General features: G+C 72.9%; 52 protein-coding genes (2 of these 52 only partly in view). 28 read left to right on the plus strand and 24 right to left on the minus strand.

Annotation, left to right across the window (positions count from 1 at the left end):
• The 3 genes in view from IG02_RS0111355 to IG02_RS0111365 are tightly spaced (at most 1 nt apart) and all read right to left on the minus strand, a layout consistent with a single transcriptional unit that may run on beyond the window.
• Positions 1-380, minus strand: the start of a protein-coding gene (locus IG02_RS0111355) for an acyltransferase family protein (RefSeq protein ID WP_051764855.1). It extends 868 nt beyond the left edge of the window; the window shows 380 of its 1,248 coding nt (coding positions 1-380); it begins with the start codon at positions 378-380; its stop codon lies off the left edge, out of view.
• A complete protein-coding gene (locus IG02_RS0111360) occupies positions 377-1,063 on the minus strand; it encodes an HAD family hydrolase (RefSeq protein WP_037802742.1) in 687 nt (228 codons plus the stop codon). The genes IG02_RS0111355 and IG02_RS0111360 overlap by 4 nt, the downstream gene beginning before the upstream one ends.
• Position 1,064: 1 nt before the next feature.
• A complete protein-coding gene (locus IG02_RS0111365) occupies positions 1,065-1,988 on the minus strand; it encodes a pseudouridine-5'-phosphate glycosidase (RefSeq protein WP_030744996.1) in 924 nt (307 codons plus the stop codon).
• 235 nt (positions 1,989-2,223) lie between these two features.
• On the opposite strand from IG02_RS0111365, the gene IG02_RS0111370 reads away from it, so the two are divergent.
• The gene (locus tag IG02_RS0111370) at positions 2,224-3,771 is read left to right on the plus strand and encodes a hypothetical protein (RefSeq protein WP_051764856.1); all 1,548 of its coding nucleotides are present in this window, start codon (positions 2,224-2,226) and stop codon (positions 3,769-3,771) included.
• An 87-nt stretch (positions 3,772-3,858) separates the two neighbouring features.
• Here the strand turns inward: IG02_RS0111370 and IG02_RS0111375 are convergent, their stop codons facing one another.
• Both IG02_RS0111375 and IG02_RS0111380 read right to left on the minus strand, forming a co-directional pair.
• Positions 3,859-4,107 (minus strand): response regulator transcription factor, encoded by a 249-nt coding sequence (locus IG02_RS0111375; protein WP_030745000.1) that lies wholly within the window; start codon positions 4,105-4,107, stop codon positions 3,859-3,861.
• Between the two features lie 114 nt (positions 4,108-4,221).
• Entirely contained in the window at positions 4,222-5,499 is a 1,278-nt protein-coding gene (locus IG02_RS0111380; protein ID WP_051764858.1) for a multidrug effflux MFS transporter, read from the minus strand.
• An 84-nt stretch (positions 5,500-5,583) separates the two neighbouring features.
• On the opposite strand from IG02_RS0111380, the gene IG02_RS0111385 reads away from it, so the two are divergent.
• A complete protein-coding gene (locus tag IG02_RS0111385; protein ID WP_051764859.1) occupies positions 5,584-6,060 on the plus strand; it encodes a MarR family winged helix-turn-helix transcriptional regulator in 477 nt (158 codons plus the stop codon).
• An 81-nt stretch (positions 6,061-6,141) separates the two neighbouring features.
• On the opposite strand, the gene asnB is transcribed toward IG02_RS0111385, so the two are convergent.
• The 8 genes from asnB to IG02_RS0111425 all read right to left on the minus strand — a co-directional run bounded on the left by asnB (position 6,142) and on the right by IG02_RS0111425 (position 16,702).
• Positions 6,142-8,001, minus strand: coding sequence for an asparagine synthase (glutamine-hydrolyzing) (gene asnB, locus IG02_RS0111390; protein ID WP_030745005.1), 1,860 nt, complete (start codon positions 7,999-8,001; stop codon positions 6,142-6,144).
• An 81-nt stretch (positions 8,002-8,082) separates the two neighbouring features.
• Positions 8,083-9,774 (minus strand): carboxylesterase family protein, encoded by a 1,692-nt coding sequence (locus IG02_RS0111395; RefSeq protein WP_030745007.1) that lies wholly within the window; start codon positions 9,772-9,774, stop codon positions 8,083-8,085.
• Positions 9,775-10,019: 245 nt separating this feature from the next.
• Entirely contained in the window at positions 10,020-10,961 is a 942-nt protein-coding gene (griF, locus tag IG02_RS0111400; protein ID WP_030745009.1) for a grixazone synthase, read from the minus strand.
• Positions 10,958-11,326: a tyrosinase family oxidase copper chaperone gene (locus IG02_RS36240; protein WP_037802743.1), complete on the minus strand. Its 369-nt coding sequence runs from the start codon at positions 11,324-11,326 to the stop codon at positions 10,958-10,960. The genes griF and IG02_RS36240 overlap by 4 nt, the downstream gene beginning before the upstream one ends.
• A gap of 107 nt (positions 11,327-11,433) precedes the next feature.
• Complete coding sequence (locus tag IG02_RS0111410; RefSeq protein ID WP_030745014.1) at positions 11,434-12,804, minus strand: arylcarboxylate reductase; 1,371 nt, start codon at positions 12,802-12,804, stop codon at positions 11,434-11,436.
• Positions 12,805-13,851, minus strand: coding sequence for a phenazine biosynthesis protein (locus tag IG02_RS0111415; protein WP_030745016.1), 1,047 nt, complete (start codon positions 13,849-13,851; stop codon positions 12,805-12,807).
• Between the two features lie 77 nt (positions 13,852-13,928).
• Entirely contained in the window at positions 13,929-15,308 is a 1,380-nt protein-coding gene (locus tag IG02_RS0111420) for an MFS transporter (RefSeq protein WP_030745018.1), read from the minus strand.
• The gene (locus IG02_RS0111425; protein WP_030745020.1) at positions 15,305-16,702 is read right to left on the minus strand and encodes an FAD-binding oxidoreductase; all 1,398 of its coding nucleotides are present in this window, start codon (positions 16,700-16,702) and stop codon (positions 15,305-15,307) included. The genes IG02_RS0111420 and IG02_RS0111425 overlap by 4 nt, the downstream gene beginning before the upstream one ends.
• 187 nt (positions 16,703-16,889) lie before the next feature.
• On the opposite strand from IG02_RS0111425, the gene IG02_RS0111430 reads away from it, so the two are divergent.
• A complete protein-coding gene (locus IG02_RS0111430; RefSeq protein ID WP_051764861.1) occupies positions 16,890-18,050 on the plus strand; it encodes a helix-turn-helix domain-containing protein in 1,161 nt (386 codons plus the stop codon).
• Here IG02_RS0111430 and IG02_RS0111435 read toward each other — a convergent pair.
• From IG02_RS0111435 to IG02_RS0111465, 7 genes are all read right to left on the minus strand, one after another.
• Positions 17,990-19,060: an NAD(P)-dependent alcohol dehydrogenase gene (locus IG02_RS0111435; protein WP_030745023.1), complete on the minus strand. Its 1,071-nt coding sequence runs from the start codon at positions 19,058-19,060 to the stop codon at positions 17,990-17,992. The two genes, IG02_RS0111430 and IG02_RS0111435, sit on opposite strands and share 61 nt — an antisense overlap.
• 113 nt (positions 19,061-19,173) lie before the next feature.
• Entirely contained in the window at positions 19,174-20,541 is a 1,368-nt protein-coding gene (locus IG02_RS0111440; RefSeq protein WP_078854395.1) for a phenylacetate--CoA ligase family protein, read from the minus strand.
• A 2-nt stretch (positions 20,542-20,543) separates the two neighbouring features.
• The gene (locus IG02_RS0111445; protein WP_030745025.1) at positions 20,544-21,308 is read right to left on the minus strand and encodes an amidohydrolase family protein; all 765 of its coding nucleotides are present in this window, start codon (positions 21,306-21,308) and stop codon (positions 20,544-20,546) included.
• Between the two features lie 4 nt (positions 21,309-21,312).
• Positions 21,313-22,413, minus strand: a complete 1,101-nt coding sequence (locus IG02_RS0111450; protein ID WP_030745026.1) for a 3-dehydroquinate synthase II — start codon at positions 22,411-22,413, stop codon at positions 21,313-21,315.
• A gap of 166 nt (positions 22,414-22,579) precedes the next feature.
• Positions 22,580-23,377, minus strand: a complete 798-nt coding sequence (locus IG02_RS0111455; protein ID WP_030745028.1) for a 2-amino-3,7-dideoxy-D-threo-hept-6-ulosonate synthase — start codon at positions 23,375-23,377, stop codon at positions 22,580-22,582.
• Positions 23,378-23,422: 45 nt separating this feature from the next.
• Positions 23,423-24,670: an aspartate kinase gene (locus IG02_RS0111460; protein WP_030745030.1), complete on the minus strand. Its 1,248-nt coding sequence runs from the start codon at positions 24,668-24,670 to the stop codon at positions 23,423-23,425.
• Positions 24,671-24,769: 99 nt separating this feature from the next.
• Positions 24,770-25,717, minus strand: a complete 948-nt coding sequence (locus IG02_RS0111465; RefSeq protein ID WP_051764862.1) for an AfsR/SARP family transcriptional regulator — start codon at positions 25,715-25,717, stop codon at positions 24,770-24,772.
• Between the two features lie 332 nt (positions 25,718-26,049).
• Here IG02_RS0111465 and wrbA point away from each other — a divergent pair, with 332 nt between their 5' ends.
• The 16 genes from wrbA (at position 26,050) to IG02_RS0111545 (ending at position 42,961) form a co-directional block, all read left to right on the plus strand.
• Positions 26,050-26,661 (plus strand): NAD(P)H:quinone oxidoreductase, encoded by a 612-nt coding sequence (wrbA, locus tag IG02_RS0111470; RefSeq protein WP_030745034.1) that lies wholly within the window; start codon positions 26,050-26,052, stop codon positions 26,659-26,661.
• Positions 26,662-26,750: 89 nt separating this feature from the next.
• On the plus strand, positions 26,751-27,440 hold the full coding sequence (locus tag IG02_RS0111475; protein ID WP_199814000.1) for a hypothetical protein: 690 nt from the start codon (positions 26,751-26,753) through the stop codon (positions 27,438-27,440).
• Positions 27,427-29,118, plus strand: a complete 1,692-nt coding sequence (locus IG02_RS0111480) for a GH3 family domain-containing protein (RefSeq protein WP_030745038.1) — start codon at positions 27,427-27,429, stop codon at positions 29,116-29,118. Before IG02_RS0111475 ends, IG02_RS0111480 begins: the two co-directional genes overlap by 14 nt.
• A complete protein-coding gene (locus IG02_RS0111485) occupies positions 29,115-29,975 on the plus strand; it encodes a class I SAM-dependent methyltransferase (RefSeq protein ID WP_030745040.1) in 861 nt (286 codons plus the stop codon). Before IG02_RS0111480 ends, IG02_RS0111485 begins: the two co-directional genes overlap by 4 nt.
• Before the next feature lies 1 nt (position 29,976).
• Complete coding sequence (locus tag IG02_RS0111490) at positions 29,977-31,416, plus strand: FAD-dependent oxidoreductase (RefSeq protein ID WP_037802746.1); 1,440 nt, start codon at positions 29,977-29,979, stop codon at positions 31,414-31,416.
• Entirely contained in the window at positions 31,413-32,576 is a 1,164-nt protein-coding gene (locus IG02_RS0111495; protein ID WP_051764863.1) for a hypothetical protein, read from the plus strand. Before IG02_RS0111490 ends, IG02_RS0111495 begins: the two co-directional genes overlap by 4 nt.
• Positions 32,573-33,310, plus strand: a complete 738-nt coding sequence (locus IG02_RS0111500) for a DUF6182 family protein (RefSeq protein ID WP_030745047.1) — start codon at positions 32,573-32,575, stop codon at positions 33,308-33,310. Before IG02_RS0111495 ends, IG02_RS0111500 begins: the two co-directional genes overlap by 4 nt.
• Positions 33,303-33,998, plus strand: coding sequence for a LysR substrate-binding domain-containing protein (locus tag IG02_RS0111505; RefSeq protein WP_030745050.1), 696 nt, complete (start codon positions 33,303-33,305; stop codon positions 33,996-33,998). Before IG02_RS0111500 ends, IG02_RS0111505 begins: the two co-directional genes overlap by 8 nt.
• Positions 33,995-34,846: an alpha/beta fold hydrolase gene (locus IG02_RS0111510; protein ID WP_051764864.1), complete on the plus strand. Its 852-nt coding sequence runs from the start codon at positions 33,995-33,997 to the stop codon at positions 34,844-34,846. Before IG02_RS0111505 ends, IG02_RS0111510 begins: the two co-directional genes overlap by 4 nt.
• Positions 34,840-35,700, plus strand: a complete 861-nt coding sequence (locus tag IG02_RS0111515) for a class I SAM-dependent methyltransferase (RefSeq protein WP_030745055.1) — start codon at positions 34,840-34,842, stop codon at positions 35,698-35,700. The genes IG02_RS0111510 and IG02_RS0111515 overlap by 7 nt, the downstream gene beginning before the upstream one ends.
• A gap of 387 nt (positions 35,701-36,087) precedes the next feature.
• Positions 36,088-37,326, plus strand: coding sequence for a transposase (locus IG02_RS0111520; RefSeq protein WP_051764866.1), 1,239 nt, complete (start codon positions 36,088-36,090; stop codon positions 37,324-37,326).
• 524 nt (positions 37,327-37,850) lie between these two features.
• Complete coding sequence (locus IG02_RS0111525; RefSeq protein ID WP_030745059.1) at positions 37,851-39,023, plus strand: 3-deoxy-7-phosphoheptulonate synthase; 1,173 nt, start codon at positions 37,851-37,853, stop codon at positions 39,021-39,023.
• Between the two features lie 49 nt (positions 39,024-39,072).
• Positions 39,073-39,843, plus strand: coding sequence for a 2,3-dihydro-2,3-dihydroxybenzoate dehydrogenase (locus IG02_RS0111530; RefSeq protein WP_030745061.1), 771 nt, complete (start codon positions 39,073-39,075; stop codon positions 39,841-39,843).
• Between the two features lie 195 nt (positions 39,844-40,038).
• Entirely contained in the window at positions 40,039-40,695 is a 657-nt protein-coding gene (locus IG02_RS0111535) for an isochorismatase family protein (RefSeq protein ID WP_030745063.1), read from the plus strand.
• A 20-nt stretch (positions 40,696-40,715) separates the two neighbouring features.
• Positions 40,716-42,632 carry an anthranilate synthase family protein gene (locus tag IG02_RS0111540; protein WP_051764868.1) on the plus strand — a complete coding sequence of 639 codons (1,917 nt, stop codon included), beginning with the start codon at positions 40,716-40,718 and terminating at the stop codon, positions 42,630-42,632.
• Positions 42,620-42,961, plus strand: a complete 342-nt coding sequence (locus IG02_RS0111545) for a hypothetical protein (protein WP_030745067.1) — start codon at positions 42,620-42,622, stop codon at positions 42,959-42,961. The genes IG02_RS0111540 and IG02_RS0111545 overlap by 13 nt, the downstream gene beginning before the upstream one ends.
• A gap of 45 nt (positions 42,962-43,006) precedes the next feature.
• Here the strand turns inward: IG02_RS0111545 and IG02_RS0111550 are convergent, their stop codons facing one another.
• Positions 43,007-44,974: a helix-turn-helix domain-containing protein gene (locus IG02_RS0111550; protein ID WP_234314703.1), complete on the minus strand. Its 1,968-nt coding sequence runs from the start codon at positions 44,972-44,974 to the stop codon at positions 43,007-43,009.
• A gap of 293 nt (positions 44,975-45,267) precedes the next feature.
• Between IG02_RS0111550 and IG02_RS0111555 the strand changes: the two genes are divergently transcribed.
• On the plus strand, positions 45,268-46,500 hold the full coding sequence (locus IG02_RS0111555) for a 3-hydroxybenzoate 6-monooxygenase (RefSeq protein ID WP_051764870.1): 1,233 nt from the start codon (positions 45,268-45,270) through the stop codon (positions 46,498-46,500).
• Between the two features lie 83 nt (positions 46,501-46,583).
• Here the strand turns inward: IG02_RS0111555 and IG02_RS0111560 are convergent, their stop codons facing one another.
• On the minus strand, positions 46,584-47,414 hold the full coding sequence (locus IG02_RS0111560; protein ID WP_030745074.1) for an AfsR/SARP family transcriptional regulator: 831 nt from the start codon (positions 47,412-47,414) through the stop codon (positions 46,584-46,586).
• Between the two features lie 216 nt (positions 47,415-47,630).
• Positions 47,631-48,290 carry a ScbR family autoregulator-binding transcription factor gene (locus tag IG02_RS0111565; protein WP_234314704.1) on the minus strand — a complete coding sequence of 220 codons (660 nt, stop codon included), beginning with the start codon at positions 48,288-48,290 and terminating at the stop codon, positions 47,631-47,633.
• Between the two features lie 269 nt (positions 48,291-48,559).
• Here IG02_RS0111565 and IG02_RS0111570 point away from each other — a divergent pair, with 269 nt between their 5' ends.
• From IG02_RS0111570 to IG02_RS0111605, 8 genes are all read left to right on the plus strand, one after another.
• A complete protein-coding gene (locus IG02_RS0111570; protein WP_078854397.1) occupies positions 48,560-49,564 on the plus strand; it encodes a ScbA/BarX family gamma-butyrolactone biosynthesis protein in 1,005 nt (334 codons plus the stop codon).
• On the plus strand, positions 49,552-51,042 hold the full coding sequence (locus tag IG02_RS0111575; protein WP_063756765.1) for an FAD-dependent monooxygenase: 1,491 nt from the start codon (positions 49,552-49,554) through the stop codon (positions 51,040-51,042). Before IG02_RS0111570 ends, IG02_RS0111575 begins: the two co-directional genes overlap by 13 nt.
• 324 nt (positions 51,043-51,366) lie before the next feature.
• On the plus strand, positions 51,367-52,914 hold the full coding sequence (locus IG02_RS0111580) for an MFS transporter (protein WP_078854398.1): 1,548 nt from the start codon (positions 51,367-51,369) through the stop codon (positions 52,912-52,914).
• A gap of 245 nt (positions 52,915-53,159) precedes the next feature.
• Positions 53,160-53,363: a cold-shock protein gene (locus IG02_RS0111585; protein ID WP_030745084.1), complete on the plus strand. Its 204-nt coding sequence runs from the start codon at positions 53,160-53,162 to the stop codon at positions 53,361-53,363.
• A gap of 236 nt (positions 53,364-53,599) precedes the next feature.
• The gene (locus IG02_RS0111590) at positions 53,600-55,057 is read left to right on the plus strand and encodes a DEAD/DEAH box helicase (RefSeq protein WP_078854399.1); all 1,458 of its coding nucleotides are present in this window, start codon (positions 53,600-53,602) and stop codon (positions 55,055-55,057) included.
• 43 nt (positions 55,058-55,100) lie between these two features.
• The gene (locus IG02_RS0111595) at positions 55,101-55,448 is read left to right on the plus strand and encodes a CBS domain-containing protein (protein WP_030745089.1); all 348 of its coding nucleotides are present in this window, start codon (positions 55,101-55,103) and stop codon (positions 55,446-55,448) included.
• 54 nt (positions 55,449-55,502) lie between these two features.
• Complete coding sequence (locus IG02_RS0111600) at positions 55,503-55,817, plus strand: SCO5918 family protein (RefSeq protein WP_030745091.1); 315 nt, start codon at positions 55,503-55,505, stop codon at positions 55,815-55,817.
• Between the two features lie 241 nt (positions 55,818-56,058).
• Positions 56,059-56,448: a MerR family transcriptional regulator gene (locus IG02_RS0111605; protein WP_030745093.1), complete on the plus strand. Its 390-nt coding sequence runs from the start codon at positions 56,059-56,061 to the stop codon at positions 56,446-56,448.
• 86 nt (positions 56,449-56,534) lie between these two features.
• Here IG02_RS0111605 and IG02_RS0111610 read toward each other — a convergent pair whose 3' ends face one another.
• A protein-coding gene (locus tag IG02_RS0111610; RefSeq protein WP_030745095.1) for a dienelactone hydrolase family protein crosses the window boundary here: on the minus strand, positions 56,535-56,884 show its 3' end. 406 nt of this gene lie beyond the right edge of the window; only the last 350 of its 756 coding nucleotides appear in the window; its start codon lies beyond the right edge, outside the window — the gene reads right to left on this strand; its stop codon occupies positions 56,535-56,537.

Below are 56,884 nucleotides of genomic sequence, written 5' to 3' on the forward strand. Positions count from 1 at the left end.
AAGAACCTGCGCCGCCAGAACGCGGTGACGGTGTCGGTGGACCGCGCCGACCAGGTCAGCACGAAACCGCTGAGGACGAAGAAGAACGAGACACCGGTGAAGCCGGCGAAGTGGAAGACGGAGTTGTACGCGTCCCGCACCCCGGCGTCCTCGAACTGGTGCAGCATGTCGATGCCGTGCGGGGTGTGCACGGGCAACATGGTCAGATGGAAGAGGAACACGGCGAACGCCGCTATGAAGCGCATGCCCGTGAGCGTGGGGAGCGCCTGCCTCTTGGTGGCCGGCGTCGCCGCGGCCGCGCGGCCCGCCGGCGTCGTACCGACCGCGCCCCGGGCGGCCGTCGCACCCGTGGTGCCCGCCGTGCCCGTCACCTCCGTCATGACACTCTGCCCGCGGACACGGCGGCGACGACGTCGTCGAAGGAGTCGGCCACGACGTAGGCGCCGGCCTCGGTCAGTTCCCGGACGCTGCCCACCCCGTAGGAGACCCCCACGGCCGCCATACCGGCGGCCCTCGCCATCTCCACGTCGCCGGTCGCGTCCCCGACGACCACACATCCGCCGGCCGGCACGCCCAGCTTCCGCGCGACGTGCAGGGCCATGTCCGGGGCGGGCTTGCCCCGCTCGACCGAGTCATGGCCGGCGACCACGGTGAACCGTGCCTCGATGCCCGTGGCCCCGAGGGTCCGCACGGCCGCCTCGTACGTCTTGGAGGTGGCGATGGCGAGCGGGTGCCCGGAGTCGGCGAGTTTGGCCAGGCCCTCGGCGACGCCGGGGTAGAGCATGCGCTCCCGCCGCTCCTGAAGGTGCTCGGCGAAACCGCGCCGGTACTCCGCCATGGCCCGCTCCACCTCGGCGTGATCGGGCGCCCGACCGAGCAGGTGGGCGAAGTTGCGGTCCAGCGGCTTGCCCACGGTGGCGCGCACGGCGGCCTCGTCCGGGGTGCGGCCCATTCCGGCCAGGACCTTCATGGTGATGGCCACGATGGCGCCGGGGGTGTCGGCGAGCGTTCCGTCGAGGTCGAAGACGACCCCCTGGTACGGGCCGTGGACGCGGTTCGTCATCTCAGACCTCCTCGTCGCGGACGGCGCTGAACGCGACCGCGAACTCGCCCGCGACCCGGGCGGTGGACAGCAGGACGGCGCGGGTCGCGGCGGCGCTGCGGCCCGCGGTGACCTCGGTGAGCGCGCGCATCAGGAACGGGCTGATGGCGTTGCCCCGCACACCGGCCCGGTCGGCCTCGTCCAGCGCGGCCTGGATGGCCGCCTCGATCTCGGCGCCGTCCAGGGCGTCGCGCTCGTCTATGGGGGCGGTCAGCAGAACCGTGCGGTCCCCGTTGACCTCCCAGTGCAGCCGAGTGGTGCGGGCCGCGAGACGCAGGTCGTCCACGCGGTTGACCGGCACGTCGGACTCGCGGACGTAGAAGGCGGGAAGCCGGTCGGTCCCGTAACCGAGGACCGGCACGCCCGCGGTCTCCAGGTATTCGGCGGTCAGCCCGAGGTCGAGGATGGACTTGGCGCCGGCGCACACCACGGCGATCCTGGTCCGGGTGAACTGGAGCAGGTCGGCGGAGACGTCGAAGGTCTCCTGGGCGCGCCGGTGCACGCCTCCGATGCCCGCGGTGGAGAAGACGGGGATCCCGGCGCGGGCCGCCGGCACCACCGTCCCGGCGACGGTGGTGGCGCCGAGGCCGCCACGCGCCAGCACGGGCCCCAGATCGCGGGCGCTGACCTTCGGGATGCCCTTGGAGCTCGCGAACCGGTCGACCAGGCCGGCGTCCATGCCGACGACGAAGCGCCCGTCCACGATGCCGATCGTGGCGGGCACCGCACCGGCGTCGCGCACGGCCTTCTCGATCTCCAGGCCGAGTTCGGTGTTGGCCGGGTAGGCGGGTCCGTTCACGATGAGCGAGGACTCCAGCGCCACCACGGGACGCTGTTCCTGGAGGGCGGCACGTACCTCTTCGCTGATGACGAGAAGCGGGTCCATGAACAGGCTGCCTTTCGGGGGAACGTCGGGGAACGCGCACATCCTGGGCCCGGCTGGCGACCGCCCGCATCACGTCTTTCCGGTATTCCGGCGGAGATCGCGCGGACACGTGATGCCACGCCGTGGCAACCGGTCCACAGTGAGCCCCCCCGGGGCGTCTCGCGAGAGTCCCGCCCGACCGGCGACGCCTGGCTCGCACGCCCTCGTCGCACACCGATGACTGGAGGATCTCCCGATGAGCATCGACAACCGCCTGAGCCGCCGCGGTGCCGTGGGGCTGCTCACCGGCGCCGCGGCGTCGGCGGGGTTCGTGGCGGCGCCCGCCGCGGGCGCGCGCACCGCCGCCGCGGGGGGCCCGGCCCCGTCCGACCTGCGTTTCGAGATCACCCACCGGTTTCGGCCGGTGCGTCTGATCCCGCCGCGGCTGGTGGCCTACGACACCGAATCGGCGGGCGGGCGCGCGGCGCTGGCGCGGGTGAACACGGGGGCCGCGGTACGGACCGACGAGGGCCCGGTGGCACCGTGGGCCTCGGTCGTCCTCGACGTCCGGGAGCTGGCGGCACGCGGCTCGGTGACGGCGGGGCTGGCCGCCGCCGACGGCGACGGCGTCCGGGCCCGCTACGACGCGGCCGGTGTGGTGTCGGTGGAGCTGGTGCGATCCGGCGTCGTGCGGACGGTGACCTCGGCCGAGGTGCGGCTCGCGGCGCCGTTCCGGTTCGCTTTCGTGGTGACGGCCAACGCGGTCGGTGTGTTCAGCGAGGGCGGCGGCCACCACACCGGCACCGCCTTCCCGTGGCAGCCGCTGCTGACCGACCAGGGGAAGCTGGCGGACCTCCAGGACCTGCACCGGCCCGCGCAGCTGAACCGGCTGCGCTACGCCTTCGGCGCCGACGGGGCGCGGCTCGCCAGGGCCCAGGCGGGTCCGTTCGGCCAGCTCGGCCTGCGGGACGTCTCACTCGTCCGCAACGCGGACGGCACCCCGTACGTGCGCGAGGGGCTGCTCCACTTCACGGCCACGTCGTCCGGTGTGGGCTACGCGCACCAGGCGCACACGGGTGTCTGGCGGCTGGACCCGGAGCACCCCGAGCGCATGGAGCAGGTGGGGTCGCACTTCTTCTCGTACGAGAACCTGCTGGTGGGGAACCACGGCGGACAGCTGGTGCGGGACGCCGACCGGGACCGGTTCATCGCGCTGGCCTGCGGGGGCAATCTGCCCACCCCGGGCGTGACGGTCCGTCATGGCACCGGCGGGGACGAACTGCTGCACGGCGTACGGCTGATCAAGGCACGGCGGCTGGAACTGCCCTTCGCCAACGCCGCCTGGGACCCGGCGCTGCGGCTCATCGACGGGCGCTGGCACTACGCGTACGCGAACGTGACGGACTTCCAGCCGTCCTTGAGATTCCGTCCGGTGCTGGCCGCCGCGGCTGCCGGTGGTGACTACGACGAGCGGATCAAGGTGCTGCACCGGGACACCTCCTGGCCAAACAACCACGAGGGCTGCCGGCTCCAGCGGTTCGGTGACCGGTGGTACCTGCTCACCAGCGACGCGGAGTCACGGCAGTACCTGGTTCACGACATGGCCATGCGGCCGCGCAGACCGCTGGACGCCCCCTATCCCCTGGGCACGCCGTTCCCGGAGGTCTTCCCGCTGGCGGGGCCGGGCGGCACGGAGAAGTGGCTGATGGTGACGTCCGACGAGCGGGCGTACGAGGAGGCCTCGTCGCATCCGCTGCTCGGGTACGGCGTCCACGGGGACGTCATCGTGATGCGGGCCGTCTGACGGCGGACGCCCGGCCAGGACGCGAGCGGGCCGCGCACCCCGTGGCGCACACGGGGCGCACGGCCCGGCGGGGCCCGCCGTCCGCGGTCATCCGTCCGTCGTGTCGTGCTGGAGCGCGTGCCGGACGAGCTGTACCCGGCTGCGGACGGAGAGCTTGGCGTAGATGCGACGCAGATGCGTGTCCACGGTGTGCGGCGAGACGACGAGGCGCTCCGCCACCGCCCGGTTGCTCAGGCCCGTGACGACCAGGCGCGCGACGCGCAGCTCCGCCCGGGTGAGGCTGTGCCAGCCGGACGCCGGCCGCTGGTGGCCCACTGAGGTATTCACTGTCGACATGTCGTCCCTTCCACCCTTTCCTCGCAAACCCGCTGCTGCCCCGCGATCCTCACGCAGCCCATGGACGCCGGTCAAAGGCGGTGGATCCACCTCGTCAGGTGGCCCGGAAGTGTGTCAGGTCGTCGCGGAGGCCGGTGTCCCCAGCCCGTCCGGGGACGGCCCGCCGCGCGTCGGTGCCGGGCTGTCGCGCGTCAGCAGCAGTGCGAGGACGGCGACGAGGGAGCAGCCGGCCATGCCGATGAAGAGGGGCACGGCGGTCTCCTCGCCACCCAGCCCGACGAGCGGCGCGAGCACCGCGCCGAGGACGCTCTGCAGGGTGCCGAGCACGGCGGAGCCGGTACCGGCCGCGTGCGGAACACGTTCGATGGCGAGGGCCGTCGCGGTGCCGAAGGTCTGGCCGAGCCCGAGGAAGCAGACGCCGATGAGGCCGAGCGCGAGGACCCGGTTGAGGCCGCCGGCCAGGGTGATCACCAGTGCGGTGGTCGTGGTGGCCAGCATCGTGAACAGGCCGACGCGCAGCAGCAGTCCGGGGGCGTAGTGGCCGACCAGCCTGGTGTTGGCGGTGCTGGAGAGGGTGGCGGTCAGCGCACCCGCGGAGAAGGCGAGGGACGCCTCGCCGACGCTGAAACCGAGGACGTTCTGGAGCAGGAACGCCGAGCCGGCGATGTAGCAGAAGAGCGCGCCGCAGCCGAAGCCGAAGGCCAGGGTGTAGCCGACGTACACGCGGTCGGTGAGGACGGAACGGGCCGCGTCCAGGGTGGCCCGCGCGCCGCCCACGCGCCTGCGTTCCCTGGGAAGGCTCTCGGGCACGAAGAACAGCGCCGCGAGGAACATCAGGAGCGAGGCGCCCGCGAGGACCCAGAACACACCGCGCCAGCCTCCCGCGCCGCTGACCACCGCGCCGCCGGCCAACGGGGCCACGATCGGGGCCACCCCGCCCAGGGCCATCAGCACGCCGAACAGCTTGGCCGCGACCGCTCCTTCGGCCACGTCCGAGATCACGGCACGTCCGACGACAATGCCCGCGCCGCCGCTGAACCCCATGACGAAGCGCAGCGCGATCAGGACGCCGAGGTTGGGGGCGAGGGCGCAGAGCGCGGTGGCCGCGGCGCACACCGCGGTGCCGAGCAGGATCGGCGCGCGGCGTCCGTACCGGTCGGAGATCGGTCCGAGCACCAACTGACCGGCCGCCATGCCGAACAGGAAGGAGGTGAGCGTGAGCTGGACGCCGGACGCGTCCGTCCCCAGCTCCTCGGCCATCCGGGGAAACGCCGGCAGGTACATGTCCGTGGCCAGCGGCATGACGAAGGACAGCAGGGCGAGAGTCGCGGTGAGCACCGCGGCCGGCGACTGTGGAGCGCTCCGCCCCGAGTCGGCGGACAGTGTGGACATCACAGGCTCCTGACAGAGAGGAAACGGAGAGGAAGAGCAATTTCAATATAGCTATATACCTATAACTATGGCTACCATCGACGCATGGACGCAAGTGATTCCGTGGGAGACGGTGCGCTTCTCCGGGAGGCGAGAGAGCTGACCCCGGCCCTCTACGCGCTCGGCCGGGTGCTGCGGCTACGGGGTGCGGAGGAGGCCGGACTGACCCCGCTGCCGCCGTCCGACCTCGATGTGCTCCGCCATGTGCTGGACACCCCGGGAGTCGGTGTCGGGGCCGTCGCCCAGGCCCTTGGCCTGCACGGCAGCAATGTCAGTACCACGGTGCGCGGTCTGGTCGCCCGAGGCCTGATCCGCCGTGAGCCCGATCCGCACGACCGGCGCGCCGTCCGGCTCCATCCGACCATGGGCGCGGTCCAGGGCATGGCCAAGATCGAGGAAGCCTGGTCGGAGATCTTCGCGGACGCGCTCGCGACGCTTCCGGAGGACGACCGGGCCGCGCTCTTCGCCGCCGTACCGGCCCTGAGCTCGCTCGCCTCCTCGCTCAGGGCCCGGCGCGGGTAGGACGACGCGCGGGCGGTCTCCGGCCCGGGAGCGGGCCGGAGACGGCCGGCCCCGGACCGGGCCGGCCCCGGACGGCACGGCTCAGAGTTCCACCCGGACGTCGTTGCGGCGCACCCAGCTGTTGAACTCCACCAGACGTTCCAGCACCGCCCGGGCGCTCCAGGGACCGCCCATCGCGTAGGCGCCCGCCGGCTCGTCCAGCAGCCGGGTGATCTCCTCGCGGGAGGCCAGCCGCAGCACGGGCGCGTCGTCGGCGGCCATGGCGGCCTCGACGCGTTCGCGCACCGCCCGCTCGTAGCCGGCGTCCTGGGTGGAGGGGTAGGGGTTCTTCTTCCGGTCGAGCACCGAGTCGGGCAGCACTCCGCGCATGGCCGCCCGGAGCAGGCTCTTCTCCCGGCCGTCGAAACTCTTCATCTCCCACGGCGTGTTGTAGACGTACTCGACCAGCCGGTGGTCGGTGAACGGCACCCGCACCTCCAGCGCGGCCGCCATGGAGATGCGGTCCTTGCGGTCCAGGAGGAAGTTCTCCCAGCGGGTCAGGTTCAGGTACGTCAGCTCCCGCATGCGCTCCCGCGTCCCGCTCTCCCCGGGCAGCCGGGGCACCTCCTCCAGTGCCTCGGCGTAGCGCCGCTTGACGTAGTCACCGAGTCCGAGCCGCTGCCACAGGCCGATCGTGCGCAGGGCGCCCATCCCGCCGGCCTTCTCGAAGGGATGGTGCCAGGGGAAGGTGTCCCCCTCCACGGCCTCGCGGTCGTGGAACCAGGTGTATCCGCCGAACAGTTCGTCGGCGGCCTCGCCGGAGAGAGCGACCGTCATCCGCTCCTTGAGCGCCCGGCACAGCACCAGGAGCGAGTACTCCATGTCGCCGGTGGACACCGGCAGGTCCTGCGCGCGCAGGACGGCGTCGCGCACCTCCTGGTCGAGCACGTCGGCGTTGTCGAGTTCGACGATCACGTGCTCGGCGCCGACGTGCGCGGCCACCTCGACCGCGAACGGCGTGTCCGGGTCGGCCCATTGCACGTTGGACCGGAAGCGTTCCCCGTGCCCCTTGAAGTCCACCGAGAAGGCCAGCACGGAGGTGTCCCCGTCGCCGTCACCCTTCTTCAGCGCACGCGCCGCCAGCGCGGTGACGGCGCTGGAGTCGAGCCCGCCGGAGAGCAGCGTGCCGACCGTGACGTCGGCGACCAGCTGGCCGGCCACGATCTCCTCGAGCAGCGAACGGACCCGGGCCACCGTCGTGTCCAGGTCGTCGGTGTGCTCGCGGGCGGTGAGCCGCCAGTAGCGCGTCTCCTGGGAGCCCGAGCGTGAGAAACGCAGCAGCGTGCCCGGGCGTACCTCACGCATCCCCCGGAAGACCGCGTGACCCGGGGTCTTGACGATGCCGAATATCTCCCGCAGCCCCTCGGCGTCGACGACGGCCTCGGTGTCGGGATGGGCGAGCACGGCCTTCGGCTCGGAGCCGAAGATCACACCGTCCGGGGTCGGCCAGTAGTACAGGGGCTTCACGCCCATGCGGTCCCGGACCAGGAGCAGTTCCTCGCTGCGCGGGTCCCAGACGGCGAGCGCGTAGATGCCGGTGAGCCGCTCGGCGAAGGCGGCGCCCCACTCCAGGTACGCGTGCAGGACCACCTCGGTGTCGGACTCCGTGCGGAACTCGTGGCCGAGCCCGCGCAGTTCCGCCCGCAGCTCGCGGTAGTTGTACGTCTCGCCCGTGTAGGTGATCACCGGGGCGTCCGGCGCCTCGGAGGCCCGCATGGGCTGCTTGCCGCCCGCCACGTCGATGACGGACAGGCGGCGGTGGGCGATGAGGGCGTGCGCGGACGTCCACACGCCTCCGGCGTCCGGCCCGCGGCACTCCAGGGTGGCGTTCATCTCGGCCACGACGGACGCGCGGGTGGTCAGGTCATGCTCGAAACTCAGCCATCCGGCCAGGCCGCACATGGCGGGTCCCCTCTCGTCGGTGTTCCTGTCGCTCTCGGTGGTGTGCGATCGGTCCCGGCCGGCCGCCGGGACGGGGAACGGTCACAGGCGCGGCCCCCAGCCGGCCTCGTCCCAGAAGCGCAGCTGGCGTTGTTTGGGGACGTCCGCGATCCGGGCGACCTCGCGCCCTCCGAGGATCAGCGCGCTCGGCCGGCCGGGGGAGAACACGGGCCAGGCCGGCACCCCCGCGGCCTGGGGGACCCCGGTCCTGGCGAAGGAGGACACGAGGTCGACGAAGGCGTCCGACACCTCGCGCTCCAGCGGCCCGTCCCCGTAGACCGGGGCCTCCCCGGGCAGCCGGTGGGTGCCGAAGAGGAAGCGTGACGTCGCCTCGTGCGGGGTGCCGAAGTGCGGCGGGTACACCGGGTGGGCGAAGTCCATCACGTACACCGGGGAGGTGCCGGTACGGGCGTGGCGCTCGGCGAAGCGGAGGACCGGGCGGCGGAAGAGCCCGTCGCCCCAGATCTCGGTCCACAGCGACAGTGGGTCGGCCGGCAGCCCCTCCGCGGCCGCCGCGCTCCGGTAGTCGGCGAGACATCGTCCGGTCAGCGAGTCGGAGACGTCCCGGGCGCCCTTGAGCAGGACGGCGCGCACGGCGGCGCGCAGACTCGCCTCGTCGGTGGGCGCGGGGGACGGCGAGGGCGAGCCGGGTCCGGTGAAGAAGGACCCTTCGGTGCGGGCGTGCACGGAGAGCACCGGCACCCGGGGCGTGGGGCGTTCGTGGTCGTACGCGGGCACCCACCGGCCGTCGACGACCGGCCCCTGGTACTCCCGCCCGGTGCCCAGCGGCCGGCGCTCGGGCGGTCCGGAGAACAGTTCCTCCCAGGCGTCCTTGACGGCGGCGGCGTCCGCCCGGCGCAGGCCGGGGACGGTGGTGCCGAGCCGGTGCGCGATCCGGTCGTACGCCTCGGTGGCGTCCGACGCGGTCAGCCCGACGGCGGGGGCCCAGGCGTGCGCGGCGCTGATCGGCACGATGCGCCGGACGACGGACCGCAGGGAGGGCAGCAGGGACAGCTGCCAGGCGCTCGATCCGCCGGCCGAGGTACCGCAGACGGTGATGTTGTCCGGGTCCCCGCCGAAGGCGGCGGCGTTGGCCCGCACCCAGTGCAGCAGGGCCGCCTGGTCCTGGAGCCCCCAGTTGGCACTGTGGCCGGTCACCGGATCGGCCAGCGCCTCGTGCAGGCCCCAGCCGAAGCCGCCCAGCCGGTAGTTGAAGGTCACGACCACCAGGTCGCCACGATCGGCGAGTCGCTCCCCGTCGTACAGGGGGTGACTGCCCGCCCCGACGAACCAGCCGCCCCCGTGGATGTAGACGACGACGGGCCGGGCGCCGCGCAGGCCGGGCGTCCAGACATTGGCGTAGAGCGAGTCCTCGCTGCTGCCGGGCATCACCGACTGGTAGGAGGGCGGCGCGAACCGGGTGGCGTCCCGGACCCCTGTCCACGGACGGGGTGGGCGAGGTGAGGCGAAGCGCAGCTCTCCCACGGGCGGTGCGGCGTAGGGCACACCGCGGAAGACGAGTGTCCGGCCGGCCGTCGCGCCGGCCACCCCGCCCGCGGTGGTACGGGCGACGGGCGCGGAACCGGTCCCGGCGGCGGAGGGCGGCACGGCGGTGGACCGGGCGGACCGGCTCCGGGACGCGGCGGCCGCCGGGGCCCCGGCGGCCGCGACGGCGAGGGCGGCGCCCGCCCCCGCGAGCACCGACCTGCGGCCGGGGAGCGCGTCGGCGGCCATCACGCCTCCCCGGGACCGTGGCCCCGCGCGGCGGTGGTCCGCCGGGGCCCGGTGGACGAACGGTGGTGAACTACGGCATGCGTCATGGACAGGAGCCTGCACAGGCGGAAAGAACGCGGCAACGCGCCACCGATCACTTCGTCAGGTGGTGGTGCCGGGCAGCGCAGAGGTGGCCGCGGGCATGCCGGAACGGCCGCACGGGCATGGGGTGTCCGTGCGGCCGCCGGTGTCCTCGCGAGGACCCCTTATGCGTCGTAGCGGTAGAAACGCGTGTGGTCCAGGAGGTCCGCGGGTGTCATGGTGTGCCAGGGGCCCAATGGGGTGTGCAGCCCGGGTACGTCCGCGGTGTCCTCCTCCGGGAGGTAGTGCGGCACGTCGGGATGCCTGCTCTGCCACGTGGCCCAGATCTTGTCGATGAAACAGTGGTGCAGGAAGAAGACCGGGTCGTTGGGCGAGCCGATGTACACCATGTGGCCGCCGACCCAGGAATGCCCGGCGCCGTGCAGCTTGCCGAAGTTGGCCTCCCAGTCGAACTTGGCATAGCCCTCCAGGTGGTTGCGGAAGCTGTTGTACGGAGGCTCGTGGCCGCTGGTGTAGCTCCACGGCGGACAGTCGTAGACCGGCAGCGCCAGGGTGTCCTCGAGTTCCGCGGCCGTGGGCAGCGGGGCGAGCGTGCCGAAGTCACGGACCAGGAAGTCGCGGTCGTCCTGGGTGTAGTGGCCGTTGAGCGAGGGATGTTCGTCACCGACCGGCACCACGCTGACGTTGAGCCGCCAGCCGTTGCTCCGGGCGAAGGGGCCCGTCGTCACACGGCCGTCACCCGGCCGTCCGTTGCCCCCCATGAAGGTGTCGGCCCACAGCGGTGAGTTCTCGTCCTGGTCGGTCGTCCAGTCCCAGTACGGCAGGGTGACCCGCGGGTCGACCTTCCTGAGCTCCCGTTCGAAGGTCAGGATGTACTGCCGGTGCCAGGGCAGCAGTCCGGGGTTGATGTGTCCCAGCCGCTTGCCGGTGTCCTTGTCCAGGTAGTCGGTGGAGTTCACCCTGATGTGCAGGTCCACCAGCCGGTCGTACACCCCTCGCCGCTTGATCTCCAGCACGGCGGCCACGAACCGGCGCTTCTCCTCCGCGGTCATGGCCAGGTGGTTCTTGCGCACATAGGTCCTGCCGGTCTGCTCGGCGGTGCTCATGCGGAGTGCCCCCCGCCGTGGCCGAGCGGCAGCAACTGGGCGCCGCGCAGTTCCTGGACGGCGCGGCGCGCGGCCTGGAGCGGGGTGGTGGCGAGTTCGTAGTGGCACATCGCGCTGACGTAGGCGTCCTCGCCCAGCCGCATCAGGTGCAGTTCGCGGCCGTCGATGGTGACGACCGGCGTTCCCGCCCGGTCGGTCACCTCGATGGCACGGCCCTGGTAGGTCTCGCTGTGGACGGCCGGGGCGGCGGAAGCGCCGGACGCGGTACCGGTGTCCCCGCCCGTGCCGCGGTACCCCGCGATGCCGGGTATGGCGAGGCCGGTGCCGACGACCGCGGCGCCGATGAGCGCCTCACGTCTCTTCATCTGGGTTCCTCTCTTCGGAAGTGTGCCGGAAAGCGGGCCGGAACCGTCCTGGACGCCGGGAGGTGTCCCGGGACGGTTCCGTGGCGGGCGGGTGGTGTCGCCGGCGTTCAGGACGCGCCGTCCCCGACGAGGCCCTTGGGCTCCAGCAGGAACTGGGTGTAACTGCCGTCGTGCGGAATGCCGGGCGCGGAGGTCCAGGGCAGCGCCGTCCCGGTGGTGACCTTGCGGATGCTCGGTTCCAGCAGGGCGCGGCCGACCAGGTCACGGCGCGGCGTCAGCAGGTTCAGCACCAGCGAGCGGCGCAGCGGCGCGATCCCGTCCTCCTCCCGCCACGGCGCCACCACGACGAACGGAAAGGGCAGTTCGGTGCCGAGGGCGGGGTGGTCCGCCCGGTCGGCCGACAGGACCAGCGGGCGGGGCAGGAAGGACCCGTCCGCCAGCCGCACGAACGGGTCGTGGCGGTCGAACCGCGCGGTGTGGTCGTCGAGCGTCTCGCGCAGGGCCGCGATCTGGTGCTCCAACTGCTCGGCCCGGCCCCGTTCCAGCACGAGCAGGGACGCCTTCGGGTCCGACGCGGGCAGAGCCGGCAGGGCGCTCAGCCGGGAGGCCAGCCGGTCGGCGAGTTCGCCCACCGGCCCGGTGGTCAGGACGGCGGAGAGGTTGGTGCAACGGGTGCCGCCGTCGAAGGCCGCCGACTCGACGAGATGGCCGAGGACCGCGTCGTCGGGCTCGACGTCCAGCAGCGCCTTGGCGCGGCCCGGTCCCCGTACGGCGACCGTCTCGTTGTCCAGCCAGGGCGCGACCGCCCGGTCACCGCCGTAGACGATGCCCCGGTCGGCCTCCTTGAGCAGGAACTCCCCCACCGCGTGCGCGCAGGGCAGGAACGCGACGGTGTGCGGGGACAGTCCGGCGGCCAGCAGGGCGGCGATCAGCCGGCGCGGGGTGAACGGGTCCCGGCTGCCGGGCCGGACCAGCACGCTGTAGCCGTGGAACAGCGCCTGGAGCCAGGAGCTGTTGGGTGTCGGGTGGTTGCTGGCGAGGACCGCGGCGAACAGCCGGCCGCGCGGCACCCAGCGGGTGCGGCGGCCCGGGCCGAAGTCCGTGCCCGGCAGTTCGGCGCGCGCCACCGCGGTGAGGTCGGCCATCTCCGCGGCGATCTCGGCCGCCGACCGCCGGACCGTGCGCGCGGTGAGCCCGGTGCCGAGGGTCACCCGGCGCGTGTACTCCGCCGGGGTCTCGCCATCGAGGGTGGCCTCGGTGAACAGGCGGGCCGCGCGGCGGAACACCTCGGCGCCCGGGGGCGTCCCGTCCGCTTGCCCGCGCAGCTCCCGCAGCGCGGAGACGGCCAGCAGCCGCGGCGCCTGCCCGACCTCGGCGAGCGGCCCGCCGGCCACCCCGGTCAGCGGCGCGCGGTCGACGCCGGGCACGGTGCGGCCCGCGACGGTCGGATCGATGACCACGGGGCGGTGCGGAGACATTCAGTAGACCCCTTCGATGATCTCGGATCGGCCCAGGGAGGGCAGGGTCCTGATGTCGGCGAGGCCGTCCGTCGAGGCGCCGGGGACGGGTTCGACCCGTATCGCGGTGTCCCGCTCCGCCACGTTGGGCAGGAACATCTCCTCGGTGACCAGGTGCAGCCGGACGCGCCCGCGCTCGCCGTAGGCCACTTCCGCGCCCTCCTCGTCCATGAGCTGGACGAGGGTCGTGCCGGGGTGGGGCTCGAAGACGCAGCGGTGGGAGTCACCGGGGCGCGGTACCCGCTGCGGGGCCACCCCCATCAGGCTGTTGCCGTACACGCCGGCCACGACGGCCTGCGGGAAGAACTCCTCCTCGAGGAGGCGGATCGTCTCCTGGTCCGCCGACATGCCGCCCCACAGGACGGCCTTGACCCGGGACCGCACGAGGTCGTGGAGGGCGGGGCGGGCGCAGATGGCCTCGAGCACGGGGGGCGTGGTGTTCAGGACGCTGATCTCCTGGCTGTGCAGGACGGTCGCGGCCTGGTCGAGCAGGTGCTCGACGTACTCGTCGGCCAGTGCCCCGCGCCCGCCGCCGACCAGCCGTTTGACCCAGCGGGGGTCGAAGTCGACGGTGTGGAACACACCGCCGCCCATCGCGGCGTGCCGGGCCACGTCCGAGCCGACGACGTGCGGGCCACTGGGCCCCAGGTGCAGCCAGTGGCCGGCGGCCGGCACACCGAGGTCCGTCAGCCGGTCCCTCGCCCAGGCGAGCATCCGGCCGCGCGCCTCGCTGTCGACGATGCGTTTGGGGGTGCCGGTGGTTCCGCCCGACTCGAAGACCCGGAAGGGCCGCTCCCGCAGTCCCCGGGGCACGAGGTCGGTCACCGGGACCGTACGCAGTTCCTCGCTGACGTCCGGGAAACGGAGCAGGTCCCGTGCCGTGGAGACGTCCCGGACGGGGTCGAAACCCAGTCCGGGACGTCTTTCCAGCCAGAACGGCGAGCCCGTGTCGGGGTCGAAGTGCCACGCCACCATCCTGCGCACGTGGCTGTCGAATTCGGTCGTCACGGTGCCTCACCTCTCTCAAGCGTCGACCGGCGCGCCCCATCGTGGGGGCGGGCACGTATCGGACGCGTATCGAGCGGCTATCGAGGCGGCCCCTGCGGGCCCGGGGCCGCGCGCGGCAGTGTGAGGGCGAACACCGCGCCCAGCAGCGGGAAGACGGCCACGACGGCCAGCACCGAAGCCAGTTCCATGGACTTGGCCAGGGCCCCCGCGACGGCGGAGCCGACGCCGCCGCCCACGAAGAACGTCAGGTTCAGCAGCGCCACGGCCCCGCCCCGCCGCTGGGGTGCGGTACGGGCCGAGAGCAGGCCCGTGGTGACCACCTGGGTGACCGCGAAGGCCGCGAAGCCGAGGGACGCTCCGAGGACCACGAAGACGGGGCCGCCGTCCAGGAGGCCGGCCAGCCCGAGCAGGGCGGCGCACGCCAGCGCCGTGACCGTCAGCAGGACATTGCCCCCGGCGCCCGCCAGGCTGCTGGCGTACCGCGACAGGACCGCCCCGAGTACGGCGCCCGGCAGCAGCCACAGCCCCACCGAGAGCACGTCCCAGCCGTGTCCGCGCACCAAGAGCTGCGGAGCGGCGTACATCGTGCCGAACAGCCCCGCGTACACCCCGACCCCGGTGCCGGCGGCACGGACGAAGGTCAAGTCGGTGACGAGGGCGCGGGGCACGAACCCTTCGGGGTTCTTGGCCGTACGGACCACGAGCCCGGCCGCCGCGAGCACCAGCAGGACAGCGACGACGGTGACCGCCGGGGCCGAGAGCGACAGCGCCGAGGACTGGATCAGGATGAGGAAGCAGGCCGCGGTCACCGTGAGCAGCAGCGCCCCCGTCCCGTCGACGGAACGGCCGGTGCCGGGGCGCGTGGCCGCCTGGCGCAGCACCAGGGGCAGCGCGAGCAGCGAGAGCACCGGCAGGACCAGGGTCGGCCGCCAGCCGAACCACTCGGTGACCACCCCGCCGGCCAGGGTCGCCCCGGCGGAGAACAGCGACATGGTGGCACCGAAGATCGCGAGGATGCCGGGCCGTTGCCGCGGGGTGGCCGAGGCGGCGAGAGCGAGCGCGGCCGAGGACATGGCGCCGGAGCCGGCGGCGAGCAGGAACCGGCCCGCGACGAGCACACCGATACCCGGCGCCACGAGGCAGACCACGGCGCCCGCCGCCAGGATCAGGCCGCCGGTGAGCAGGATGAAGCGGATGCCGCGCGCGTCGGCCACTCGGCCGGCCAATGCCGTGCCGATGCCGAGGGCGAGGGCGTGCGCGGTGAGCACCCAGGCCGCGGCGGACGGGCTGGTGCCCAGCGCGCGGACGACGTCGGGCAGGGCCACCCCCGCCGCCGTCACGCCGAAGATGGCCGGGCCGAACAGGGCGCCCAGGCGCAGGCCCGTGGAGCGCGCGCTCGGCTCGGGGAGGGACGGCGGCCCCGGATGGGTCCTCGCCGCCTGGTTCTCGGTGGTCACGGGAGTCTCCGTTCTGGCCCCGTCAGGCCTGGGCCGGGGAGGATGTTGTGGTTGAAGCGGAAGAGGTTGTGCGGGTCGTAGCGGCGTTTGACGCGCACCAGCCGCTCGTAGGTCTCCGGGTCGAACAGCCGCCGGGCGTCGCCGACGGTGTCGGGGCCGGTGAGGAAGTTGACGTAGGCGCGGCCGGTGCCCCAGGGCTCCAGTGCGGCCGTCACGGACCTGGCCGGGTCGGCCGGGCCGGCGGGCGGCGAGACGGTGGTCAGGGTGAAGGCCGCGGCACGGTTGCCCACCGCGTTGGGCACCGGCGCGGGCCTGCCGACGGCGCCGCCGAGGTGGCGCAGCTCCACGACGAAGGCGGGGCAGCCGCTGCCGGCCCCGGCGACCTCCAGCAGGCGCCGGCAGGCCGCCTCGTCGAGCCTGTCCAGCAGGATCGAGCGCTCGTGGTAAGGCGTCGGCTCGACGGGGTCCATATGGATCTCGCCGACGTCGGTGTACGGCATCTCGCGCACGGTGTCCAGGACGGTGGGCGCGACGGCGCGCAGCGGCGCGAGCAGCTTCTCGCCGTCCCCCGGCGTGCCCAGGAAGGCCACGCGGACATGAACGGTGAGCCGGCCCCGCAGCGGCTCGGGGATGAAGGGGGCGTCGGGCAGCCGCAGCAGGGCCAGCGACGAGGTCATCTCCTCGGGCAGGTCCTCCGTCCGGTCGCGCCAGGCCGCCAGCACCGGCTCCGCGGCGTCGCCCGCGAAGAACAGTCCGCCGGCGTAGAGCGTGGTGACGGGCACCAGGCCGAACTCGATGGCGGTGACGACTCCGAAGTTGCCCTTTCCACCACGCAGCGCCCAGAAAAGGTCGGCATGACGTCGGGGGGTGGCCTCACGCGTCTCTCCTTCGGCGGTGACGACATGGATCCGGGTGACGCGGTCGGCGGCGTAGCCGTAGCGGCGGGCGAGTGGTCCGAGCCCGCCGCCGAGGGTGTAGCCGACCACGCCGACCAGCGGGGACGAGCCGTTCAGCGGGGCCAGTCCGTGGTGGGCCGCGGCCTTGATGACCTGGTGCCACTGGGCGCCGGCCTCCGCCCGGGCGATCCGGGCGACGGGGTCGACGGCCACCGCGTCCATCCGCCGCGTGCTGATCAGCAGCCCGCCGTCGGCCGGGGTGGCCACGCCGTGCCCGGTGGCCTGCACGGCGACGGGCAGCCGGTGCCCGGCCGCGTACCGGACCGCCTCCTCGATGTCCTCCCGCCGCTCGGCCGCGACGATCAGGGCGGGCCGGTGGACCCCGATGGCGTTGAACGGGGCGATCTCCTCGTCCCATCCGGCGTCACCGGGGGCGAGCACCGCTCCCCGGACCCGGCTGCCGAGTTCGGTGCGGTCAGGGCGGTGGGCAACTGACATGTGGGGCCCCTTCTCATGGTCCTTGGCACGCTCAGCAGTCTTCGCCGCCGTGTCCGCCCGGCCCATCCCTCGATTGAGGGGTCGTGCCGGGGAATAGGCTTGTGGGGGTGGCCGGTTGAGCGCTGTGATGGCATGTGGCGTCATATGACGCCGTGTCCGGCGCCGCGGAAGGGCGGGAGGCCCGCACATGTCCCAGAGCACGGTCGACGCCCGTTCGAACCGGGCGGAGTTACTGGCCCGCGCGGAGCGGGCGCCGCACGCGCTGAGCATGTTCGCGGACGTGTCCGAGCGTCTGCGGCGGCTCCTGCCGTACGACGCGGCTGTGTGGCGTGTCACGGACCCCGAGACGGGCATCATGACGGCGCCCGTGCACGCCGAGAACATCGACGACAAGGGCTGTGCGAACTACTGGGAGATCGAGCTCTTCACGGAGCGCGTCAATCTCTACAGCGAGCTGGCACAGGCGCCGGTGCCCGTCGCGGGACTGCGCGCGAGCACCGCCGGCGATCCCGGGCGCAGCGCCGTCTACCGGGACTTCATGTGTCCGCGCGGACTGCACGACGAACTGCGGGTGGTGCTCAGGGTGGGCGGGCGGCCCCAGGGCACGGTGAGCCTGTTCCGGTCGCGGGGCCGACGGGCCTTCGACTCCGACGACACCGCGTTCGTCTCTTCCCTGGTCACACCCCTGGCCAAGCGGCTGCGCTCGTACGCGGAGCCGAGGCCGGCCGGTCCGCCACCGGCGGTGCCGAACGGGGCCGACGCGGCCGCCGGGCCCGGGCTGCTCTTCTTCGACCCCACCGGAGCGCTGGTGTCGGTGAACGACGAGGCACGCCTGTTCCTGGCGGAGCTGCCCGCGGGACCTTCCGCGCCGAGCGCACTGGGCCTGCGGGTGCCGGCCTGGCTGCACACCGTCGCGATCCGGGCGCGCGCGGCCTCGCGGGAGCGCGACCGCGCCACGGCCCGGATCAGACTGCGCACGCGGAGCGGCCGGTGGCTGGTGTGCCACGCGACGTGCATGCGGCAGGCCGACGGTTCGGTCGGCGGTTCCGCCGTGGTGCTCGAACCGGCGAAGGTGTCCGACGTGATGCCGCTGGTCGCCGACGCCTGTGAACTGTCCGAACGTGAACTGCAGGTGACGTCCTGTGTGGCCCGGGGACTGTCGACCGAGAAGATAGCCGCTCAGCTCTTCCTCTCCCCGCACACCGTGCGCGACCACATCAAGGCGATCTTCGAGAAGACGGGCGTGTCCTCACGCGGGGAACTCGTCGGCCTGCTGTTCATCGACCACTACCGGCCGGCGGTGGCCGGCGGGGAGGCGAACGAAGCGGCGTCGATCACGAAGCGGTAGCGCACGTCCCCCGTCCCCAGTCTGCCGAGGGCCTCGTTGAGGCCGGCCGCGGACACCTTCTCGGTCTCGGCGACGACCGAGTGCCGGGCGCAGAAGTCCAGGGTGCGCTGGGTCTCCGCGATACCGCCGAACAGCGAGCCCTCGACGGAGCGGCGGCCCAGCAGGAGTGAGAACATCCCGAAGGTGACGGGGCGTTCGGGGACCCCGAGCCCGACGAGAGTGCCGTCCAGGCCGAGCAGGCGCAGATGGGCGTCCAGGTCGATGTCCCCGGAGACCGTGTTGAGGATCAGGTCGAAGGAGCCCGCCAGTTTCTCGAACACCTCGGGATCGGAGGTGGCGTGGAGCGCTGTGGCGCCGAGGCGCAGCGCGTCGTCCTTCTTGCGCGGCGACCGGCTGAGCACGGTGACCTCGGCGCCCATGGCGTGGGCGATCCGTACGGCGAGGTGCCCCACGCCGCCCAGGCCGACGACCGCGACCCGGGTCCCGGCCGTCACCCCGTGCCGGGCGAGCGGGGCGTAGGCGGTGACACCCGCGCACAGCAGGGGCGCGGCACGGTCGAGGGGGAGGGCGTCCGGTACGCGTACCGCGTACCGCTCGTCGACGACGAGATGGGTGCTGTAGCCGCCGTGGTTGGGTTCGCCCCGGTCGTCGCGGGAGTTGTACGTGGCGGTGTGCCCCCTGGCGCAGTACTGCTCGTCGCCCCGGAGACAGGCGGGACACCGGCGGCAGGAGTCGATCAGGCAGCCGACGCCCACCCGGTCCCCCACCGCGTACCGGGTCACGGCCGGGCCCACCGCCGTGACCGTGCCGGTGATCTCGTGGCCGGGCACGAGGGGGAAGATCCCGGGCCCCCAGTCCGAGCGGAGGTGGTGCAGGTCGGTATGGCAGATGCCGGTGTACGCGATCTCGATGAGGATGTCGTGGTCACCGGGGTCGCGCCGGGTGATGGTGATGGGTTCCAGGGGGGCGCCGGGAGCGGGCGCCGCCCAGGCGGGAACGGTGAGGGGCATGGGATGTCTCCCGGTTGTCGGTGATGAGGGGGCGCCGGCCGTCCCGCGGGTTCATCGGCCGCGGGGGGCCCGGTGGCGGGCGTCAGGAGGAATCGGGGGGCGTCAGCGGGGCGTCAGTAGTAGATGAGCGCCTTGTCCCAGTCCTCCCCCGGTCCGAAGAGGCTCTTCGGTTTGACGAACTCATGGCCGCGGGTCAGCGTGTCAAGCGGGACGACGGTGCCCTCCGGCACGCCCCGTACCTCGCACGGGACGCCGAAGCGTGCCCGTGCCGCCGTGCGCAACGCCTCTGTCGCCTCGGCCCGGTGACGTTCCGGCACCTCGATCTCGATCTCCAGCAGACCCGTTCCGGCCCGGGCTCGCCAGAAGAGGACGCCGTGGCGTGCGGGCAGTTCGAAGACGAGCCGCTCGAGGTCGTGCGGGGCGACCCTGGTACCGGCCACGGGCAAGCCGCCCGCCGTACGGCCGAGCACCCGGATCACGGGCAGCCGCCACCCGCAGCCGCACTCCTCGGGCGACACCTCGACGGTGTCCTCCAGGTCGTAGCGGACCAGGGGCATCGCCTCGCGGAACAGGGTCGTCAGGACCAGACGTCCACGACCGTGCCGGGAGCGGCGGCCGCTGCCGGGGTCGTACACCTCGGCCACGAACCGGTCGGCCCACAGGTGCAGGCGTCCCTCGGGGCATTCACCGGCGAGGCTGCCGGTCTCGGTGGAACCGTAGTCCTGGCGTACGGGCACGCCACCCCACAGCTCGGTCAGCCGGGTCCGGCGGGCCTCGGTCAGCGGCTCTCCCGCCACCAGGAAGCCGCGCAGCGCCGGGAAGTCCCGGGCGGGGTCGAGCCCCGCCGCGCGCGCGGCGGCCGCCCACAGCAGGACCTCGCTCGGCAGGCACCAGGCGATGGTCACCGCCAGGTCGCTCAGGGTCCGCACCACCCGCGCGTACGGGGTCACCAGGGAGCGGTTGTCGGCCGGCACCACGGTGGCACCGCGCAACCGGGCCGCCTGGTGTGCCTGGTGGGCGGTGGTCAGCATGGCGTACGGGGTGCGCACCATGACCGTGTCCGCGGCGCCGAGCGCGACGGCGCTCCGTACGAAGCGCGTGGTGATGTCGTACCAGTCGGCGTCGGTGAAGTACGAGGGCGTGGGTGTGCCGGAGGTGCCGCTGGACTCGTGGTAGCTGGCCAGTTCGGTGCGGTCCACGGCGAGCATGCCGAACGGGTGGGCGTCGCGGAGGTCCTCCTTGGTGGTGAGGGGCAGGCGCGCCAGATCGGCGAAGGCGGGTGAAGCGGGCAGGCCCCGCAGCCGCGGCGCGAGAAAGGGCGAGGTGCGCGCCCGGGCGAGCGCGGCGGGCAGCGCCCGGTCCTGGAGTGCGTAGAGTTCGTCCAGCGAGGCCCACTGCCCGAGTTCGGGCAGTGGCCGCGCCGTCGGGTGCGACGTGGGACGGGCGGTGCCGCGCGCTGTGACGTCGGCCGTGGGATTCATCGTCAGGTCCCTCCGAGAAGTGCGCTCGTGTTCTCCCAGGCGACCCGGCGCCATTCCCGGCCGGTCAGGCCGAGGGAGCGGTACTTGGCCAGCTCGACGCTCGGGTGCTGCAACGGGTACTCGGTGCCGAACAGCACCCGGGCCGGGCCCAGCCGGTCCAGCGCGGCACGCACGACCGCGGAGTACCCGCCGGAGGTCTCCAGGACCACATTGGGCAGCGGGGAGATCAGGTCGATGCCGTACAGGTCCATGTCTCCCACGCCCGCGTGGCCGAGGACGAAGGTGACACGGGGGAAACCGCGCGCCAGCGTCACCAGGTCGGCCACACCGAATCCGGGCCGGTGCACGCAGTGCAGATAGACGCCGTGCCCGTACTCCTCGGCGAGCGCGGCCAGCGAGGCGTGCCTGCGGTCGGTCAGCGGCACCCCGTGCACGGACGGCGCGAGCTTCAGACCGTGGAAGTGCCGGCCTTCGGCCCGGTAGTCCGCGCCCGCGCGGTGCGGGTTGGCGAAGAAGAAGGGGACGAGCCGGCCGCCGGCGCGGTCGCAGGCCCGGCGTACGCCGTCGTTGTCGGCGTCGCGGTCGACCCAGCCGCCCTCGATGATCTGCCGGGACAGCAGGTCGGGATCGACCACACCGCCGGCCACGACGACGGCGCGATCGATCCCACAGCTGTCCATGACCTCGAGGAGCCGGTCCGCGGCGCCCTCGCCCGATGCCAGATGAGCGTGCGCGTCGAAGATCCGCTGGTGCCCCGTCGTGGTCATGTGCTCACTTCTCCAGGCAGAACTCGTCGATGGGGTAGCCGACGTGCCGGTCCTCCAGGGGCAGGTAGCCGAGTACCTTGTCGCCGGGCTTCAGCTCGGTACTGTTGAGCACCGAGCCGCCGGGGCCGAGCACCCGGACGTGCCAGTCGTCCTGGAGGATGAGGTTCACCTTGCGGCCGTCGGGTGCCTCGGCGTCGATGGAGATCAGCGGACGCGACTCGATCTTCACCCGGCCGACGGTCACCAACCGGGTCTGGCCCTTGATGTCGACGGCGGTCACCTTGCTGCCGGCCTTGAGCTCGCTCAGGTAGTTGGTCCGCTCGTCCTTTCCGATCGTGTACGAGTGGATGGCACCGGCGTTGACACGGAACGGCCGCGTCGGCATGTAGGGCAGCGGGTGCGTCTCGCTGACGCAGAGGATCATGCCCTTGGAGTGGGAGCCGACGAGGATGCCCTCGTCCTCCCGGAAGTGGCTGCAGGTGTCCACGCAGGCGCGCTCGCCCATGCCGATGTGCTCGGTGGCGGTGACGGTGAGTTCGGTGAGGTCCAGGTCGGCCACACCCACCTCGGCCGCCGCCTTGAGCGCGGTGGCGTCGCCCACCTTGCGGGGAGCCATCATGACTCCGTCGGAGCCGTGCTCCAGGACGCCGAAGATGATCTCCGCCTCCGCCACGTCCTGGGCCACGGTGATCAGGCTCCCGGTCGACCGGGCCGCCGCGGCGATCACGATCTCCAGCGGAATCTTGGTGGGGTCGCGGAAGAGCAGCACGCTCCAGCGCTCGTCGCGCGCCGACCGGCAGGCGTCCTCCAGGGTGGGTGCGTCGATGATCTCGGTGAACCTGCCGAACTCCACCTCGGGGTGGCGTACGGCGAGTTCGGCGGGGAGCCCGTGCCGCCGGGGGTCGACGACGACCACGTCGGCGGCCCCGAACTCCGCCGGCAGCTCCTTGCCGTCGGGGAAGAAGACCTTCTTGACGGTGGGCGGCAGCCCCTCCAGGTCGGCGAGGTCGTCGGTGACCACGGCGTCGACTCGCTGGTGCAGGGCCTCTTCGAGGACGGCCTGCCTCGCGCCGACGGTACGGATGTCCAACCAGACCAACTTCACTGTGCGACTCCCTTGTTCTCACGATCGGTTGTGTTGCGGATGAGGTGCGGGACGGCCGGGTACCGCCGGAGCCGGTACGGCCGGAGCCGGTACGGCCGGAGCCGGTACGGCCGGAGCCGGTACGGCCGAATCGGGCACGGACCGCGCCCGGACGTCGCGGCAGGGGTCACAGCAGGCTCTCGACCGTGACCAGCTCGCGGTGGATCAGCCGGGCGAGGCGGCGCGCGGTCGCCTCCGGATCATCGGCGGCGAAGACGTTGCGGCCCATGGCGACACCGGCGGCGCCGCCGCGCAGGGCCTCCTCCACGTAGCGGAGGAGTTCGGACTCGTCGGCCACGCGCGGCCCGCCGACCACCACCACGGGAACGGGCGAGGCCCGGGTGACGGCCGTCATCTCCTCGACCGAGCCGACGTAGAGCGTCTTCACCAGGTCGGCCCCGAGGTCGGCGGCGAGGGTGACGGCGTGGGCGACCAGTTCGGGAGCGCGCGGATCGGTGATCTTGGGTCCGCGCGGGTACATCATCGCGAGCAGCGGTACGTTCCAGCGGTCGCAGGCGTCGGCCACCGTGGCCATGTCCGCTATCTGGCGGGCCTCCCCGGCCGAGCCGAGGTTGACGTGCACACTGACAGCGTCCGCGCCCAGCCGTACCGCTTCCTCCACACTGGCCACGAGGTACTTCGCGTTCGGATCGGGGGCGTGCACGGTGCTCGCGCTCAGGTGTACGACCAGCGAGACGTCCGCGAACCAACCGGGGTCGATGGAGCGCAGGGCGCCCTTGTGCAGCACCACGGCGTCCACCCCGGCCCTGGCCAGCCCGCCCACCAGGGAGTTGACTCCGCTGCCGCCGGTCACGGGGCCGTCGGTGACGGAGTGGTCGAGCGGCACGATCAGCAACCGCGAGAGATGGTGCCGGTGCAGCCGGCGGAGTCTGAGCCGGCGGCCGAAGTGAGTGTTCAGTTCCATTGCCATGTGATCTCCTGTAGCCGGTCGGGCCGGGCGAGCGACGGCTCAGGCCGCGACCGGTGACTCGAGTTCGAACTCCCGGTGGAGGACGTCCACCGCCGCCACGGTGCGGTCGGCGGGCACGGTCACCGACACGCGCAGCTGCGAGGAGGCCACCGAGGTCACCTCGACGCCCGCCCTGGCCAGGGCCGAGAGCATCCGGGCGCCGTACCCGGGGCGGCTGAGCAGTCCCGTACCGACCAGCGAGACCTTGCCCTCGTCCTCGTACACCCGCGTCGTGCCGCCGCACCGCTCGATCAGGCGGCCCAGGACGCCGGTGAGCGCCGTCACGTGGGACCTGCTCACGGTCATGCTCACGGTGAGCCGGTCCTCGCCGGTCCCGGTGAACGCGGCCATGTCCACGGGGACCGCGCCCGTGGCGACCGCCTCGAAGACGTCGGTCGCGCGGATCCCCGCGGCGCGGGGGACCCGGATGACCATCCGGACCATGTCGAGGTCGTGCACCACCGCCACGACGGTGGGCCTTGTCTCCAGCATCGTCTCTCTCCGTTCGTCCAGGATGAACGTGCCGGCGCCGTCACCCGCGGCGTGCAGGACGCGGATCTCCACACCGGTCAGGGCCGCGAGTTCGACGGCACGCGTGTGCAGGACACGGGCCCCGGCGAACGCCATCTCCTCCATGACACGGACGGGTACGCCGGGCAGGAGGCGGGCCTCCGGTACGATCCGCGGGTCCGCGGTGTAGACGCCGTCCACGTCCGTGTAGATCTCGCACCGAGCGGCGCCGAGTGCCGAGGCCAGTGCGACCGCCGTGGTGTCCGAGCCGCCTCGGCCCAGGGTGAGCGGATCGCCGTTGCCGGCCGTTCCCTGGAACCCGGCCACCACCACCACGTGCCCCTGCCCCAGCAGCCGCTCGATGTGCGCGGTGTCGACGGTGGCGACGATGCCTTCCCCGGCGCGCCCGGCCGCCCGGATCCCGGTCTGCGCGCCGGAAACCGAACTCGCCGGGGCGCCCGCCTCCCAGAGCGCCATGGCCAGCAGCGCCGCCGACGCGGTCTCGCCGGTGCTCAGGAGCTGGTCCACCTCACGCGGTGGCGGCAGCGCGCCCGCCTCGGCAGCCAGCGCGAGCAACTCGTCCGTCGTTCCGCCCCGCGCCGAGACGACCACCACGACCGGCCGGCCCGTCGCCCGCGCCCGGGCCACCCGTCGTGCCACGGCGTGGATCTGGTCCACCGAAGCGAGAGAGGTGCCCCCGAACTTCAGCACCAGGACGCCGTCCCGCGGTTGATTCACAGCACTGCCCCCCAGCTCGTGTTGCCTCCGGGGGAAGAGACTTCGTGAGGGGCGTATCGAACCGATTAAGAGGTTGTTCTTGGTCGATATTGATCGGGTTCAGTCAGTATTGGTCAGCACATGGAGCCAGGACGCGGCGAGTTGCTTGAAGACATCACGCTCCGCGCGCAACCGGCTGTTCTCGCGCTCGAGTTCGTCGAGCCGGTCCGCGGCGGCTCCCGTCGGCGGTTCGGACGGTGCGGCCCCGGGCGGGTTCGCGGAGGGGTGAGCCGACCGCCGCGCCGGCACGTACAGCAGGTCCGTGTCGCCGGCGAGGATGGCCGACTCCAGGGAGCGCAGCGCGGCGCCCGGCTCCAGGCCCAGTTCCCCGACGAACCTGGCCCGTACCTCCCGGAACAGCTCCAGGGCCTCCGCCTGCCGTCCCGACCGGTACAGCGCGAGCATCAGCTGGGCCGTGAACGACTCACGGAAGGGGTGCTCGGCCGCGTGGTCGCGCAGTTCCCCGATGATGGTGTGGTGCCGGCCCAGCCGGAGTTCGTTGTCGAGGCACTCCTCGACCACCGAGAGACGTTCCTCCTCGGCGAACGCGGCGGCGTTACGGAGCTTCAGGCTCCCCAGCCCCGCGGCGACCGGTCCCTGCCACAGCTCCAGCGACGCGCGCAGCAGCCCGACGCCCTCCTCCAGGCCGCCTTCCCTGGCCCGTGCCCTGCCCCGGGCCACCAGGTCCTGGAAGCGGTACAGGTCGAGCGCCTCCCTGTCGACATGGAGCTGGTACCCGGACGGCCGGGTCCGGATGACGTCCCCCGCTCCGAGGTCGGCGAAGGACCGGCGCAGCGACGACACACAGATGCGGACCTGGGACAGCGCCGACGCGGGGGGCCTCTCGTCCCAGATCGCGTCGATGATGGAGCTCATCTGGACGACCCGGTTGGCCTCCAGCAGGAGCAGGGCCAGCAAGGTCTGCTGGCGCGGCCCGCCCAGCCGCAATGACGCGCCGGCACACTCGACCCGTAACGGACCGAGGAGGCGGAAGTCGATGTCCCCCATTGGATATCCCCGTTCGACCGACGATGCTGGTGCCGTCAGCCTCGCACCCGTCGGCGACCGTGTGCCACAGCCGTGGTGATAGTTAGTCAATAGGCGGTCAAATACGCCGCTGACCAGCGGCTGTCGCGGCGCCGCGGACGCGGCGGGCGGCGGGGCGCAGGGCCCCGAGCGCTGTTCGCGCGCGGCCCCTCCCCGTAGGTGACCAAGTACGCGCCGGTCGATTGTCCGTCGCTCGCGGCGGGAGCGAGGCTCTTCCCCCAGGCCCTGTCCGGCCGGTCAGGCGGGTGTTCTCCGAGGTGCCCGCCCGTATTCCAGGTGAGGAGCTCACGCACGTGACGAACGTCGCTGTCATCCACTACTCGTCCACCGGCCATGTCCACCAGCTGGCCCGGGCCGCCGCCGGAGCGGCGGAGAAGGCCGGCGGCGAGGTCCGCCTGCGACAGGTCGCCGAACTCGCCCCGCCGGAGGCCATCGCGTCCAACGCGGCCTGGGCCGCACACCGCGCGGCCACCGCCGACCTCGCCGTCGCGGCCGTCGAGGACCTTCAGTGGGCGGATGTGATCCTCTTCGGCACACCGACCCGCTTCGGTCTGCCGGCCGCCCAGTTGAAGCAGTTCATCGACACGGCCGGTCCTCTGTGGGCACAGGGCGCGCTGGTGGACAAGGTCGTCTCCTCGTTCACCTCCACCTCGACCGCGCACGGCGGTCAGGAGTCCACACTCCTCGCCCTCAACAACACCTTTTACCACTGGGGTTCGGTCATCGTCCCTCCCGGGTACGCGGACGGGATCCAGTTCGCCGCCACCAACGGCAATCCCTACGGCGCGAGCAGTGTGTCCTTCAACGGCACCGAGGCGCCCACGGCCGACAATCTCGCCGCGGTCGAGTTCCAGGCCCGGCGCTGCGTGGAGATCGCCTCGGCTCTCGCGCGGGGACGCGCCTGACCCGTGTTGCGAAGGTCCCGCCTCGCCGGCTGTACGCCCGAGGCCGGCGCGGCGGCCGCGACCGCGACCGCCAGGAAGGAGTGACCTCCATGTCCACCCTCACTCACGCCCCGCTCCCCGGGCCCCAGGCCCCTTCCGCCGCGGACGGCCCGGCCTTCTGCGTCCTGCTGGGCCCCGACTACGCGGGCAAGTCGTCGGCGCTGACCGGTCTGCGCCGCTCCTCGGCGCCCTGGCGGCTGCTCTCGGTGGACGACGCGTTCCTCGCCCCCGAGCACGCCCTGATCGGCCGGCTGCGCCGGGATGTCGTCAAGGACGTGGCGGTGGCGCCGGCGGCCACGTGGTCGCCCGACTTCCTGACGACCATCGTGCAGGCGGCCGTCGTCCACCTCCGGGACCGGCTGATGACCGGCGACCCGGCCAGGCCCGCCGTCGTCGACTCGTACTACTACAAGCTGCTCGCCAAGTGCCGGCTGGCAGGCGCGGCGGACAACCCGATGGTGAGCTGGTGGCGGTCCTTCCCCAGGCCGCGCAGGGTGATCTACCTCGACGTCAGCCCCGAGAGCGCCTGGCAGCGCTGCGGGCGGGGCGCGCGGCTCAACCGCCTCGAGTACTACGGCGAACGGCCCGGGCGCGCCGGCTTCGACCGCTACCAGCGGGACCTGGCCGAGGCCATGCGGGAGGAGATCCGCGACCTGCCCGTGACCGTGCTCGGCGAGCGAGAGGGCCCCGTCCGGACCACCGACGCGATAGGGAAGGTGCTCACTGATGAATTCGGCTGACAGGGGGACGGGCCCGGGGCGCCTCGACCGGTACCGGGACCGCGTCTTCGAAGAACGGCGGCGGTTGCGAACGGCCTTCGCCGACCCGGCGGGCCACCAGCGGCGGGTGCTCACCGACCTGCTGGAGTTCAACGCCGGTACCGAGTACGGCCGCGCGCACGGCTTCGGCCGGATCCGGACGGTCGACGACTTTCGCCGCGCCGTCCCCGTACAGGGCTACGCCGACCTCGAACCGTGGATCGAGCGGGCGGCGGCGGGCGCGGACGGGGTGCTCACCGCCGACCCGCCCGCCCTGTTCTTCACCAGCAGCGGCAGCACCGGCGCGCGCAAGAAGATCCCGGTGACCCCGCGGTTCATGCGCACGTCCTTCTTCCCCTTCTACTACGCGGCCTGGGCCCCCTTGATCGAACACTTCCCCGAGGTGCTCGACCACCCCGACGCGGTGCTCAATCTCAAGCAGGACCCGCTGTCCGCACCGCCCACCACGGCCTCCGGACGGCCGCACGTCGGAGCCAGCCAGGTCGACTTCGGGGCGGCGTTCGGCGAGCCGCTGGCCGCGGAACCGGGCACCGGAGCCCGGTGGGCCGCCCTGCCGGTCCCGGTCGATCCGGACGCGCACCTGGAGAAGACGTATCTGCGGCTGCGCCTCGCGGTGGAGAGCGACATCCGATGTGTGATCGGTATCAATCCGGCCATGGTGGCGGCGGTCCCCCACCAGCTCAACCTGTGGTGGGAGCGGATCGTCAAGGAGATCCGCGACGGCACCGTGGGAGGGGTCCCCCACGGCGAACCGAATCCGGAGCGAGCGGCCGAACTGGCGGGGTACGCGGATCGCCACGGCACCGTGCGGCCCGCCCAGGTGTGGCCCCGCGTGCGCGCGCTGTTCTGCTGGACGACCGGCCTCGCCTCGCTGTACCTGCCGAGGCTGCGGGAGGAGTTCGGCCCGGGAGTCACCTTGCTGCCCGCGCCCGTCGCGGCCTCGGAGGGGCCGGTGGGTGTGGCCCTGGACCGGCACGCCTCGGCCGGGAGCCTGGTGGTGACGGCCTCGCTGTACGAGTTCGCCGACGCCGACGAGGACCTGGGGCCCGACACCCCGACCCTCCTGCCGCACGAGCTCGAACCGCGCCGGGACTACCACGTGATCTTCAGCCATGTCGGTGGCCTGTACCGGTACGCGGTCGGCGACGTCGTCCGCGTGGTCGACCGGGCCGACGGCGTTCCCAGGCTGGAGTACACCGGGCGCGCCACCCGCTCCGACCACGCGGGGGAGCGGCTGCGCGACGGTCACGTCGTCAGGGCGCTCCGCGCCGCGCTGGACGCGACCGGGCTCGAGGTGCTGAACGCCGCCTGCCGGGTGGGCCGCCCCGGCGGCACCCCCGCGGCCTACGACTTCGCCGTGGCGCCGCGGCTGCCGTGGAGCGAGGACGAGGCGGACCGGGTCGGCGTGCTGCTGGACGCGGCTCTCGGCCGGGAGTCGGCCGGCTACCGGGCGGCCCGGGACCAGGGGCGGCTGGGCGCCCTGTCGCTGCGGACGCTGAGCCGCGACGCGTTCGTGACGGACTGGCAGCGGACCGTCGCCGACGGCGTCCGGCCGACCCAGGTCAAGGACCGCATCTTCCGCCAGGACCCGGCGCAATGGGCCCGGCTGACCGGAACGGACGAGGAGACCCGACCATGACGACCGAGACACTGGACGCCGTCGAACGGACCGCCCTGCTCACCGCGGCCCTGCGCGCCGTGGAGAGCCGGCGCGAGGACCGGCTCTACGAGGACCCGTACGCCGCGGCGCTGGCCGGCGAGACCGGCCCCGGACTGCTCGCCGAAGTACACGCCGCCACGTTTCCGCCCGGCCGCGCGCGCACACTGCCCAGCACACCGGACTACAACGCGATCCGCACCCGGTTCTTCGACGATTACCTCCAGCGGGCCGCCCGGGATGCGTCGACGCCCCAGATCGTGCTGGCACCGGCCGGCATGGACTCGCGCGCCTACCGGCTGGGCTGGCCGGACCGCGTCCGCTGGTTCGAGCTCGACCGGCCGGCCGTGCTGGCGTACAAGGAGGACCGGCTGGGGACGGCCGTGCCCCGGGTGAACCACCGCGAGGTGGCGGCCGATCTCACCGCCGAGGACTGGGAGCGGCGTCTGGAGGCGGCGGGCTACGACCCTGCCGTGCCCTCCGTCTGGCTTCTCGAAGGGCTTCTCTACTACATCCCCGAGGCGGACGCCCGCCGGATCCTGCACCGGGTGGCGGCCTTCTCCGCGCCCGGCAGCCGGATAGCGGCGGACATCGTGGGTGCCGCCGCGCTGACCCTGCCCCATATGCGCGGCCTGCTGGACGTGTTCGCGGGCTGGGGCTGTCCCTGGCTGTTCGGCACCGACGAGCCGGAGGCCCTGTTCGAGGAAGCCGGGTACACGGTCCGGGCGGTCCAGCCCGGCGAGGAGGACGCCGACTACGGACGCTGGCCCGACCCCGTGCCCCCGCGCGGCGAGCCGGGGGTACGGCGGGTGTTCTTCGTCCACGGCAGGCGGGCTTGAGATGCCTACCGCGGTGATAGCGGGCGGCGGCGTCGCGGGGCTGGCCTCCGCCCTGGCCCTGTCCGGTGCGGGCTACCGGATCGTGGTCCTCGAACGGGAGGCTCCGCCGCCCGCCGGGCCGGCCACGGAGGCGGCCGGCCGCTGGCGGCGGTCCCTGGTGCCGCAGAGCTCGCACTCCCACACACTCACCTCACTCGGGGTCCGGCTGCTGCGCGCCCACGCGCCCGAGGTGCTCCGCGCCGCCCTGGCGGCCGGGGCACCGCTGCTGGACCTGACCGTCGCGCGGCCCCCGGGAACGCCGGACGGAGCGCGGGAGGGCGACGATCTGGTCGCGCTCGGCTGCCGCCGCACCACCCTGGAACTGCTCCTGTACCGAGCCGTGTGCGCGGTGCCGGACGTCACCGTCCGGCACGGGCAGGCGGTCGGCGGGCTCGAACTCTCCCCCGCCGGCGACCGCGTGCGTGCGGCCGTGACCGGCGCGGGCGAGCGGGTACCGGCCGATGTCGTGGTGGACGCCACCGGACGCGCGGCCCTGTCCCGCGGCTGGCTGCGCGCCGCCGGGGTGCCCGTCGCCGACGACCGGATCAGCCCCTCCGGACTGACCGGGTTCACCCGCTTCTACCGTCTGCTCGGCGACCGGTGGCCGGGCCCGCTCGGCCGGGGGAACGCGGCGGGTGACATCTGGGGCCACTACGCCGGGGTGCTGCACCCCGGCGACGACGGCACCTTCTCGATCGCGCTGGGCGTCCTGCCGGGCGACCGCGCGATGGCGGAACTCCGCTCGGAGGGCGGCTTCACCGCGGTCGCGCGCGCCACTCCCGGACTGGAGCACTGGCTGGATCCGGAGGTCAGTGTGCCGCTCTCCCCCGTCCACGCGATCACCAGTCCGCCCAACGCCCTGCGCGGGACGGCGATGCCGCACCAGCGTCCGGTGGCGGGCCTCTTCCCGGTGGGGGACGCCGCCTGCGTCACCAACCCGCTCTTCGGGCGGGGAATGTCGCTCGCCCTGGCGCACGCGTTCCGGCTGGCCGCCCTGCTGACCGCGCACGAGGACGTGGACATCGCCCAGCGGCGGTCCTTCGCCCGTATGACGCGGGAGCTGTTCCTGCCGTGGTACGAGCAGTCCGCGGCGGCGGACCTGGCGCGCATCGCGCGCTGGCGGGCCGCGATCGACGGCACTGCCCCGCCGCGGTCGGCCGGGCCGCCCGGTGCCGGGCCGCCCACCTCGGAGGAGATCGGCGCCGCCGCCCGCCAAGACGGGCTCGTGTGGGACGCGCTCACCCGCATGCTGATGACCCTCACCACCCCCGCGGAAATGTTGCGGACCGAGGGGTTCACGGCCCGGGTGCGCGCCGCCGCGGTCCCGCTCGACCGGGCCGGCGAGCCCGCGCGCGCGGACCTGCTGCGTCTGCTGGCCGGGGCGCGGGGTGCGTCCGTATGACCACGCCGACCACCATCGCCGCCCACGCCGTGTCCCGCTCCCGGCACACCGGCCGCCCCCGCGTGCTGCTGGCACCGATCACGGTGACCCCGTCGAAACCACTGGCACCCAGCCACCTCAAGGGACTGCTGTGGACCGACGTCCTGTACCGGGCCACCCGGTGCGTGGCCGACGTCGTCCACCGCGCCGGCCAGACCCCGTACCACAGGACGGAGCAGACGCTCGGCTTCTGGGAGTTCCTGGACCGCACCCGGGGCGACACCGGCTACGACACCCTGTCCGAGGACGAGATCGGCACGCTGTACATGGAGTTCCGCGCCTCCGGGGCGCCCGCTCCGGCCGCCGCCCTGCGTCCGTACGCGGAGGCCGCCGAGCGGGGCTGGGTGCATCCCGCCGGACAGCGGGTGCTCCGGTTGTGGACCGGGCACTACGCGGAGCTGGGGCTGCACGACCCGGGGCTGCTGCGCCACCAGCCCCCGGGCCTCGGGCTCGAAGCCGCCCTCGAACGGCTCGGCACCCTGGACATGTGCCTGGACCAGCGCGGGACCGGCGGCCCGGTGTACCTCGACCTGACCCGGTACGGGCTGCCGCTGCGGCAGCTGGTCACGGCGGACGGCCGCCCCAACTACCTGGCCTGCGCGCTACGCGACCTGCTGCCGCTCGCCCCCTCCTTCGACGAGGTCGTCCTGCTCTACGACACCGGACTGGATCCCGACTACCAGTTGCTCGCGCGGGTGCTCACCGCCCTGGGACCACGGGTACGGCGGATTCCCGTCGGGCGGGTACCCGTGGACGGCCGTATCCGCTCGGCACGGCACGGCGGCTGGCGCGAGCACCAGGCCAGGACCGTGCTGGCGGCCGCCCGGGAGCAGGCCGCCGCGCCGGCGGTCCGGCTCGGGGTGCGGCTGTACTTCATCGCCGTCCTGGGGCCCGGGCAGCACGAGTCGTTCCGGCCCGATCTGCTGAGCCAGTGCCTCAGGCGCGCGGAACGGCTGCTGGACACGGCCGGTCAGGAGCCGTCGCCGGCCCCGCTCGCCGAGCGGCTGGCCCGGCACCGCAAGGACCACGTGTACGTCGACCCGTACCGGCTGACCTCCCAGCTGCTGGGCAGGCGGCGTGCCGCGCCCGCACAGGACCTGCTCTCGGCGGTGTTCCTGTGACGGCGGCCCAGCGCGCGCTGCTCGACGCGGCCGGACGGCGGATCGCGGCGGCCCGCCCCGAGCTGGCCCGCCGCCATGACCTGACGACCATGGAGGGCCTGCTGGCGGCCCGGGCCGACATCGCCTCGGAGGAGGACACCGAGGCGGTCCTCGCCACCGTGGTCGTCCACCACCTCGACCTCCCGGAGTGGATCCGGTCCGCCTGCGCGTACGCGTTCGCGCTCGAAGCCGGGGCGGCGGCCGCGTGGCGCGCCTCGTTCACGCGTACCGTCTTCCTCGCCGGCACCCCCGCCCACCTGCGGACACGGTTCTCCTTCGCGCACATCGCCGCCGACGGGTCCGCCGCCTGGACCGCTCCGGCCCCGGCCGGAGCGCCGTCCTCCCTGCGCAGGCTGCTCAAGCTGTTCGACGGCGCGGCCCCGTTCACCGGTGGCGCGGACACAGCGGTCCGCCTTCCCCGGGCGCCCGGCGGGCCCGACCGGCCGGGCACCGACCGGGAGCTGTACCTGGCCGTCGCCGGACGCACCGTCTCGGACGCGCTGGTGGACCTCCACCACGTCCTCGCGGAATCCGTCCTGGACGGCGTGATCCGCCCCGGCGACCGGCTGATGCTCCGACAGGTCCCCCGGCTGACCGGGGAGTTGCCGCGACTCGCGGCCCTGCGCGTCGTCCCCGAAACCTCCGGCCGCCTGCGGGCCACCGCCGGACTGTCCAAGGAGGCCCTTCTTGTCTGACCCGACCGCACTCACCGCCGCGTCGACCGCCACCCGCGCCACGCCCGTCGCTCCGGATGTCGCTCCCGCGACCGCCCCCAGCCGTCCGGTACGGCTGGGCTATCACGGATCGGCCGAGGTCGCCGCCCGAGTCGTCCGGCTCGCCGGACAGGACGAGACGGCGGTACGGATCGAGCCGTACGACATCGCGGACCCGTTCGCGGAGCTGCGCCGGGGTGCCCAGGACGTGGTGATCGTCAAGTTCGCGCTCCGGGAGCCTGACCTGGTCACCAGCGGGGTGCTGACCCATGACGCGCGCGCCGTCGTCGTGGGAGCGGCGCACCCGCTGGCCGGGCGCGCCTCGGTCTCCGTGGAGGAACTCGCGGACCACGACCTCTTCGACCGCCCCGGCAAGCTGCCCGGCTACGTGTGGGACGAGGTGGTTCCCCCGCGCACACCGGCCGGCCGGCCGCTGCGCCGCGAGCACCGGGTGTCCGACGTGCCGACGATGATGCGGCTGGTGGCCCGGGGGGCCGCTGTCCATCTCTCGCTGGTGTCGATCGCCGACGTCGCGCCGCCCGGCATCCGGGTCGTCCCCGTCCACGACCTGCCCGCCGCCCCGGTCGCGCTGGCCTGGTGCAAGGAGCGTGAACCAGCCGCCCATGTCGCGGACTTCATCGCCGCGGCCGAGGCGGGAGCGGCCCGGTGAAGGGCCCGACGAGCGTCCTCGGAGAGCGGGAGCGGGACCGGGAGCCGGTGGTGCTGCTGCACGCGCTCGCGCTCGACTCGTCGATGTGGGCGGCCCAGCGGCGGGCCCTCACCGAACGCGGTCATCTCGTCATCGCCCCCGACCAGCGCGGTTTCGGGGTCACACCGCTCGGCACCGATCCGCCGTCGCTCACCGTGGTGGCCGACGACCTGGCACGCGCCCTGGACGGCCGGGGCATCGACCGGGCGGCGCTCGTCGGGGCGTCCATGGGCGGCTATGTCCTGATGGAGTTCCTGCGCAGGCATCCGGGCCGGGCGTCCGCCGTCGCGCTGCTGTCCGCCCGCGCGGTCGCCGACACCGCCGGGGAGCGGGCGGAGCGCCTGAGGTTCGCCGGAGCGATCGGATCCGCCGCCCGCGAGGACACAGGTCCTGTCCGCTCGAACCTCACGGGCCCGCGACGATCGAGCGGACAGGACCTGGTCGCCCGGCTCGTGCCGCTGCTCGTCGGGGCCACCACGCGCCGGGACCGGCCCGACGTCGTGGCCCGGGTCCTCGCCACCGCCCTGGCCGCCGATCCGGCGGCGCTGGCCTGGGCCCAGCGGGCCGTCGCGGAACGCCGGGACCACACGGAGACGCTGCGTTCGACGCAGGTGCCCGCGGTGGTGATCGCGGGCGCCGAGGACGAACTCGTTCCGTCCACGCGGTCGCGGGAGTGCGCCGACGCCCTGCCGCACGGGCGGCTGGTCACCGTCGCGGACGCCGGCCATCTGTCCCCGCTGGAGAACCCCGGGCCGGTGACCGAGGCGCTGTGCGCGCTGCTGGCGCGGACGGGAGCCGCCGCGTGCTGACCGACGACCACGAGATCTGGGGCCACACGTCCTCGACCGGCCTGGGGTTCACCCACCACTCCATCGTGGACGCGCACTTCCGCGCCTGCGCGGAGCCCTATCTGGGCCTGCTCGGCCAGGCCGGGATCGAGCGCGGCGGGCACGTCCTGGACGCCGGCTGCGGCGCCGGGGACTTCCTCCCCCACCTGGCCGAGCTCGTCGGTCCCGGCGGGCGGGTCACGGCGGTCGACCTGGCGGAGGAGAACGCCGGCCTCGCCGCCCGGCGGATGCGCCTGGCGCGCCCGGTGTGCCCGGTGGACGTCCGTCAGGGCTCCGTGCTCGCGCTCCCCTACCCGGACGACAGCTTCGACGCCGTGTGGTGCGCCAACACCGTGCAGTATCTGACCGACGGGGAACTGGCCGGCGCGCTCGCCGAGCTTTCCAGGGTGACCCGGCCCGGCGGGACCATCGCCGTCAAGGACATGGACGCCCATCTGATCACCGCGCGCCCGGGCGATCCCTACCTGTTCGCCGATCTGTTCCGGGCCGCCGGGGCCGTGCCGGGCTACGCCCGGCAGTTGCTGCGCGGGCGCGAGCTGTACCGGTGGCTGAAGCGCGCGGGTCTCACCGGCGTCCGGCAGCGGACGGTGCTGATCGAACACCACGCGCCGCTGTCTCCTGCCGCACGGCAGTTCTACACGGCGGCCTGTGCCCGGCTCGCCGCGCTGGCCGGGCCGCTGGGCGCGGGCCGGGCGTGGGAGCCGTACCTGGACCCCGACGCGGCCGCCCACCCGCTCGACGATCCGGACGGGTACATCAGCGAGGGCAACGTCCTGGCCGTGGGCACGGTCCCGCCCGCCGGCGTACGTTCCTGAGTGTCCGGCCGTACCGCTTCCGGCCGCCCGCGGGCGACGCGGGGGCGCGGCCGGACGGCCCGGCCCGCCGTCCCGCCGGTGGCCGGACCCCACCGGTGGTCCCGCCCGTCGGTGGTCCCGCCCCCGCCCGGACGACGGTGGCCGGGCGGCCCGGCCGCCGTCGTCCACCGCGGGTGAGGGCCCACGGGACCGCGCCGGCCGGCCCGCCCGGCTCCGGGCCCAGGTGCTCCGCGGAGAAGGTGGGCCGACGACCACTTTCCCGGCGATCGGGGTGGCCGGTGCACCTCGCGCGCGGGCCACCGCTCCGGCGACGGTGTGAGGGCAGTCGAACGGGGGCTGCCTGAACATGAGGCGAGGACAGTGGTGAAGACATCTGATCTGTTATCCGTGACGGCCACGGCGGGCGGCTCCGGCCGACCGGACGGGGCACGGCTTCCGGCACACTCCGTCCCCTACACGGCGGTGGGCGACGACATCGTCGGGGAGCTGTGCGCCCTGCTGTTCGCGTCGTTGCCACGGAAGGACCAGCGGCGACGGGGGGAGCAGTATGTCCGGGGGCTGCTGACCGCCCCCGGACGCAAATCCGTCCGCAACATCGCCGCGCAGGCCGGCGGTGGTTCGGTGGTGCAGAGCCTGCACCACTTCGTGTGCAGCTCCACCTGGGAGTGGCTGCCGATGCGGGCGGCGCTGGCCACCCATGTGGAACGCGCCAGCCCGCCCGTGGCCTGGGTCGTGCAGACACTGGCGATACCGAAGTCCGGCGAGCACTCGGTGGGCGTGGGCCGTCGGTTCGAACCGCGGCTGGGGCAGATGACACGCGGTCAGCACGCGGTGGGCGTCTGGTTCGCCGCGCCGCGGATGAGCGTCCCCGTCAACTGGCGGCTGCTGCTCCCGGAACACTGGACGCGCGATCCCGAGCTGCGCCGCCGGGCAGAGGTGCCGGAGGGACTGTCGGCCGAGTCGCTGGAGGAGAGCGTGGTGGCCGCGGTGCTGGAGACCGCGCACGGGTCCCGGGCGACGCGGCGGCCCGTGCTCCTGGACGTTCCCGGTGGCTGGGCCCGCGCGCACATCCTCGGCCGCTTCGCCCGGCACGGCCTGCCCGTCGTGGCCCGTACGGGACCGGGCACCCGTCTGCTGGTGGCCGACCCGGCCATGCCGGGGTACGGTTCCGGGCCGCTGTCCGCCGAACAGATCCTGATGTCCGTACGGGCCCTGCGCCGGCCGGTGTGGTGGGAGGACCCCGAACACGGTGCCCGGCGCACCTCGTCGGCGACGACGGTCCGGGTGGCCCTGACCGACGGCGGGCCGGTGGCCGGCCGGCGCCCGCTGTACCTGCTCGGCGAGTGGGACGACCCGTGGCGGCCGCCGGCCAGGCTGTGGCTGACCGATGTGGGAGCGCCCGCGAACCCGCTGGTACGGCTGACGAAGATGGCCCTCCGGGTGTCCCGGGACCTCACCGCCGTCGGTGACCGGGTGGGGCTCAGGGATTTCGAGGGACGGTCCTTCCGGGGCTGGCACCGGCACACCACCCTGGCCTCGGTGGCACACGCGGCCTCGCTGCTGGCCGGGATCTCGAACGGGTGCGCGTCGTACAGCGCCGCCCGGGAGTCCAGGCTGTCGGCATAGACACCCGCCCGCGGCCCGCCCCGGCCCCGCGCCGGCCCTGGGGGCGTCCCGCGTCGGGCCTGCCTCGGGACCGCACCGGACCGGTGGTGCTCCGGTGGTGGTCCGGCCATCGGCCGGGGGCCGTGGAAGTGTCCGCGGAGCATCTCCTCCCCATGTGCGGGACCCGCTGCCGGGCCGCGTACGGGTCGGCCGGGCCGGCGAGGGGACTTGACGCATTGCGGCCCGGGTCGTGGCCCCCTCCCGCCGCGTCGTGCATTGTCTGACACGGCTGGTTCTGGCCGGGCCGGTCCTCGCCACCGCGCGGACCGGCCGGCCGGGACCCGGGGTCGACGAACCCCCTGCCTCTCACCTCTTCCGGTTCACGCGTCCGCGAACGCCGAACACACCCGCACACCCGCACGCCCTGGCATGTCACCGGGCGACAGGCGGACCCCGCCGGCCCCACGGCTGACGGGGCGTCGTCAGCGCACCGGCCGACCGGGCCGAGCCATGGAAATCACCCGGACAGGACCCGAGGGATTGTCATGACCGACATCGTTTCCACCATCCGTTCCGCGCCGGCCCGCCAGCAGCCGGACTGGGGCGACGACCCGAGACTCGACCGAGTCCGCGCCGAGTTGGGCCGGATGCCGGCGTTGGTCGACGTACACGCCGTGCACCGGCTGCACGCCCTGCTGGCCGAGGCCGCGGCCGGTCATCTGCGCGTCCTGCAGACCGGCGACTGCGCCGAGGACCCCGCCGAGGCCACGCCGGACGACGTCACGCGCAAGGCCGCTCTGCTGGACGTGCTCGCCGGCACGCTGAAGCTCGCCTCGGCCAAACCCGTCCTGCGGGTGGGCCGGATCGCCGGCCAGTACGGCAAGCCACGCTCGGCGCCCACCGAGACCGTGGGCGGCCGGGAACTGCCGGTCTACCGCGGCCACATGGTCAACCGGCCGGAACCGGACCCCCTGCTGCGCCGCCCCGACCCCCGCCGTCTGCTGTCCGGATACCGCGCCGCCAGCGACACGATGCACTACCTCGGCTGGCGCGGCACCTCACTGCGCCCCGATCTCGACGTCCCCGTGTGGACGAGCCACGAGGCGCTGCTGCTGGACTACGAACTGCCCCTGCTGCGCCGGGAGCCGGACGGTTCCCTGCTGCTGACCTCCGCCCATTGGCCTTGGGTGGGCGAACGCACACGTCAGCCGGACGGCGCCCACATCGCGCTCCTCGCGGCGGTGGCCAACCCTGTCGCCGTCAAGGTGGGTCCCACGATGACGCCCGACGAACTCCTCGCCCTCTGCGCGCGGCTGGACCCGGGCCGGCGCCCGGGCCGCCTCACACTGATCGCGCGGATGGGCGCGGACCACGTCGCCCGGGTACTGCCCGCGCTGGTCGAGGCCGTCGTCGCGGCCGGGCATCCGGTGCTGTGGCTGTGCGACCCGATGCACGGCAACACCGTTCTCGGCCCCGAAGGGCTGAAGACCCGCTTCGTCGAGACGGTGATCCGCGAGCTGGAACTGTTCCAGTGCGCGGTCGCCGGCCATGGCGGCACCGCGGCCGGGCTGCACCTGGAGACCACCCCCGAGGCCGTCACGGAGTGCGTCCGGGACGCGGCGGGCCTCGACCGGCTGGGCGACAAGTACCTCAGCTTCTGCGACCCCCGGCTCAGTCCGCGGCAGGCGATCGAGGTCGTCTCCGCCTGGCGCGGCTGACCGCGGCGCTCTCTCGTTCCCGGTATCCCGCGATTAAGGAGATCCTGCGATGGATGGCACATACGCCCTGGTGACCGGGGCGGCCGGCGGAATCGGCGAGGCGGTCGTCAGGCTGCTGGCCGAGCACGGCGTCACGGTCGCCGCCGTCGACCTGCACCGCGAACAGCTGAACTCGGCCGTCGAGAAGTGGCTCATCGAGGGGCTGCCGGTGCGGGCGTATCCCGCCGACGTCACATCGAGCACCGAGGTGGACCGGCTGGTGGCCCGGGTCGAGGAGGAAATGGGCCCGCTGGACCACCTGGTGAACACCGCGGGCGTGCTGCGGCTGGGCGAGGCGCACCGCCTGACGGACGAGGACTGGGCCGCCACCCTCGCGGTCAACACCAACGGGGTCTTCTTCACCTCGCGCGCCGTGGTCAACCGCATGATCCCCCGCGAGCGCGGGGCCATCGTCACGGTGGCCTCCAACGCGGCCGGGACGGCGCGCGCCCATATGGCGGCGTACGCCGCGTCGAAGGCCGCGGCAACGGCCTTCACCAAGTGCCTGGGGCTGGAGGTGGCACGGCACAACATCCGCTGCAACCTCGTGGCCCCGGGATCCACCGACACCCCGATGCTGCGGGGCATGCACACCGCGCGCACCGCCGCCGCCGCGTCGGTCGCGGGCGACCCCGGCGCCTACCGCGTCGGGATCCCGCTGGGAAAGGTGGCTCGTCCCGCGGACATCGCCGAGGCCGTCCTGTTCCTGCTCTCGGACCGGGCCGGCCACATCACCATGCACGACCTCACCGTGGACGGCGGCGCGACCCTCGGTGTCTGAGGAACGTGCCCTGCCCGACCGTGCACGACCCGACCGTGCCCTGCCCGACCGTGCCCGACCCGACCGTGCCCGACCCGACCGTGCCGGGCACGACAGCCCCGGGCACCGCGGCGTCCGGCACACCACCGCCACGCACCACGGCAACAGGCGCCACAGCGTCAGACACACCACCGTCAGGAAAGGACCGTCCGCGGCATGACCGGCATCCCTCCCATCGAGCCCTACTCCCTGCCGGAGCCCGGCGGCCTCCCGGCCTCCGCCGTCAGCTGGCGGGCCGACCCCCGACGTGCCGTCCTCCTCGTCCACGACATGCAGGAGTACTTCCTCAAACCCTTCCCCCGCCACACGGCCCCGGGTGACGCGCTGCTGCGCCACGCGACGCTGCTCAGGAGGCGCTGTGCCGAACTGGGCGTCCCGGTCGCCTACACGGCGCAGCCGGGCGGGATGACGCCCGGGCAGCGCGGGCTGCTGGCGGACTTCTGGGGGCCCGGAATGCGGACGTCCGCCGAGGACCGGGCGGTCGTCGCGCCGCTCGAACCGGCAGAGGGCGACTGGGTGTTCACCAAGTGGCGGTACAGCGCCTTCTTCAAGTCCGACCTGCTGGAGCGGATGCGCGCCCACCACCGCGACCAGCTGATCATCTGCGGTGTGTACGCGCACGTGGGTGTCCTGATGACCGCGGTCGACGCCTTCACCAACGACATCCAGCCCTTCCTGGTCGCCGACGCGGTCGCGGACTTCTCCGCCTCCTTCCACCGGCTGGCCCTGGAGTACGCGGCGCAGCGGTGCGCTCGTGTCGCCACCACCGCGACGGTGCTCGACGACCTCGCCACTGCCGAGGCGTCCCGTTGACCAGGAAGGGGCTTCGACCGATGACGGACACGAGGACGACACCTCCGGCGACGGGTGCCGGGCGGGCCGCGCCGGATCTCCTGACGGCGGTCCTCGACGGCTGGGCGGAGTCGTTCGCCCTCCTGTACCGCCCCGAGGTCACCGGCCCGGACACCCTGGAGGTCCTGCTGACCGACCCGGCACCCTGCGCGTCGCTGGCCGAGCTGCCGCTGCCGGATGACGGCGAGGCCGGTCATGAGGTGCTCGCTCTCATCCCTTACCGGCAGCTGGCCGAGCGGGGGTACGCCGCACATGATGACGGTGAGCCGCTGCTCGCGATGCGGGTGCGGGCCCAGCGGACGCTGCCGCTCTCGGACGCGCTGCCGCGGCTGCCGAACGAGCCGGTCGACGTGGCCCACAGCCGCTTCGACGTTCCCGACGAGGCGTACGCGGACATCGTGCGGCGGGTCGTCGCGGACGAGATCGGCACGGGCGAGGGCGCCAACTTCGTCATCAAGCGCTCCTTCACGGCTCAGCTGCCCGGGTTCTCGCGGACCGCCGCCCTTTCCTTCTTCCGCCGGCTGCTGGAGCGCGAGGCGGGTGCCTACTGGACCTTCCTCGTACACACCGGGGAGCGCACATTCGTGGGCGCCACCCCCGAGCGGCACATCAGCGTCCGGGACGGTACGGCTGTGATGAACCCGATCAGCGGCACGTACCGCTATCCGCCGGGCGGCGCGACGCTGGACGGGGTGATGGGCTTCCTCGCCGACCACAAGGAGGCCGGCGAGCTCTACATGGTCGTCGACGAGGAGTTGAAGATGATGGCCCGTATCTGCTCCTCGGGCGGGCGGGTCGTCGGGCCGTACCTCAAGGAGATGGCACGCCTCGCGCACACCGAATACGTCATCGAGGGACACACCGACCGCGACGTCCGCGACATTCTGCGCGAGACCCTGTTCGCGCCGACGGTGACGGGCTCCCCGCTGGAGAACGCCGCGAAGGTGATCAGCCGTTACGAGCCCGCGGGCCGCGGCTATTACAGCGGGGTGGCGGCGCTGATCGGCCGGGACTGCTCCGGGAACCGGACACTGGACTCCTCGATCCTGATCCGGACCGCCGACATCACGGCGGACGGCCGGCTGCGGATCGGGGTCGGCGCCACGCTCGTACGGGACTCCGACCCGGACTCCGAGGTGGCGGAGACACGTGCCAAGGCGTCCGGGCTGCTGGCGGCCCTCGGTGAGCCGCGGCCCGGACGGTTCGCCCCGCACCCCGACGTGTGCGCGGCGCTGTCCCGGCGCAACGACGGCATCGCGGACTTCTGGCTGGCCGAGCCGGCCGCCCGGGGCCGTGCCGACGGGGCGCTCGCCGGTCGCACGATCCTGGTGGTGGACGCGGAGGACACCTTTACGGCCATGATCGCCCACCAGCTTCGCTCGCTGGGGCCCGAGGTGGCGGTGCGCCGCTTCGACGAAGAGTACGACGTCGACGCCCACGACCTGGTGGTGATGGGGCCCGGCCCGGGCGATCCGCGTGACACGGACCACCCGAAGATCGCTCACCTGCGCACCTCGGTGTCCCGGCTGCTGCGGGAGCGCAGACCGTTCGTGGCGGTGTGTCTGAGCCATCAGGTGCTGGCCTCGCTGCTCGGGCTCGACCTCGTCCGCCGGGCCCGGCCGAACCAGGGCGTACAGCGCGCGATCGACCTGTTCGGACGGCGCGAACACGTGGGGTTCTACAACACTTTCGCCGCGCGCTGTGACACGGACTCCTTCGCGCGTCCCGTGCTCGGTGACATCGAGGTGAGCCGTGATCCCGGCACGGGCGAGGTGCACGCGCTGCGCGGCCGGGGGTTCGCCTCGATGCAGTTCCACGCGGAGTCCGTACTGACCCGGGAGGGTCCCCGTATCGTCGGTTCGCTGCTCGGTGAGGTGGTGCGGTCGTGCACGCGGTAGTCGTCTGGTGGGACCTGGCCGGGTCCGGGCGGACCGTCGCCTCGCTCCGCCGCTTCCTGCGGGAGGAGGCGGTGGAGCGCTTCTCCCGTGTGGAGGGGCTGAGGCTGAAGTTCTGGATCTCCGACGAGGCGAACGAGCGCTGGGGCGCCGTGCTGCTGTGGGAGTCCGCCGAGGCCGCCGCCGTACCGCTGCCGGGACGCGCCGCCGAGCTGATCGGCCGGCCCCCGGCCGTCCGGTTCTCCTTCGACGTCGAGGCCACGGCGGAGGGCGTGTACGGTATCGCGGCGCTGGCGGGACGGGGCGTGGCACTCGAGACACCGACGGACTGATCCCGGCGGGGCCCCGTACGACGGACGGGGCGTCCGGACGGCGCCCTATTCCGTGTGATCCGCGGCGGCGGGGGCGTCGTCCGCGTCCCGGCGGCGGTGTCCGGTGCGCCGCGCGGTGAGCACTTGGCGCGTGTGGTGCAGTTTCAGGGCGAGCTGTACCTCCAGGGCCTGCTGCGGCTTGTGCCAGTGCGGGCCCAGGAGTTCGGCGATCCGCTCCAACCGCCGGGAGACGGTGTTGGGGTGCACGTGCAGCGCCTCGGCCGCGTAGGTGGGACTGCGGTCCGCGTCGAAGTACGCCTGCGCCGTCTTGACGAGCTCGGTGAATCGCTGTGCGTCGTAGTCGATGACCGGGCCGATGGCCGACGTGATGAATCCGTCAATGTCGTGCTCGTCGGAAAGCAGGAGACCGAGAAAGCCGAGGTCGCCGGGGGAAGCGGTGGCGCCCACCCCCCGCAGCAGAGTCGCGGCGTCGAGACAGCGCATCGCCTCCTGGTGGACCCGGCCCACCTGGGCCGCCCCGCTCCCCGGCCCGGCCGCGGCGACCGTGACGGCGTCCGCGAGCAGCGGTGAGAGTTCGGCGGAGACACGCCGGGCGGCGTCCGAGGCGTCCGTCCCCGGCAGCATCAGCACCACACAGCCCGTGCGCACCCCTTTGAGGCCGCCCATCCGGTGTGCGTACGAGGAGGCCCAGACCGCCGCCCGGCCCAGTTCCCCGCCCTCGGGGCGGGCCACCACCACGACGTGCGGCTCGTCCAGGTCGACGCCGAGGCGGCGCGCGCGGTCGGCGAGCTGGTACTGCGGGCGCGTGCCGTCGGTCAGCAGGTCGTCGAGGAGTTCGTCGCGCACCGGGCCCTCGGCTATGGCGGTGCTGCGCTGGAGCAGCAGCACCATCGACACGGCCTGCGCGGCGAGTTGGAAGAGCTGTTCGTCCTCCGGTAACAGCGGGACCTCCGGGCGCAGGAACAGGGCACCGAGGTTCTCCCCGCTCGCCTCGAGGGGCGCGATCCACAGACCGCTGCCGAGCTCCACGGGCCGGCGCCGGGCGTGGGAGTCCAGGACCGCCTCGGTGACCTCGATGCCGTCCAGGCCCGTCAGCTCGCCGGTGGCGGCCGTGGTCCGGCCGGCCGGGTCGTGCACCACGAGCGTGCCGTCCAGGGCGTGTCCCGCGGCCGCGGTGACCGCGGTCAGATCGCTGCCCCCGACGACGAGGCCGATCAGCCGCCTGTGGCTCTCGAACAGACCGCGCATCCGGGTCAGCGACAACTCGGCCCGGACGGTGTCGTGTTCGAGATCGCTCACATCGGCGCGTACCTGGTCGAGGACGCTGGACTTGTCGATGGCGACGGTGGCCAGGTCGGCGAGCGTGCGCATCAGCCCGACCTCGTCGGGCGTGAAGTGCCGGACGGTACGGTCGGAACCGTAGAGCGCCCCGAAGGGCGCGCCGCCCCGGTGCAGCGGCACGGCCAGGATGGCGCGCTGTCCCTCGGCCCGTACGACCTCGTCGATGCGCTCGGTGTGCTTGATCCGGGTGTCCTTGAGATAGTCGGCGGTCCAGAACGCGCTGTTCTTCGCGATCACCGCGTCCCCGAAGCCGTAGCCGGGCTCCACCCGCAGGCCGGCTCCGAGCGCCGTCGTCTCTCCCTCGGAGGTACGGACGTACCATCCGCCGTCCTCCGCGACCAGGCTGATGTAGGCCATGTCGAAGCTGAGCAGCCGGCGTGCCTGGCGGATGATCACCCGTAACAGGTTGTCGAGGTCGTGCGGGTAGGTCAGGTCCCGGGCGGTGTCGACCAGCGCCGCGAGGTCCGCCTCGCGCTTCTGCCGCTGCCCGAACAACGCCAGCACGCACAGTCCCAGTTGAGTCGCGCGCTCCACCCGGCGGATCTGCCCCACGTCCACCGGCGCGTGCCGCGCCGCGTCGAGCAGACCCTCGATCTCTCCCGCCGGCGCTTCGCGTGCCAGTAACTCCAGCACCTCGATCGCGTACGCGTCCGAAGACTCCCCCTGAGACACGTGCCCCCCAAGCACTCACCGCGGCCGAACCGCACTGTTCCTCAACCTGTTTTCGAAAACTTGCCGGCGGCAACCCTGACTCCCCGCTCGCGCCGAGCGTCACGTTCGACCGTACGCCCCGGGCGGCCGTGGCGGCGCCCGACGTGACCAAGTCCGGGGCGTGGTGACGAAATGGGCCGGGCCGCGTTGTCCGCCGCTCGCGCGCGAAGCCATGGTGCGGGGGCCCGTCCGGTGACAGGCCGGTCACGGTCACCGGCCGGCACTTGTCCGGAGCGAGAGGGGTCGGGGACGACATGGTTCACATACTCGTCGCGGGAGGCGGGATCGGCGGGCTCGCCACCGCCCTGTCCGCCGCACGCCGGGGGCACGAGGTGACGGTGCTGGAGCGCGGTGCCGTCTTCGCCGAGATCGGCGCGGGCATCCAGCTCGGTCCGAACGCCTTTCACGCACTGGACGTGCTGGGCGTGGGGCAGGCGGTCCGTGACCGCGCCGTGTACATCGACGAACTGCGCTTCATGGACGGCACCACCGGCGAGCGGGTGGCCGCCATGCCGCTCACGGCCGCCTACCGGGAGCGGTTCGGCAATCCGTACGCGGTGGTGCACCGGGGCGACCTGTTCCAGCCGTTGCTGACCGCGTGCCGGGCCGAAACCGCCGTCGAGCTGGTCCCGGACACGGCGGTGCAAAGCTTCGAGCAGGACGCCGAACACGTGACCGTCCGCACCGCGGACGGCCGGACCTTCACAGCCGACGCGCTGGTGGGGGCGGACGGCATTCGCTCCGCCGTACGCCGCGGGCTCCTGGGGGACGGCGAGCCGCGCGTCTCCGGCCACACCATCTACCGTTCGGTGATACCGATCGAGAAGGTGCCCGAGGAACTGCGCTGGAACGCCGTGACGCTGTGGGCCGGCCCCCGCTGGCACTTCGTGCACTACACGATCGGCCGCGGACGGTATCTGAACCTCGCCGCCACCCGGGACGACGGCGCCCGTACCGCGTTGGCCGGTCGCCCGGCCGCGCGCGAGAAGGTGCTCGGCGGTTTCCCGGGGCTCGGGGAGACGGCCCGGCGCCTACTGGAACTCGGCGCGGACTGGCGGGAATGGGTGCTGTGCGACCGTGACCCGGTCGACAGGTGGACCGACGGCCGCGTCGTCCTGATGGGCGACGCCGCCCACCCCATGCTCCAGTACGCCGCGCAGGGCGCGTGCCAGGCGCTGGAGGACGCGGTCGTCCTCGGTGATCTGCTCGACGACGGCGGCGGCGGGGAGATGGCGGCGCGCCTGGAGACGTTCAACGCCGTACGCCGTGAGCGCACCGCCAGGGCCCAACTGGTCGCCCGGGAGATGGGAGTACGGCTGTACCACCCCGCGGGCGCGGAGGCGACGGCGCGCAACGCGATGCTGCGGTCCCTCTCGGCCGACGAACTGCACGACAAGGTTGCCTGGCTGCACGGCGACCGGGACTTCGGCCACGCACGGCGGGACCACCGTCCCGGCTCCGGGGGCGTGCGCGGCGCCCTTCGGTGAGTACGCGCCGGGGGACCTCCGTCGCCCTTCGGTGAGCACGGCCCGTGTCGGGCACCCCGCCGTTCCGCGGAGTGCCCGGCCGGTCAGGAGGCCGTGACCAAGGATCCCGCCGGGAGTTCGGCGAACGTGCGAGGGACCGGCTCGGACGCCCCGGCGAGGATCCTGCGGCGCAGCCGGTGCAGTTCCGGCGAGGGTTCACGGTGCCCCTCGCGCCGCAGGTCGTCACTGAGGCGTTCGTAGACCCGCAGCGCCTCCGCGGGGCGTCCTGAACTCAGCAGGGCGTTCATGTAGTGCCGGTGCAGTTTCTGGTGCGTGGGGTACCGCGTGGTCAACCGCCTCAGCTCCGGAAGGATTTCACGGTGGCGGCCGAGACGCAGCTCCACCACCGCCCACTGCTCCAGCGCGGCCATCCTGGCCTCCTGGAGGCGCCCCGTCTGGATCCGCAGGGGGCCCGCCTGCTCCAGCCCGGCGAGGGCGTCACCGCTCCACAGGGCCAGCGCGTCGCGCAGCCGCACGGCGGCGCGGGACAGATCTCCCGCGACCATCGCCCGGTACCCGGCCCAGGCGTCGCGCTCGAATTGGAGGGCGTCCAGGGTTCCGCCGCAGGTGCTCAGCCGATGGCTGAACGGCGTGGAGGACATCAGGTCCCACTCCGTGATCCCGGCACGCTCGCCCTCCGCCTCCAGCGCGCCCGCCAGCAGCCGTCTGATCGTGGCGGCGTACGCCCGCAGTCGCGCGTCGGAGTCGGACGGCGCGCCGTACGGCCACAGTTCCTGCGCGATCAGGCACGTCGGGACGACCTGGTCCGCGCAGAGGGCCAGCAGGGCCAGCATCCGCCGGCTCTCGGGATCCGGCGGCACCACCGAGGTGCCGTACAACGTCACGTTCAACCGCCCGAGGACTTTGATCTCCATGAGGCTCCCCCGCCTAGGTGAAAGATCAGTGATTGCGCCACAGCCGATACAAGAACATACGTTTTGGTATGTCAATCGCATACCCGGCCGCCCTTTAGGTCGGACATACCGCGCATAGCGACACCTTGAGCGCCACCGATCATTCACCCGGCGCGCCCCTGACGCCCTCCGGACCGGGCGGTTCCCGGCTCCCCACGAACGGTCGCGCCTGACAGGTCAGCCCCTGCCGTCGTCCGCGGAGCTCAACCGCACGGCGTCCGCGAGGACCCGTGCGCCCCGGCCGGGGCGGACATCCAGCTCCATCAGTACCGCGGGTACGGCGATCCCGGACAGCAAGTGCCGGTAGAGAGCGAGTATTTCGCGCTCCAGGTTCAGCCGCGGAGTCAGCGCCGCGACCATCGCGTTCATGCCGCCGTACGCCCCGACGGTGATCCGGGCCGTCTCCGCCGGGTCGATGTGGAGCAAGAGCTCACCACGATCCTTGGCCTCGCTCAGCAGCTTGGTGTTCCGCTCGACCCAGTCGATGTACGGGTAGCTGCGGTTGAGCCCGTGCACCTGCTCCAGCGAGAGCCGGGCACTGGCCCGCAGCAGCGGGTCCGTGGCCAGCAGGTGCGTATAGATCAGGCCAGTATCCACGTACTCCTGGACCTTGTACGCCTGGGGCGCCGGCACAGGAGTCTCCCTGACCTGAGCCTCCAGCACGGCGGCGGCCAGCGCCTCCTTGTTCGCGAAGTGGAAATAGAGGGCTCCCTTCGTCATGCCGACCCGGTCCAGGATGTCCGTGAGCTTCGCGGCCTCGTATCCCTTCTCGTCGAAGACGGCCGCCGCCGCCTCAAGAATCGCCCGGCGCGTGCGAATCGCTCGGTCCTGTCTCACCACTGGGCGTACCGTCCCGTCCCTCTACGCCAACGCGACCGTGGGCGCGCATGACTCATTTCTTGCGCACATCAGGGTAGAACCAGCCCGCCTGTGTTCTATTTCACGTATCTCTCACGGTGCGGAACCCCTTCAAGAATCCCAACCCCGTTGGAAAAATGGGACTTTCTTCACTTTAGAGACACGCCTCGGAACGGAAGAGAAAACCAGCAGGTACGTATCTTTCCGCGTCGGCCGGGCATGTCCGGCCACAACATCACGGGGGAACCATGGTCGAGTCCACGCCGGTCGGCGCCGCTCGTCGGACACGGCGGAGCACCGGCAACCACCCGCCCTTCCCCGGAGCCGGCGAGCTGACCTCCACGGTACCGAGGCAGCTGGTGCACCGGGCCGCCGTCGCCGAGGTCTTCCTCACCGACTGGTCCCACGTCGGCGACGACCGCCTGCGGATGCGCGCCCAGTGGCCCAGGGCACACAGCCTGTACCGCCCCACGCTGGGGCACTACGACCCCATGCTGGCCGGTGAAACCATCAGGCAGGCCGGGGTCCTCGCGGCGCACACCCGCTACGAAGTCCCCCTCGGGCACCGGTTCCTGATGCGGGAGCTGCGCATCACGGTAGGGCCCGAGCATCTGGCCGTCGGCGAGCGCCCCCTCGACCTGGACCTCGACGTGACCTTCACCGAGGTGCGCGGCCCGGGCCCCCGGCTGGCGGGCGGCTACCACGTGACAGCCCGGCACGACGGCCACGCCGTGGCGACGGGGGGCGCCCGGTTCACCTGCGTGTCCCCCGCCGTGTACCGCCGGATCCGCGCTGCCCGGCCCACCCCGCCCGCGACCCGGCCCGCGCCGGCGGCGCGGCCCCTCCCCGCCGCGTCGGTCGGCCGCGCCTCGGACGCCGATGTCGTACTGGCCGCGGGCGGAACGCCCGGGCGCTGGCTGCTGCGTGTGGACACCGGCCATCCCGTCCTCTTCGACCACCCCGACGACCACGTACCGGGCATGGTCCTGCTGGAGGCGGCGCGCCAGGCGGCGCTGGCCGTGTCGCCGGGCACCGCCGTCCTGCCGGTCTCCATGGACAGCGTTTTCCACCGCTATGTGGAGTTCGACAGCCCCTGCTGGATCACGGTCGATCTCCCGGACAGCCGCGGGGGGCACCCCCCGGACGGCATCCGGGTCGTCGCCCTGCAGAACGACGAGCGCGTGTACGTCTGCGAACTGACTCTCACCGATCTGTCGGCCGGGCCGGCCGAGGAGGACGTATGCAACCGGTGATGTCCCCCGCCGATGCCGTCGTCGCCGATGTCATCGTCGTCGGTGGCGGGCCGGTCGGCATGCTGCTCGCCGCGGAGCTGGCCGGCTTCGGCGTCGACACGCTCCTGCTGGAGAGCAAGGAAGCCACCGACGAGCAGCCGAAGGCCGGCACGGTGCACGCCCGTGCCGCGCAATCCCTCGCGCGGCGCGGCTATCAGAGCGGCACCCGGCCGGCCGGTGCCACGCGGCAGCCCTTCCACTTCGCCGGCCTACCGGGGCTGTCGATCGAAGCCCCCGGCGGCGAACCGGCCCCCGTGCTGAAACGCGCCCAGGCCGCGTACGAGCGGGAGTTCGAGGCCGCCGCGGTCGCCCGGGGCGCCCGGATACTGCGCCGCCACCGCGTCGTGGACCTCGCGCCCCGCCCGCCCGGTGTCCGTGTCACGGCCGAGGCGCCCGACGGCGTCCGGACGTTCGACGCCGCGTACCTCATCGGCGCCGACGGTGCCCGCAGCACGGTACGCGCGCGGTGCGGCTTCCCGGTCGACACCTCACCGGCGTCCGTCTCGGCGCTGATGGGCCTCGTCCGGCTCACCGGCCCCGCCCGCCCGGAACCCGGCTGGCAGCGGACGCCCCGCGGCTGGATCATCAGCCGGCCCGACGCCGACGGCCGCCACCTGGTGCGCACCCTCGACTGCACCCGGGCCCACCCCGACCGGCACGCCCCGGTCACCTTGGCGGAACTGCGCGGCGAGGTGGCGTGGATAGCGGATGCCGACATCGGCATGGACGACCCGCTCGGGCTCACCCGGTTCAGCGACTTCTCGCTCCTGACCCGGCGGTTCCGCCAGGACCGGGTCTTCCTGGTGGGTGACGCGGCCCATACGCACTTCCCCGTCGGCGGCCAGGGAATGAGCACCGGGCTCCTGGACGCCCTCAACCTGGCGTGGAAACTGGCGCACGCCGTACACGGCCGGGCGGGTGAGCACCTGCTCGGCACCTACGACTCCGAACGCCGCCCGGTCGCGTCCCGACTGGTCGACAACACCCGTGCCCAACTGGCGCTCATGCGCCCCGGGCCGGAGACCGACGCGCTGCGGTCCCTGATGGCCGAGGTTCTGGAGACCGAGGACGGCCGCGCGTTGCTCAGCGGCATGATCAGCGCCCAGGAGACCTCGTACCGGCCGCGCTCGCCGGAATCCTCCGCGTGGGAGGGCCGCTTCCTGCCCAACCTGCCGCTCGTCACGGAGGACGAGGGCCCCACGGACGTCGTCCGCCTCCTGCGCGACGGCCGCCCCCTGCTGCTGCTCGCGTCCGACGCGGACGCCTCGCTCACCAAGGCGGCCGAGAGCCGGCCGGATACCCTGCGCACCGTGCGCGTACGGGCGGAAACCGCGCTGCCGAGCGAGGCGCTGCTGGTCAGACCGGACGGTTACGTCGGCTGGGCCGCCGACGGCGACGACCTCGAGGACGCGCTCACCGACTGGTTCGGCACCCGGTGAACGGGAGCACGCGCTTCCGCGGGCGCCACCGGTCAGGGTCCGCGCATGGGGAACCCGGCAGCACGTCAACTGCCCTGGCGGGGCGTCAACTGGCCGATTCCGAGTCGTGGCGGCGAATGCCCTTCCACGAACCGGCGAAGCGCTTCGGCCCTTCCTGAGCCGCCCCCGGGGCTGCCGGGACGCCGGCTGCCGCAGCCGAACCGACGAACAATCAGCACCAAAGGCATACCAAAAGCCCAACGAATTTGACTTAACTTGCTTAAGTCAAACAATTGGATTATCTGTTCTGTGTCACTCAGCGATCGCCCACACGGAGGCCCGACCATGTCCCACACCCATTCCGGACCGCCCGACGAGGGGGCGTCGGCGCCGCGGTCGAGTGCGATCGTGGCGGTCCTGGCCTTCAGCGGGATCGTCGTCGCCACGATGCAGACCCTCGTCATCCCGATCGTCCCGGAACTCCCCAGGCTGATCGACGCCCCCGCGTCGGACACCGCCTGGGCCGTCACCGCCACCCTGCTCGCCGCCGCCGTCGCCACCCCGATGGCGGGGCGGCTGGGCGACATGTTCGGCAAGCGCCGCCTGCTCCTGATCAGTCTGGTCCTGCTGGTGACCGGGTCGGTCACCGCGGCGCTCAGCGAGTCCCTGCCCGTGCTGATCGTCGGGCGGCTCCTCCAGGGCCTGTCGGGCGGCGTGATCCCGCTCGGCATCAGCATCATGCGCGACGAACTGCCCGCCGAACGGCTCGCGTCCGCCACCGCCGTGATGAGCGCGTCCCTGGGCGTCGGGGGCGCGCTCGGCCTGCCCACCGCCGCGCTCATCGCCGAGAACTTCGACTGGCACACGCTGTTCTGGGCCTCGGGAAGTCTGGGGGCCGTCGCCACCGTGCTCGTGCTGACCCTCGTACCGGAGTCCAAGGTGCGCACCGGCGGGCGCTTCGACCTGGTCGGCGCCATCGGTATGGCGGCGGGGCTGGTCTGCCTGCTGCTGGCGATCTCCAAGGGCGCCGACTGGGGCTGGGGCAGCGGCACCACGCTCAGGCTCTTCGCGGCGGCCGTCGTCATCCTGCTGGTGTGGGGCCTGTTCGAACTGCGCACGCCTCAGCCGCTGGTGGACCTGCGCACCACCGCCCGTCGCCAGGTGCTGTTCACCAACCTCTCCTCCATAGCACTCGGCTTCTCGATGTTCGCGATGTCCCTGGTGCTTCCGCAGCTTCTGCAGCTTCCCGAGGCGACCGGCTACGGCCTGGGGCAGTCCCTGCTCGCGGCCGGCCTGGTCATGGCGCCGTCCGGGCTGGTGATGCTGGCCATCGCCCCGGTCTCCGCCGCCCTCTCGAAGGCCAAGGGCCCGAAGATCACCCTGATGACCGGTGCGCTGATCGTGGCCGCCGGTTACGGCCTGAACATCGTCCTGATGGACCAGGTCTGGCAGCTGGTGCTCGTCTCCTGCGTCATCGGTTGCGGTATCGGCTTCACCTACGGCGCGATGCCCGCGCTCATCATGGGCGCCGTACCCCGGTCCGAGACGGGCGCCGCCAACAGCCTCAACACGCTGATGCGGTCCATCGGCACCTCGGTCGCCAGCGCGCTGGCCGGCGTCATCCTGGCCCAGATGACCACCGCGCTCGGCCCCGTGTCCGTGCCGTCCCAGAACGGTTTCCGCACCGTCCTGGCCCTCGGCGCCGGCGCCGCGCTCCTCTCCTTCGCCCTCGCCGCTTTCATCCCGCGCCGGAGCGCCGGACAGGCGACGGCGACGCCGGCGGCCTCGGGCCCCGCCGAGGGGCCCCGGCCGTTCGGCGACTCCCCCAACCCGCCGACGGAAAAACTCCGGCCCGGGCGGGCCAATATCTATGGCCAGGAAATGAGAAATTGACGCGATGCGCGGTCAGGATTCCTGCCCCACCAACGGAGTCCAATGATTGACCGCGCACGCCCGGTCGTGCCGTGCTACTGTCCATATCAGTTGCAGTTGTGGTTACCGAAAGCTTCGAGACGTTCGCACCGACCGGTGCACCGGTGGACTTTATATTCCCCGGTCATTTCCGGCGGGGTGATCATTACGGCGACGCGGAGTCCGCAATGAGCGAATTCCGGCCCACACCCCGAAGGAGATATGAAATGTCTACTGGCACCGTGAAGTGGTTCAACGCGGAAAAGGGCTTCGGCTTCATCGAGCAGGACGGCGGCGGCGCCGACGTCTTCGCCCACTACTCGAACATCGCCGCCCAGGGCTTCCGCGAGCTGTCGGAAGGCCAGAAGGTGAAGTTCGACATCGCGCAGGGCCAGAAGGGCCCGACGGCGGAGAACATCGTTCCCGCCTGACGCCGACGCTTGTTTCGCGACTGGGGCCCGCACCTTGGGGTGCGGGCCCCAGTCGGCTGCGTTCAGGGTGACCGGACGGAATGCTCCACACCCGTGGTACTCCCCGTTCAATCACCGGAGCCGATCGGGTGGAACAACCGGTCGGGCCCACCGTCTTCGGCCCGTGCTTGCGATTCTCTGCGCCGCTCATTCGCTGCGGGATTCCTTGATACGTGGCTACATCAAGGAAGGTCCGTGTGAATCACACACGTACGAATGTTCACTCTGCCCGTAGCCGTGCCGGAAACACGGGCTCCGTAAGGAGCGGCGGCCGCTCCGGCGCCCCGCGCCGTCGCCAGGGCGGCGGTGGCCGACCGGCCTCGCCGCAGGGCGAATTCGCGCTGCCGGCGACGATCACGCCCGCGTTGCCCGCCGTCGAGTCGTTCGCCGACCTCGCCCTGCCGGCGCCGTTGCTGGCCGCGCTCGGCCATGAAGGCGTGACCGTACCGTTCCCGATCCAGGCGGCCACCCTGCCGAACTCGCTGGCCGGCCGGGACGTACTCGGCCGTGGCCGCACCGGTTCGGGCAAGACCCTCGCCTTCGGCCTCGCGGTGCTGGCCCGTACGGCGGGCCGGCGGGCCGAGTCACGGCAGCCGCTCGCCCTCATCCTCGTGCCCACCCGCGAGCTGGCCCAACAGGCCACCGACGCGCTCGCTCCGTACGCCCGCTCCGTGCGACTGCGGCTGGCCACGGTGGTCGGCGGGATGCCGATCGGCAGACAGGCCGGGGCGCTGCGGGCCGGGGCGGAGATCGTCGTGGCGACACCGGGACGGCTCAAGGACCTCATCGACCGTGGCGACTGCCGGCTGGGCGACGTCCGCGTCACCGTCCTCGACGAGGCCGACCAGATGGCCGACATGGGGTTTATGCCCCAGGTCACCGCGCTGCTCGACCTTGTGCGCGCCGGAGGCCAGCGGATGCTCTTCTCGGCGACGCTGGACCGCAACGTCGACCGGCTGGTGCGCCGCTACCTGACCGACCCGGTGGTCCACTCCGTCGACCCGGCCGCGGGGGCGGTCACCACGATGGAGCACCACGTGCTGCACGTGCGCGACGCGGACAAGCACCGGGCCACCACCGAGATCGCGGCGCGCGAAGGCCGAGTGATCATGTTCCTGGACACCAAGCACGCCGTGGACCGGCTGACGAAGCACCTGCTGCACAGCGGCGTCCGTGCCGCGGCCCTGCACGGCGGCAAGTCCCAGCCGCAGCGCACGCGGACCCTGACTCAGTTCAGGAACGGGCACGTGACGGTGCTGGTGGCGACCAACGTCGCCGCGCGCGGGATCCATGTCGACCACCTCGACCTGGTCGTCAACGTCGACCCGCCCAGCGACCCCAAGGACTACCTGCACCGTGGCGGTCGCACGGCGCGCGCCGGCGAGTCCGGCAGTGTCGTCACGCTGGTCACCCCCGATCAGCGTCGCAGCATGAGCCGGCTGATGACGTCGGCCGGCATCACTCCGCGGATCACCCCGGTGCGTTCCGGCGAGGCGGAGCTGAGCCGCATCACAGGCGCCCAGGTCCCGCCCGGTGTCCCTGTCGTCATCACCGCGCCGGTCGCGGAAAGTCCCCGCCGCGCGGGGTCCGCCTCGTCCGGGAGCCGCCGCGGCCGCTCCGGCCGGGGCCGGTCCGCCGTCGAGCGCGCGGCATAGGGGCGACGTGATCCGAAAGTCCACCCATCCCGCAGGAGGCACCGTGACGCCGGTTCAGACGCAGCAGCACCAGGTGGGGGCCGCCCCGGCGGCCGTGGCCGACGACATGGACGCGTCCGGACCGAGGGTCCGCGACGACATGACCGTCGAGGTGGCCCTCTCCGTCATGGCCAGTGCCCGTGTCACGTACCTGCTTCTCTGTGACGGGGACGATCAGTGCACGGGCGTGGTCACCTGGGCCCAGCTCACCCCGCTCCGGGAGAGTTCCACGTACACGGACCGGATCCGGCTGCGGGACGTCCTCGGCACACGGTTCGCCTCGGCCGGTACCCGCACCCTCACCCTGGAGGAACGCGGCAGGGCCCTCGGCGTTCTCGCCCTCTGCCGCTGAGTCGCCCCGTCCGGTCAGCCCGTCCCCCCTTTTTTCTCCGTCTGTGAGGTCATCATGCGCTGTGTCATCGCCCGTTACCCGTTCGATCTGACCAAGGGCGGAGTGGAGGCCGCGATGGCGGGCGTGAAGCCCGAACTCATCACGGCTGAGTCCGTGACCATCGGCCGCCGCCGCTTCCCGGTCAAGCAGGTGGGCCAGATCATCACCCGGCAGGACCGCCGCGACTTCTCCAGCGGCGAGGTCGTCCGGGCCATGACCCGCCTCGGCTTCACCTGCCACGACCATCCCGAGACCGCGCCCGTGCGTGTCGCCACTCCGCTGCAGGCGGCGTCGGCAGCGCTCGGCAGTACCGCTGCCCGGGACGTATGAGGGCGGGCGGAAGCCACTGCAGGACAGCCGTGAGGGCCCTGCCGACGCGACGTCGGCAGGGCCCTCACTCGTTTCGCACACGTCTCGTCGTCCCCCGTACACCCGCCTCTTCCGTCGGGCCGGGCAGCGGAAGGAGAAGGCCGCCGCAGCGGTAGGACCGGCCGATGGTGTTGAATTTCCTTCGGGGCCCCGGTGCCGTACGGCATCAGGGCCCCCTCGGTATGCGACACAACGAGGTGACATGACAGAGGAAGATCCGCTCAGCGGGCGTCTGGACGACGACGACTACCCCGCGTACACGATGGGCCGGGCGGCCGAGATGCTCGGCACCACGCCCGGCTTCCTGCGAGCCATCGGTGAGGCTCGTCTGATCACGCCGCTCCGCTCGGAGGGCGGTCACCGCCGGTACTCCCGCTACCAGCTGCGGATCGCCGCTCGCGCCCGCGAACTCGTCGACAAGGGGACCCCGATCGAGGCCGCCTGCCGCATCGTCATCCTCGAGGACCAGCTCGAGGAGGCTCAGCGCATCAACGCCGAGTATCACCGTGCCGCGAACAAGGCATCCGAAACTTCACATTCCGTCCGGGAACAGGGGAGCGGGCCCGGCGGCTCGGACACACGCGACGTCTGATCGACCGCCGGAGAGGAACCGCACGGAGCGCGCGGGTCCGAGCGAGCCGCACCCGGGCCGGCACCCGGGCCGGTCACCCGCCTTGGTCAGAGGGCACGGCCGAAAAGATCGAGCAGGGCCGTCCAGTGGCGTTCGGCGGCCTTGGCGTCGTACGCGGAGGTGTCGGCCTGCGTATAGCCGTGGTGTGCGCCCGTGTAGACCTCGGCGCGGTGCCGGACACCGGCCTGGTCGAGGGCCGCTTCCAGACGCCGGATCTGCTCGGGGGGAAGCGACTGGTCCTGGTCCGCGTGTCCGAAGTACAGCTCGGCGGTGACCCGGCCGGCGACCCGGTGGGGACTGTCCGGCGCCTCGGTGGCCAGGTTCCCGCCGTGGAATCCGGCCGCCGCGGCGACGCGTTCGGGGTAGGTGCCCGCGGTACGCAACGCCAGGACCGCGC

The sequence above is a fragment of the Streptomyces sp. NRRL F-5135 genome (assembly GCF_000719775.1).
Classification (GTDB): domain Bacteria; phylum Actinomycetota; class Actinomycetes; order Streptomycetales; family Streptomycetaceae; genus Streptomyces; species Streptomyces hebeiensis.

Bases quoted from the DNA above. Each gene is read 5' to 3' on its own strand.
- IG02_RS0111535 (WP_030745063.1), top strand. From the start codon at position 40,039: ATGACCGGCATCCCTCCCATCGAGCCCTACTCCCTGCCGGAGCCCGGC.
- IG02_RS0111425 (WP_030745020.1), bottom strand. From the start codon at position 16,702: ATGTCAGTTGCCCACCGCCCTGACCGCACCGAACTCGGCAGCCGGGTC.
- IG02_RS0111560 (WP_030745074.1), bottom strand. From the start codon at position 47,414: ATGGAGATCAAAGTCCTCGGGCGGTTGAACGTGACGTTGTACGGCACC.
- IG02_RS0111485 (WP_030745040.1), top strand. From the start codon at position 29,115: ATGACGACCGAGACACTGGACGCCGTCGAACGGACCGCCCTGCTCACC.
- IG02_RS0111525 (WP_030745059.1), top strand. From the start codon at position 37,851: ATGACCGACATCGTTTCCACCATCCGTTCCGCGCCGGCCCGCCAGCAG.
- IG02_RS0111600 (WP_030745091.1), top strand. From the start codon at position 55,503: ATGCGCTGTGTCATCGCCCGTTACCCGTTCGATCTGACCAAGGGCGGA.
- IG02_RS0111475 (WP_199814000.1), top strand. From the start codon at position 26,751: ATGTCCACCCTCACTCACGCCCCGCTCCCCGGGCCCCAGGCCCCTTCC.
- IG02_RS0111385 (WP_051764859.1), top strand. From the start codon at position 5,584: ATGGACGCAAGTGATTCCGTGGGAGACGGTGCGCTTCTCCGGGAGGCG.
- IG02_RS0111580 (WP_078854398.1), top strand. From the start codon at position 51,367: ATGTCCCACACCCATTCCGGACCGCCCGACGAGGGGGCGTCGGCGCCG.
- IG02_RS0111445 (WP_030745025.1), bottom strand. From the start codon at position 21,308: ATGACCACGACGGGGCACCAGCGGATCTTCGACGCGCACGCTCATCTG.
- IG02_RS0111395 (WP_030745007.1), bottom strand. From the start codon at position 9,774: ATGGCCGCCGACGCGCTCCCCGGCCGCAGGTCGGTGCTCGCGGGGGCG.
- IG02_RS0111375 (WP_030745000.1), bottom strand. From the start codon at position 4,107: ATGTCGACAGTGAATACCTCAGTGGGCCACCAGCGGCCGGCGTCCGGC.
- IG02_RS0111380 (WP_051764858.1), bottom strand. From the start codon at position 5,499: ATGTCCACACTGTCCGCCGACTCGGGGCGGAGCGCTCCACAGTCGCCG.
- IG02_RS0111540 (WP_051764868.1), top strand. From the start codon at position 40,716: ATGACGGACACGAGGACGACACCTCCGGCGACGGGTGCCGGGCGGGCC.
- IG02_RS0111430 (WP_051764861.1), top strand. From the start codon at position 16,890: ATGTCCCAGAGCACGGTCGACGCCCGTTCGAACCGGGCGGAGTTACTG.
- IG02_RS0111585 (WP_030745084.1), top strand. From the start codon at position 53,160: ATGTCTACTGGCACCGTGAAGTGGTTCAACGCGGAAAAGGGCTTCGGC.
- IG02_RS0111570 (WP_078854397.1), top strand. From the start codon at position 48,560: ATGGTCGAGTCCACGCCGGTCGGCGCCGCTCGTCGGACACGGCGGAGC.
- IG02_RS0111440 (WP_078854395.1), bottom strand. From the start codon at position 20,541: ATGAATCCCACGGCCGACGTCACAGCGCGCGGCACCGCCCGTCCCACG.
- IG02_RS0111360 (WP_037802742.1), bottom strand. From the start codon at position 1,063: ATGACGAACCGCGTCCACGGCCCGTACCAGGGGGTCGTCTTCGACCTC.
- IG02_RS0111480 (WP_030745038.1), top strand. From the start codon at position 27,427: ATGAATTCGGCTGACAGGGGGACGGGCCCGGGGCGCCTCGACCGGTAC.
- IG02_RS0111435 (WP_030745023.1), bottom strand. From the start codon at position 19,060: ATGCCCCTCACCGTTCCCGCCTGGGCGGCGCCCGCTCCCGGCGCCCCC.
- IG02_RS0111370 (WP_051764856.1), top strand. From the start codon at position 2,224: ATGAGCATCGACAACCGCCTGAGCCGCCGCGGTGCCGTGGGGCTGCTC.
- IG02_RS0111555 (WP_051764870.1), top strand. From the start codon at position 45,268: ATGGTTCACATACTCGTCGCGGGAGGCGGGATCGGCGGGCTCGCCACC.
- IG02_RS0111530 (WP_030745061.1), top strand. From the start codon at position 39,073: ATGGATGGCACATACGCCCTGGTGACCGGGGCGGCCGGCGGAATCGGC.
- IG02_RS0111490 (WP_037802746.1), top strand. From the start codon at position 29,977: ATGCCTACCGCGGTGATAGCGGGCGGCGGCGTCGCGGGGCTGGCCTCC.
- IG02_RS0111495 (WP_051764863.1), top strand. From the start codon at position 31,413: ATGACCACGCCGACCACCATCGCCGCCCACGCCGTGTCCCGCTCCCGG.
- IG02_RS0111575 (WP_063756765.1), top strand. From the start codon at position 49,552: ATGCAACCGGTGATGTCCCCCGCCGATGCCGTCGTCGCCGATGTCATC.
- IG02_RS0111455 (WP_030745028.1), bottom strand. From the start codon at position 23,377: ATGGAACTGAACACTCACTTCGGCCGCCGGCTCAGACTCCGCCGGCTG.
- IG02_RS0111605 (WP_030745093.1), top strand. From the start codon at position 56,059: ATGACAGAGGAAGATCCGCTCAGCGGGCGTCTGGACGACGACGACTAC.
- IG02_RS0111465 (WP_051764862.1), bottom strand. From the start codon at position 25,717: ATGGGGGACATCGACTTCCGCCTCCTCGGTCCGTTACGGGTCGAGTGT.
- IG02_RS0111410 (WP_030745014.1), bottom strand. From the start codon at position 12,804: ATGTCTCCGCACCGCCCCGTGGTCATCGATCCGACCGTCGCGGGCCGC.
- IG02_RS36240 (WP_037802743.1), bottom strand. From the start codon at position 11,326: ATGAAGAGACGTGAGGCGCTCATCGGCGCCGCGGTCGTCGGCACCGGC.
- IG02_RS0111365 (WP_030744996.1), bottom strand. From the start codon at position 1,988: ATGGACCCGCTTCTCGTCATCAGCGAAGAGGTACGTGCCGCCCTCCAG.
- asnB (WP_030745005.1), bottom strand. From the start codon at position 8,001: ATGTGCGGCCTGGCCGGATGGCTGAGTTTCGAGCATGACCTGACCACC.
- griF (WP_030745009.1), bottom strand. From the start codon at position 10,961: ATGAGCACCGCCGAGCAGACCGGCAGGACCTATGTGCGCAAGAACCAC.